The sequence below is a fragment of the Pseudomonas sp. LRF_L74 genome, from assembly GCF_965644255.1.
Lineage (GTDB): Bacteria > Pseudomonadota > Gammaproteobacteria > Pseudomonadales > Pseudomonadaceae > Aquipseudomonas.
In genome coordinates, this window is record NZ_CBFFRH010000008.1 from 55,398 (window position 1) to 112,207 (window position 56,810).

50 protein-coding genes, 3 tRNA genes, 1 pseudogene and 1 riboswitch (1 of these 55 only partly in view) are annotated in these 56,810 nt (G+C 61.7%); of the genes and pseudogenes, 37 read left to right on the plus strand and 17 right to left on the minus strand.

Annotated features, from left to right (window positions below; genetic code table 11):
* The first annotated feature begins 102 nt into the window (after positions 1-102).
* Together hupB and ACSZPK_RS20030 are read left to right on the plus strand one after the other, a co-directional pair.
* Entirely contained in the window at positions 103-375 is a 273-nt protein-coding gene (hupB, locus tag ACSZPK_RS20025) for a nucleoid-associated protein HU-beta (RefSeq protein ID WP_003087931.1), read from the plus strand.
* Between the two features lie 171 nt (positions 376-546).
* A complete protein-coding gene (locus ACSZPK_RS20030) occupies positions 547-2,421 on the plus strand; it encodes a SurA N-terminal domain-containing protein (protein ID WP_437883291.1) in 1,875 nt (624 codons plus the stop codon).
* A gap of 51 nt (positions 2,422-2,472) precedes the next feature.
* Here ACSZPK_RS20030 and folD read toward each other — a convergent pair whose 3' ends face one another.
* Entirely contained in the window at positions 2,473-3,327 is an 855-nt protein-coding gene (gene folD / locus ACSZPK_RS20035) for a bifunctional methylenetetrahydrofolate dehydrogenase/methenyltetrahydrofolate cyclohydrolase FolD (protein ID WP_437883451.1), read from the minus strand.
* 263 nt (positions 3,328-3,590) lie between these two features.
* On the opposite strand from folD, the gene ACSZPK_RS20040 reads away from it, so the two are divergent.
* The 16 genes and pseudogenes from ACSZPK_RS20040 to ACSZPK_RS20115 form a co-directional block, all read left to right on the plus strand.
* Positions 3,591-3,667 (plus strand) — tRNA-Arg (locus ACSZPK_RS20040).
* A gap of 31 nt (positions 3,668-3,698) precedes the next feature.
* A tRNA-His gene (locus tag ACSZPK_RS20045) sits at positions 3,699-3,774 on the plus strand.
* Positions 3,775-3,831: 57 nt separating this feature from the next.
* Positions 3,832-3,916: transfer RNA gene (locus tag ACSZPK_RS20050), tRNA-Leu, on the plus strand.
* Between the two features lie 775 nt (positions 3,917-4,691).
* Entirely contained in the window at positions 4,692-5,390 is a 699-nt protein-coding gene (locus tag ACSZPK_RS20055; RefSeq protein ID WP_437883292.1) for a GntR family transcriptional regulator, read from the plus strand.
* Positions 5,387-6,244, plus strand: a complete 858-nt coding sequence (locus ACSZPK_RS20060; protein WP_437883293.1) for an ABC transporter permease — start codon at positions 5,387-5,389, stop codon at positions 6,242-6,244. Before ACSZPK_RS20055 ends, ACSZPK_RS20060 begins: the two co-directional genes overlap by 4 nt.
* Complete coding sequence (locus ACSZPK_RS20065) at positions 6,241-7,044, plus strand: ABC transporter permease (RefSeq protein WP_437883294.1); 804 nt, start codon at positions 6,241-6,243, stop codon at positions 7,042-7,044. The genes ACSZPK_RS20060 and ACSZPK_RS20065 overlap by 4 nt, the downstream gene beginning before the upstream one ends.
* Positions 7,045-7,106: 62 nt before the next feature.
* Positions 7,107-8,117 (plus strand): ABC transporter substrate-binding protein, encoded by a 1,011-nt coding sequence (locus tag ACSZPK_RS20070; RefSeq protein ID WP_437883295.1) that lies wholly within the window; start codon positions 7,107-7,109, stop codon positions 8,115-8,117.
* Between the two features lie 134 nt (positions 8,118-8,251).
* A complete protein-coding gene (locus tag ACSZPK_RS20075) occupies positions 8,252-9,286 on the plus strand; it encodes an ABC transporter ATP-binding protein (RefSeq protein WP_437883452.1) in 1,035 nt (344 codons plus the stop codon).
* A gap of 21 nt (positions 9,287-9,307) precedes the next feature.
* A complete protein-coding gene (locus tag ACSZPK_RS20080; protein ID WP_437883296.1) occupies positions 9,308-10,003 on the plus strand; it encodes an RraA family protein in 696 nt (231 codons plus the stop codon).
* The gene (locus ACSZPK_RS20085; RefSeq protein WP_437883297.1) at positions 9,996-10,715 is read left to right on the plus strand and encodes an HpcH/HpaI aldolase family protein; all 720 of its coding nucleotides are present in this window, start codon (positions 9,996-9,998) and stop codon (positions 10,713-10,715) included. The genes ACSZPK_RS20080 and ACSZPK_RS20085 overlap by 8 nt, the downstream gene beginning before the upstream one ends.
* Before the next feature lie 39 nt (positions 10,716-10,754).
* Positions 10,755-12,359 carry a 5-guanidino-2-oxopentanoate decarboxylase gene (locus ACSZPK_RS20090; RefSeq protein ID WP_437883453.1) on the plus strand — a complete coding sequence of 535 codons (1,605 nt, stop codon included), beginning with the start codon at positions 10,755-10,757 and terminating at the stop codon, positions 12,357-12,359.
* Entirely contained in the window at positions 12,356-13,525 is a 1,170-nt protein-coding gene (locus ACSZPK_RS20095; protein WP_437883298.1) for a serine hydrolase domain-containing protein, read from the plus strand. Before ACSZPK_RS20090 ends, ACSZPK_RS20095 begins: the two co-directional genes overlap by 4 nt.
* Positions 13,519-14,967, plus strand: coding sequence for an aldehyde dehydrogenase family protein (locus ACSZPK_RS20100; RefSeq protein ID WP_437883299.1), 1,449 nt, complete (start codon positions 13,519-13,521; stop codon positions 14,965-14,967). The genes ACSZPK_RS20095 and ACSZPK_RS20100 overlap by 7 nt, the downstream gene beginning before the upstream one ends.
* A 147-nt stretch (positions 14,968-15,114) precedes the next feature.
* A complete protein-coding gene (locus ACSZPK_RS20105) occupies positions 15,115-16,353 on the plus strand; it encodes an OprD family porin (protein WP_437883300.1) in 1,239 nt (412 codons plus the stop codon).
* Positions 16,354-16,581: 228 nt separating this feature from the next.
* Positions 16,582-18,072: a helicase HerA-like domain-containing protein gene (locus ACSZPK_RS20110; RefSeq protein WP_437883301.1), complete on the plus strand. Its 1,491-nt coding sequence runs from the start codon at positions 16,582-16,584 to the stop codon at positions 18,070-18,072.
* A 51-nt stretch (positions 18,073-18,123) separates the two neighbouring features.
* A pseudogene (locus tag ACSZPK_RS20115) lies at positions 18,124-18,243 on the plus strand (IS5/IS1182 family transposase); the annotation flags it as partial.
* Here ACSZPK_RS20115 and ACSZPK_RS20120 read toward each other — a convergent pair.
* Positions 18,226-18,867: a TetR/AcrR family transcriptional regulator gene (locus tag ACSZPK_RS20120; protein ID WP_437883302.1), complete on the minus strand. Its 642-nt coding sequence runs from the start codon at positions 18,865-18,867 to the stop codon at positions 18,226-18,228. The pseudogene ACSZPK_RS20115 and the gene ACSZPK_RS20120 overlap by 18 nt on opposite strands.
* Before the next feature lie 111 nt (positions 18,868-18,978).
* Between ACSZPK_RS20120 and ACSZPK_RS20125 the strand changes: the two genes are divergently transcribed.
* The 9 genes from ACSZPK_RS20125 to ACSZPK_RS20165 all read left to right on the plus strand — a co-directional run bounded on the left by ACSZPK_RS20125 (position 18,979) and on the right by ACSZPK_RS20165 (position 30,903).
* A complete protein-coding gene (locus ACSZPK_RS20125) occupies positions 18,979-19,728 on the plus strand; it encodes an SDR family NAD(P)-dependent oxidoreductase (protein WP_437883303.1) in 750 nt (249 codons plus the stop codon).
* Entirely contained in the window at positions 19,721-20,479 is a 759-nt protein-coding gene (locus ACSZPK_RS20130) for an SDR family oxidoreductase (protein ID WP_437883304.1), read from the plus strand. The genes ACSZPK_RS20125 and ACSZPK_RS20130 overlap by 8 nt, the downstream gene beginning before the upstream one ends.
* A gap of 159 nt (positions 20,480-20,638) precedes the next feature.
* A complete protein-coding gene (locus ACSZPK_RS20135) occupies positions 20,639-22,714 on the plus strand; it encodes a hydantoinase/oxoprolinase family protein (RefSeq protein ID WP_437883305.1) in 2,076 nt (691 codons plus the stop codon).
* Positions 22,715-22,755: 41 nt separating this feature from the next.
* Positions 22,756-24,408 (plus strand): hydantoinase B/oxoprolinase family protein, encoded by a 1,653-nt coding sequence (locus ACSZPK_RS20140; protein WP_437883306.1) that lies wholly within the window; start codon positions 22,756-22,758, stop codon positions 24,406-24,408.
* Positions 24,409-24,410: 2 nt separating this feature from the next.
* Positions 24,411-25,613: an aminotransferase class I/II-fold pyridoxal phosphate-dependent enzyme gene (locus tag ACSZPK_RS20145; protein WP_437883307.1), complete on the plus strand. Its 1,203-nt coding sequence runs from the start codon at positions 24,411-24,413 to the stop codon at positions 25,611-25,613.
* A 24-nt stretch (positions 25,614-25,637) separates the two neighbouring features.
* Complete coding sequence (locus ACSZPK_RS20150; protein WP_437883308.1) at positions 25,638-26,450, plus strand: NAD-dependent epimerase/dehydratase family protein; 813 nt, start codon at positions 25,638-25,640, stop codon at positions 26,448-26,450.
* 27 nt (positions 26,451-26,477) lie between these two features.
* Positions 26,478-27,674, plus strand: a complete 1,197-nt coding sequence (locus ACSZPK_RS20155; RefSeq protein ID WP_437883309.1) for an NAD(P)/FAD-dependent oxidoreductase — start codon at positions 26,478-26,480, stop codon at positions 27,672-27,674.
* Positions 27,675-27,701: 27 nt separating this feature from the next.
* Positions 27,702-29,387: a thiamine pyrophosphate-binding protein gene (locus ACSZPK_RS20160; RefSeq protein WP_437883310.1), complete on the plus strand. Its 1,686-nt coding sequence runs from the start codon at positions 27,702-27,704 to the stop codon at positions 29,385-29,387.
* A 64-nt stretch (positions 29,388-29,451) separates the two neighbouring features.
* Positions 29,452-30,903, plus strand: coding sequence for an NAD-dependent succinate-semialdehyde dehydrogenase (locus ACSZPK_RS20165; protein ID WP_437883311.1), 1,452 nt, complete (start codon positions 29,452-29,454; stop codon positions 30,901-30,903).
* A gap of 9 nt (positions 30,904-30,912) precedes the next feature.
* On the opposite strand, the gene ACSZPK_RS20170 is transcribed toward ACSZPK_RS20165, so the two are convergent.
* Positions 30,913-31,638, minus strand: a complete 726-nt coding sequence (locus ACSZPK_RS20170; RefSeq protein WP_437883312.1) for a FadR/GntR family transcriptional regulator — start codon at positions 31,636-31,638, stop codon at positions 30,913-30,915.
* A gap of 441 nt (positions 31,639-32,079) precedes the next feature.
* On the opposite strand from ACSZPK_RS20170, the gene ACSZPK_RS20175 reads away from it, so the two are divergent.
* The 5 genes from ACSZPK_RS20175 (at position 32,080) to ACSZPK_RS20195 (ending at position 37,044) form a co-directional block, all read left to right on the plus strand.
* On the plus strand, positions 32,080-33,228 hold the full coding sequence (locus tag ACSZPK_RS20175; protein WP_437883313.1) for a branched-chain amino acid ABC transporter substrate-binding protein: 1,149 nt from the start codon (positions 32,080-32,082) through the stop codon (positions 33,226-33,228).
* A gap of 142 nt (positions 33,229-33,370) precedes the next feature.
* Positions 33,371-34,309, plus strand: coding sequence for a branched-chain amino acid ABC transporter permease (locus ACSZPK_RS20180; protein WP_437883314.1), 939 nt, complete (start codon positions 33,371-33,373; stop codon positions 34,307-34,309).
* Between the two features lie 13 nt (positions 34,310-34,322).
* Positions 34,323-35,555, plus strand: coding sequence for an ABC transporter permease subunit (locus ACSZPK_RS20185; protein ID WP_437883315.1), 1,233 nt, complete (start codon positions 34,323-34,325; stop codon positions 35,553-35,555).
* Positions 35,552-36,325 (plus strand): ABC transporter ATP-binding protein, encoded by a 774-nt coding sequence (locus ACSZPK_RS20190; protein WP_437883316.1) that lies wholly within the window; start codon positions 35,552-35,554, stop codon positions 36,323-36,325. The genes ACSZPK_RS20185 and ACSZPK_RS20190 overlap by 4 nt, the downstream gene beginning before the upstream one ends.
* Before the next feature lie 2 nt (positions 36,326-36,327).
* The gene (locus ACSZPK_RS20195; protein WP_437883317.1) at positions 36,328-37,044 is read left to right on the plus strand and encodes an ABC transporter ATP-binding protein; all 717 of its coding nucleotides are present in this window, start codon (positions 36,328-36,330) and stop codon (positions 37,042-37,044) included.
* 285 nt (positions 37,045-37,329) lie between these two features.
* Here ACSZPK_RS20195 and ACSZPK_RS20200 read toward each other — a convergent pair whose 3' ends face one another.
* From ACSZPK_RS20200 to ACSZPK_RS20210, 3 genes are read right to left on the minus strand one after another with little or no spacing between them, the layout of a single operon-like run.
* Positions 37,330-38,772, minus strand: coding sequence for a purine-cytosine permease family protein (locus ACSZPK_RS20200; protein WP_437883318.1), 1,443 nt, complete (start codon positions 38,770-38,772; stop codon positions 37,330-37,332).
* Positions 38,769-38,921 (minus strand): hypothetical protein, encoded by a 153-nt coding sequence (locus tag ACSZPK_RS20205; RefSeq protein ID WP_437883319.1) that lies wholly within the window; start codon positions 38,919-38,921, stop codon positions 38,769-38,771. Before ACSZPK_RS20205 ends, ACSZPK_RS20200 begins: the two co-directional genes overlap by 4 nt.
* Before the next feature lie 60 nt (positions 38,922-38,981).
* Entirely contained in the window at positions 38,982-40,637 is a 1,656-nt protein-coding gene (locus ACSZPK_RS20210; protein ID WP_437883320.1) for an amidohydrolase, read from the minus strand.
* A gap of 239 nt (positions 40,638-40,876) precedes the next feature.
* Between ACSZPK_RS20210 and ACSZPK_RS20215 the strand changes: the two genes are divergently transcribed.
* Positions 40,877-41,830, plus strand: a complete 954-nt coding sequence (locus ACSZPK_RS20215) for a CobW family GTP-binding protein (RefSeq protein WP_437883321.1) — start codon at positions 40,877-40,879, stop codon at positions 41,828-41,830.
* Between the two features lie 194 nt (positions 41,831-42,024).
* Complete coding sequence (locus tag ACSZPK_RS20220) at positions 42,025-43,035, plus strand: Lrp/AsnC family transcriptional regulator (RefSeq protein ID WP_437883322.1); 1,011 nt, start codon at positions 42,025-42,027, stop codon at positions 43,033-43,035.
* A 57-nt stretch (positions 43,036-43,092) separates the two neighbouring features.
* Here the strand turns inward: ACSZPK_RS20220 and ACSZPK_RS20225 are convergent, their stop codons facing one another.
* The 5 genes from ACSZPK_RS20225 to ACSZPK_RS20245 all read right to left on the minus strand — a co-directional run bounded on the left by ACSZPK_RS20225 (position 43,093) and on the right by ACSZPK_RS20245 (position 46,846).
* The gene (locus ACSZPK_RS20225) at positions 43,093-44,529 is read right to left on the minus strand and encodes an aldehyde dehydrogenase family protein (RefSeq protein WP_437883323.1); all 1,437 of its coding nucleotides are present in this window, start codon (positions 44,527-44,529) and stop codon (positions 43,093-43,095) included.
* A 90-nt stretch (positions 44,530-44,619) separates the two neighbouring features.
* On the minus strand, positions 44,620-44,919 hold the full coding sequence (locus ACSZPK_RS20230; RefSeq protein ID WP_437883324.1) for an EthD family reductase: 300 nt from the start codon (positions 44,917-44,919) through the stop codon (positions 44,620-44,622).
* Complete coding sequence (locus tag ACSZPK_RS20235) at positions 44,916-45,446, minus strand: flavin reductase family protein (protein ID WP_437883325.1); 531 nt, start codon at positions 45,444-45,446, stop codon at positions 44,916-44,918. The genes ACSZPK_RS20230 and ACSZPK_RS20235 overlap by 4 nt, the downstream gene beginning before the upstream one ends.
* Positions 45,443-46,510 carry an LLM class flavin-dependent oxidoreductase gene (locus tag ACSZPK_RS20240; protein WP_437883326.1) on the minus strand — a complete coding sequence of 356 codons (1,068 nt, stop codon included), beginning with the start codon at positions 46,508-46,510 and terminating at the stop codon, positions 45,443-45,445. The genes ACSZPK_RS20235 and ACSZPK_RS20240 overlap by 4 nt, the downstream gene beginning before the upstream one ends.
* Positions 46,511-46,582: 72 nt before the next feature.
* Positions 46,583-46,846 (minus strand): OprD family outer membrane porin, encoded by a 264-nt coding sequence (locus ACSZPK_RS20245; RefSeq protein ID WP_437883454.1) that lies wholly within the window; start codon positions 46,844-46,846, stop codon positions 46,583-46,585.
* A gap of 177 nt (positions 46,847-47,023) precedes the next feature.
* Here ACSZPK_RS20245 and ACSZPK_RS20250 point away from each other — a divergent pair, with 177 nt between their 5' ends.
* Positions 47,024-47,245, plus strand: coding sequence for a VF530 family DNA-binding protein (locus ACSZPK_RS20250; protein ID WP_437883327.1), 222 nt, complete (start codon positions 47,024-47,026; stop codon positions 47,243-47,245).
* A gap of 16 nt (positions 47,246-47,261) precedes the next feature.
* On the opposite strand, the gene uca is transcribed toward ACSZPK_RS20250, so the two are convergent.
* From uca to ACSZPK_RS20280, 6 genes are all read right to left on the minus strand, one after another.
* On the minus strand, positions 47,262-50,822 hold the full coding sequence (gene uca, locus ACSZPK_RS20255; protein ID WP_437883328.1) for an urea carboxylase: 3,561 nt from the start codon (positions 50,820-50,822) through the stop codon (positions 47,262-47,264).
* A gap of 242 nt (positions 50,823-51,064) precedes the next feature.
* Positions 51,065-51,700 (minus strand): urea amidolyase associated protein UAAP2, encoded by a 636-nt coding sequence (locus tag ACSZPK_RS20260; protein ID WP_437883329.1) that lies wholly within the window; start codon positions 51,698-51,700, stop codon positions 51,065-51,067.
* Between the two features lie 132 nt (positions 51,701-51,832).
* Positions 51,833-52,561, minus strand: coding sequence for an urea amidolyase associated protein UAAP1 (locus ACSZPK_RS20265; RefSeq protein ID WP_437883330.1), 729 nt, complete (start codon positions 52,559-52,561; stop codon positions 51,833-51,835).
* The gene (locus ACSZPK_RS20270; RefSeq protein ID WP_437883331.1) at positions 52,558-53,367 is read right to left on the minus strand and encodes an ABC transporter ATP-binding protein; all 810 of its coding nucleotides are present in this window, start codon (positions 53,365-53,367) and stop codon (positions 52,558-52,560) included. The genes ACSZPK_RS20265 and ACSZPK_RS20270 overlap by 4 nt, the downstream gene beginning before the upstream one ends.
* Positions 53,364-54,179, minus strand: a complete 816-nt coding sequence (locus ACSZPK_RS20275; RefSeq protein ID WP_437883332.1) for an ABC transporter permease — start codon at positions 54,177-54,179, stop codon at positions 53,364-53,366. Before ACSZPK_RS20275 ends, ACSZPK_RS20270 begins: the two co-directional genes overlap by 4 nt.
* A gap of 97 nt (positions 54,180-54,276) precedes the next feature.
* A complete protein-coding gene (locus ACSZPK_RS20280; protein WP_437883333.1) occupies positions 54,277-55,344 on the minus strand; it encodes a putative urea ABC transporter substrate-binding protein in 1,068 nt (355 codons plus the stop codon).
* Positions 55,345-55,413: 69 nt separating this feature from the next.
* A riboswitch (guanidine-I (ykkC/yxkD leader) is annotated at positions 55,414-55,524 on the minus strand.
* A 444-nt stretch (positions 55,525-55,968) separates the two neighbouring features.
* Between ACSZPK_RS20280 and ACSZPK_RS20285 the strand changes: the two genes are divergently transcribed.
* Positions 55,969-56,391, plus strand: coding sequence for a hypothetical protein (locus tag ACSZPK_RS20285; protein ID WP_437883334.1), 423 nt, complete (start codon positions 55,969-55,971; stop codon positions 56,389-56,391).
* A gap of 88 nt (positions 56,392-56,479) precedes the next feature.
* Positions 56,480-56,810, plus strand: partial view of a cysteine protease LapG gene (lapG, locus tag ACSZPK_RS20290; protein WP_437883335.1) — the start only. 350 nt of this gene lie beyond the right edge of the window; 331 of the gene's 681 nt are visible here — the first part of the coding sequence; it begins with the start codon at positions 56,480-56,482; its stop codon lies off the right edge, out of view.

Below are 56,810 nucleotides of genomic sequence, written 5' to 3' on the forward strand. Positions count from 1 at the left end.
GATATAAAGCGGCTCCTAATGTGTCGGCAGGTTCTTCTAGCGCCCGCTTTGCTTACACCCAAATTATTAAGAAACAACTCAACAGAAATAAGGGGACTTAGAGTGAACAAGTCGGAACTGATCGATGCCATCGCTGCATCTGCTGATATCCCGAAAGCTGTTGCCGGCCGCGCGCTGGACGCAGTGATTGAGTCTGTCACCGGCGCCCTGAAGGCTGGTGATTCCGTGGTACTGGTTGGCTTCGGCACTTTCGCTGTCAAAGAGCGCGCTGCTCGCACTGGCCGTAACCCGCAGACTGGCAAGCCGATCAAGATCGCTGCTGCCAAGATCCCAGGTTTCAAAGCCGGTAAAGCCCTCAAGGACGCCGTTAACTAAGCGTCTCTCCGGGTTTGCCTTTCCCGGACGGACTCCGTTCTGGAAATGGGGCGACGACTTAGTCGATCCCGTGAGTTACGAGAAGGCGCATCCTAGGATGCGCCTTTCTTTTATCCGAGTTTTACCCACGCTCCATGGCCGGTCAGTCGACACGGTCGTTTCGGGGGATGCATGCTGCAGAACATTAGGGACAATTCACAGGGGTGGATTGCCAAGACGATCATCGGCGTCATTGTCGCGTTGATGGCGCTGACCGGCTTCGACGCGATCGTCAGCTCGACGGGCAACGGTAGAAATGCCGCCGACGTCAACGGTGAGAAAATCACGCTGGATGCGCTGAATCGCGCAGTGGAAATGCAACGTAGTGCCTACATCCAACAATTCGGCAAGGACTTCGATCCTTCCTTGCTGGATGACAAGATGCTGCGCGAGTCGGCGCTTGAGTCGCTGATTGAGCGCGATGTGCTGCTGCAGGGCGCCAAGGGCGTTGGAATGGCGCTTTCCCAGAAGTCTGTTGATCAACTGATCCTGCAGATGCCGCTGTTCCAGGAAAATGGCCAATTCAGCTCGGCCCGCTACGACGCCTTGCTGCGTCAGCAAGGCTATACCCGCATGGACTTCCGCAATCGCTTCGAGCAGGACGTTCTGATCAGTCAGTTGCAGGCTGGAATCATGGGTACCAGCTTCTTGACTAATTCCGAAGTCGACGCATTCATCCGCCTGGAAAAGCAGACTCGCGACTTCGCTGCATTGACCTTGCATGCCGACAGCAAGTCCGTAACGCTCTCGGACGACGATCTGAAGGCCTACTACAACGAACACGCCAGCCAGTTCATGAGTCCCGAGCAGGTCGTTCTGGAATACGTGGAGCTGAAAAAATCTGCGTTCTTCAAGGACAGCGAGGTCACTGATGAGCAGTTGCAAGAGGCTTATCAGAAAGAGATCGCCGGTTTGACCGAGCAGCGCAAGGCCGCTCACATCCTTCTCGAGGTCAACGACAAGATGACCGACGAGCAGGCCAAGGCCAAGCTTGAAGAACTCAGGGCGCGCCTGGAAAAAGGCGAAGATTTCGCCACGCTGGCCAAGGAGTTTTCTCAGGATCCAGGGTCGGCAGCCAATGGCGGTGACCTAGGATTCGCCGGGCAGGGTGTCTACGATCCGGCGTTCGAGAAGTCGCTGTATGCGCTGAGCAAGGGGGAGATTTCCGAGCCGGTGCACAGTGAGTTCGGCTGGCACCTGATCAAACTGCTCGATGTGCAGAAAGCCGACGTGCCCAGCTTCGCGAGCCTGAAGGAAAAGTTGGTCCACGATCTCAAGGCGCCTCTCGTCGAGCAGCGTTTCGTCGAGGCGACCAAGGCGCTCGAGGGGGCGGCTTATGAGGCTTCGGATCTGGCTCAGCCCGCCCAGGAGCAAGGCTTGCAGGTCAAGACGACTCCGGCTTTCGGGCGTGAAGGTGGCAGTGAGGGCGTGGTTGCCAATCGCCAGGTGATCCAGGCTGCATTCAGCGAGGATTTGCTGGAAGGTGGCGCCAACAGCGGTGCCATCGAGCTGGATCCCGACACCGTTGTGGTTGTAAGGGTCAAGGAACATCGCAAGTCCGAGCAGATGCCGCTCGAACAGGTAGCTTCCAATATTCGCGAAACCCTGTCGTTGCAGCGTGCCAATGAGGCCGTCAAGACCAAGGGCGCAGAGCTGCTGGCCAATCTACGTGATGGCAAGCTCGCTGCCGACAAGGCTATCGAAGGGCAGGGCTGGAATGTCACCGAAGCCGCTACGCGGGGTCAGGAAGGGGTCGATCCGCAGGTGCTGCAAGCGCTGTTTCGTATGCCCAAGCCCGAAGACGGTAAGTCGACCTTCGCCGGTGTCAGCCTGAGAAATGGTGATTATGTGTTGCTGCGCCTGAGTGGCGTTGGTCAGCCCGAGGCTGCTATCAGCGATCAGGAGCGCGCCATGTATCGCCGTTCGCTGGCATCGCGCCAGGGACAAGAGGATTTCGCTGCCTATCGTGCAGAGCTGAAGGCCAAGGCTGATATCGAGCGTTACTGATGTTCGTGGTTGAAACCGGGTTACGCCTGAAGGTGTAACCCGGTTTTGCATTCAGGCGTGCAGGTGTTCAGCCGCGTAAAGTGTGTTTTCAAGCAGGCAGGCGCGAGTCATCGGGCCTACACCGCCCGGAACCGGTGTGATCCAACTGGCGCGTTGTGCCGCGACTTCGTATTCCACATCCCCAACCAGCTTGCCGTCTTCCTGGCGGTTGATGCCGACGTCGATGACAATGGCCCCAGGCTTGATCCATTCGCCCTTCACCAGTCCCGGTTTACCGGCGGCGACCACGACCAGATCAGCATTCGCAACGTGCTTGGCCAGATCCTGCGTGAATCTGTGCGTGACGGTTACGGTGCAGCCCGCGAGCAGCAGTTCCAAGGCCATTGGCCTGCCAACGATATTCGATGCACCGACGACCACGGCGTCCAGGCCGTATGTGTTGATCCCAGTGCTTTCCAGAAGCGTCATGATCCCTTTCGGCGTGCACGGGCGTAGCAGGGGGATGCGCTGTGCAAGGCGCCCGACGTTATACGGATGGAAGCCGTCCACGTCTTTGTCGGGGCTGATCCGCTCGAGCAGGAGCGATGCATCCAGATGCACTGGAAGAGGAAGCTGGACCAGGATGCCGTCGATGGCGCTGTCATTGTTCAGGCTATCGATCAGGGCCAGTAGCGCGTCCTGGGAGGTGGTGGCTGGCAGGTCATGGGCCACGGAGACGAAACCGACTTCCTCGCAATCCTTGCGTTTGTGGGAAACATAGACCTGCGAGGCGGGGTCGGTGCCTACGAGAATGACGGCAAGGCCGGGAGCGCGAAGACCTTGCTGGCGCCGTTCCACGACACGTTGGGCTATCTTCTGGCGGAGATTTGCGGCTATGGCTTTGCCGTCGATCAGTTTTGCGGTCATGACGCTGAGGTAACCATCGAGGGAGGTGAAAAGGGCGTGCATTCTCGCACGCTGGGGCAGGGGAACAAAGGCGCAGGTCAGCGAATTTCCTGTAAGCCCTTTATATTTTTGAATTTTTTTGGATTTCCCTGTTGACGGGATACGGACTCGTCTATAACATTCGCCCCGCTTGTCGAGCACAGCCAGTCGCTGGGTAAGATGGTGAATCAAGTCGAATAGATGCGATAAGCCGAAGCTTAGAATCTGCGATTGCAGATGTATAAGCGCCCGTAGCTCAGCTGGATAGAGCATCCGCCTTCTAAGCGGATGGTCGCAGGTTCGAGTCCTGCCGGGCGTGCCATCTGGCATCTTGGCTCAAGCAAAGCAATATGGTGGGCGTAGCTCAGTTGGTAGAGCACAGGATTGTGGCTCCTGGTGTCGAGGGTTCGATCCCCTTCGTCCACCCCATATTCGAGAAAACGCCAGGCTAAAAGCCTGGCGTTTTCGTTTCAGGTTAAAAACCACGCGGACGTGGTGAAATTGGTAGACACACCAGATTTAGGTTCTGGCGCCGCAAGGTGTGAGAGTTCGAGTCTCTCCGTCCGCACCATATAGGCTTTCCAGGGGCTTCCTAATAAGCTCCGGAAAGCGTCTCAAGTGATTGATCGGTAAATTTCTTAAGAAAATCCCGAGCCAGTCACTTTCAGCGAAAACCACCCAAAGCCAGATCAAAATGGTACACGGAGTGGTACACCGAAAACGGGATTCTACGCTTCGTTTTTTCGCTGGAGACGATCAGCGCAGGGGCAGATATAGCCACCAACTCACCTTGAAGGAGTTGGGCATGTCCCTCATCGAGCTGGCGATCAAACGAGCTGCCTCCTCCGAAAAATTATTCCCTCCGCGATGATGATGGGCTTTATCTGTTCGTTTTGGCGAGCGGCAGCAAAGCTTGGCATTTTCTCTATTTCTGAGCAGCTATCCGGCGATGTAGCGCATCACCATCTACGAGATTCAGTAGGCAGGTCGTCGGTCGTATCGAAAAGCGAGGGGCGCTTTCGAGGGGCGAAGCAGCCTGAATCCAGTCATCAAGTCTGGGTTATGCGGCCAATCTTGCGGGATACAGCTTCTGTTGCAGTCCCATTGGGCGTCTTGCAATTCGTGGGCTTCGTAGCCGATCCGCACGGCTCGTTCATGGGCTCCGGAAGAGAATTCAAGTGCTGGAATCGTCGTTCCAACCTCTCGAAAGGTGAGGCCTCCACGAATCCTGAAAGCGACCCCCTTATCTAAAAACGACATTGCTTGGATGCAGGGGTAGAACTCGGCGGTTTTACATGAAATATTAGAAATATATTTTTAGTATTTCAAAGGAGCGACAGCCCCTGATGGACAGCCTGAAAAAAAACCGCAAGAGCGATTCCGCCTACGACGGCCTGCGCTCGGCGATCATCCGCGCGGAGCTCGAACCCGGTTCGCTGATTGAGGAGCGCGAGATGATAGAGCGCCTCGGCATTGGTCGCACGCCGCTGCGCGAGGCCCTGCAGCGCCTGGCCCAGGAAGACCTGGTGCTGGCTGTGCCACAGCGTGGTTACTTCGTTTCGTCCACCTCGGCCAGCGATTTCTTCCAGCTCAACGAGTTCCGCGAGCACTCCGAAGTGCTGGCCTGTCGCAATGCGGCCCTGCGTATCACCGATGCGCAACTGGCCACGCTCAAGGGCATCCTCGACGAAGCCCGCGCCGGCGTGGCTGCCAGGATCATGGAAACCGACTGGCACCTGGGCATCGATGAGCGTGTGCACAAGCTCATCGCCGAGGCCAGCGGTAATCGCTACCTGGTGCAGGCACTGAGCCGCCTGTATGCGCTGTCGGTGCGCAGCCTCTATGTGGCACGGGTGCCGGTGACGCTGATCTACGACGAGCTGGAGAACTTTGACGCCATCTACGCCGCGCTCGCGGCCCATGATCCGGACGCCGCCGAGCAGGCAATCCGCCGCCACCTCGACGTACCGGCTGTGCAGTTGGTGCCCGCCGGCAAGCGCGGCCCATCGTCTTCCGGCAACCCGCAGTCGGCCGACCGCTCATGAATTCGCGTAGCCAACGCCTGGTCACCCTGGCCATGCTCACGCCGTCGCTGGTGATGAGCGTGCTGCTGCTGGCGCTGCCGTTCCTGATCATCGTGGCCTACAGCTTCGCCCCCCGCGATCCCTATGGTGGCGTAGTCAGCGGCTTCAGCCTGGACAGCTACCGCATGCTGTTCCAGCCGATGTACCTGCCGATTTTCTTCAACTCGCTGAAGATCGCCCTGTGTTCCACCCTGGTCTGCCTGCTGGTGGGTTACCCCATCGCCTATTACCTGGCCTTCAAGGCGCCGCGCCATGCGACCTTGCTGTTGGCGTTGCTGCTGATTCCGTTCTGGGTCGATTTCATGATCCGCGTGTCGAGCTGGATGGTGCTGATGGGGCGTAACGGGCTGATCAACGAGACGCTGCAGGCGTTGGGGCTGGTGGACTCGCCGCTGCGCCTGCTGGGTACCTATGGTGCGGTGATGGTGGGCATGCTCTATGCCTTCCTGCCGGCGACGGTGCTGCCGATCTATTCCGCGCTGAGCCCGATCGACCGGCGTCTGATGGAAGCGGCCGCCGACCTTGGCGCGGGACCGGTGGAAACCTTCTGGCGCACCACCTTTCCGTTGTCGCTGCCGGGCGTGATGGCCGCGGTGCTGTTCGTCTTCGTGCCGGCCATGGGGGTGTATGCCATTCCGGTTCTGCTCGGTGGCGGCAAGAGCATCATCATCGGCAACCTGATCGTCCAGTTGTTCCTGGAGTTCCGCAATATTCCCCTGGGCGCGGCGGTATCGGTTGTCCTGCTCGGCTTTTCGTTCGTCATCACGCTCTTGTACATGCGCCTGCTCAACCGTATCGAGGAGGCTCGTTCATGAGTATCCGCCTGACCGATGCTGGCAGCCGACTGGCCGGCCTCTACGTGCCGCTGGTGACGCTGCTCGGCTATGTATTTCTGTTCGCCCCGCTGGTGGTGCTGGTGATCTATTCGTTCAACAGCGGCCGTTCTACCGTGAATTTCGAGGGGTTGTCGCTGGCCTGGTATGCCGAAGCGTTCAACGACCGTGGCCTACGCAACGGACTGGTGGTCAGCGCCATCGTCGCGGTGGCATCGGCACTGCTTAGTGCGGCCATCGGCACCAGCGCCGCCCTGGCGGTGGTGAAGCGCGACTTCCGTGGCAAGAACCTGTTTTCCACGCTGATCATCGCTCCACTGATCCTGCCGGAGATCGTGCTGGCCGTCGGGCTGCTGGTCTCCAGCGTCGCCGCGGGTATCAGCCTGGGGTATCTGACGTTGATCGCCGGGCACCTGTTGATCTCGGTGCCATTCACCTTCTTGATCGTGCGGGCCTCGGCCAGCGCCCTCAACCCTCGGCTGGATGAAGCCGCCGCTGATCTGGGGGCCACCGGTGCGCAGACCTTTCTGCGGGTGACCCTGCCGCTGCTGTTGCCGGCGATCCTCTCGGGGATGCTGCTGTCGGCGGTGGTGTCGTTCGACAACTTCGTCATGTCGACCTTCGTCTCTGGCGTGGGTACCACGCCCTTGCCGTTGCAGATCTACTCGATGCTCAAGTCAGGGCTGACTCCCAAGATAAATGCGCTCGGCACCGTACTGATCGCACTGAATGTCCTGGTCGTGGCTGCCGTGCTACGCCGGTTCATGAAAACCATACGTTGATCTGCCCCCTACTGAGCTACTCACCTGAGGATGTATCGATGTCGCGTCTTACAACAAAATTGATGCTGTCTACTGCCATTCTGGTCGGCAGCGCGCAACTCCAGGCCGCACAGAGCTTGCACATCTACGCCTGGTCCAGCGAGCTGCCGCAGGAGATTCTCGATGACTTCAGCAAGAAGAGCGGAATCGAAGTCAGCCTGGATACCTTCGACAGCAACGAGACGCTGATCGCCAAGCTTTCAGCCGGCGCATCGGGGTACGACCTGATCGAGCCGTCGCAGTACGCGGTGCAGATACTGGTCAACAAGGGGCTGGTCGAGAAGCTGGATCACTCGCTGCTGCCGGGGTTGAGCAACCTGTCCGAGACCTTCCGCAACGTCAGCTACGACGTCGGCAACCAGTACAGTGTCCCGTATGTCTGGGGCACGACCGGCCTGGCCTACAACGACGAGTGTGTGAAGACCCCGATCACCAGTTGGAAGGCCCTGTGGGACCCGGCTTATTCCGGGCGCATCTACATGCTCGACAACATGCTTTCGGCATACATCGCCGCCATGCAGGTGAATGGCTACCGTTCCGGCAGCACCGACAAGGCCGAGGTGGAGAAGGCCACGGCCTCGCTGATCGAGCAGAAGAAGATACTCGGCGGCTACAACAGCACCAACTTCGCCGACCTCGTCGCTTCCGGCGAAGCCTGCGTGGTGCAGGCCTACAACTCCAACATCAGCCAGATCACTGCGCAGAACCCGCATGTCCACTACGTGATTCCCGATGAGGGCGGCTCGATGTGGATCGACAGCCTGGCGATTCCGAAGCGCGCCGCCAATCGCGAGGCCGCCTATGCCTTCATCGACTACCTGTTGCAGCCGGAAGTGGCCGCGAAAGCCGCGACGCTGAGCAAGGCCGCTACCACGGTCGGTGCCGCCAAGGCGCTGTTGCCGCCGGAAGTGGCCGGCAACGTCGCCATCTACCCCGACGAGGAGCGCCTGAAGAAGGCCGACTTCATCCTCGACCTGGGCCAGGCGACCCAGCTCTACCAGGACGGCTGGACCCGCGTGAAGACCGCGCAGTGATCGCCATCCTGTAACGCTCGCTCCGGGGAGCAGGCGCTCCCCCAAACCCCGTAGTACGGAGATAGCCCGTGAGTACTCTCACCCAGGCCCGCCCCCCCTTTGCCGTCGAATTGCATAACGTCTGCAAGACGTTCATGTGCAATGCGCAGGGCGAACCGGAATACGCCGTGAACTCGGTGAACCTGCAGATCCGCGAGGGTGAGTTCTTCACCTTCCTCGGCCCCTCGGGCTGCGGAAAGACCACCACGCTGCGGATGATCGGCGGCTTCGAGTTGCCCAGCAGCGGCACCATCCTGCTCGAAGGCCAGAATGTCTCGAACCTGCCGGCGCATCGCCGCAACATCAACACGGTGTTCCAGAGCTACGCGCTGTTCCCGCATCTCTCGGTGCTGGACAACGTGGCCTTCGGGCTGGCGGTCAAGCGCGTCCCCCACGCCGAGCGCCGCGAGCGTGCGATGAAGGCACTGGAACTGGTGCGCATGGACCATGCTGCCGATCGTCGTCCGTCGGCGCTCTCCGGCGGTCAGCAGCAGCGCATTGCTCTGGCGCGCGCACTGGTCAACGAGCCGGCGGTACTGCTGCTCGACGAACCGTTCGGGGCATTGGACATGAAGCTGCGCCGCGAGATGCAGCTGGAGGTCAAGGAGATGCAGCGGCGCCTGGGCATCACCTTCATCTTCGTCACCCACGACCAGGAAGAAGCGCTGACCATGTCCGACCGGATCGCTGTGATGAGCGGTGGCCATGTGCAACAGGTCGACGACCCGGAAGGCATCTACGAGCGGCCCTGCAATCGATTCACCGCCGGCTTCATCGGCGAGATGAACATGCTGCAGGCGCGGCACGCGGACGGTCGCTTGCATGCCGGCGGCAGCCATATCCCTCATGCCCGCGAAGTCGACGGCAGCCTGCCGCTGACCCTGGCCATGCGCCCGGAGGCCCTGCAACTGGGCGGCTCCACGCAGATCGATCACGTGGTCTTCGACGGCACTCTGGGCGAGGCCATCTACATCGGTTCCGACCGCCGCTACGCCGTGCACTTGCCCAGTGGCGAACACCTGCTGGTGCGGGTGCCCAACCCTGCCAGCGCGCAGCCGCTGCACCTGCGCAGCGGCGACCCGGTACAGGTCAGTTGCCCGCTGGCGGCGCTGCACTTTCTTCAACACTGAAACACCTGAACAGAGATGATCATGTCGATACGTTCCTACCGCATCAACCCGATGCCTGCCCAATTGGACCCGAGCCTGATGGCGCGCTTCGCCCGGGTGGAGGCTGCCACCGTCGGCCATTACCTGCACGACCGCTTCATGCGCAACGACCTGCGCCCGCTGCTGGTCGGACCACGGGTGGCCGGCACCGCCGTGACCGTGTCCATCGCCGGGGCCGACTCCACGTTGCTGTACCACGCCATGGATCAGGTGCGTCCTGGCGATGTGCTGGTGATCGACCGTGGCCAGGACGAGCGGCATGCCGCCTGGGGCGGTTTCATGGCGGCCGTGGCGAAAGTGCGCGGGCTGGCGGCGGTGATCATCGACGGCATGGTCACCGATCCGTCGGCGATCATCGAAGCGGGCGTGCCGACCTGGGCCCGTGGCGTTTCGCCGATCACCACCAAGCTGTTCAACTTCGGTGGCGGTTTCAACATTCCGGTGAGCTGCGGCGGCGTCAGCGTCAGCCCTGGCGATGCGGTACTGGCCGACGACTGCGGGATTCTCGTGGTGCCCGCCGATCAGGTGGCCGGCATCGCCGACGTGGCCCTGGCCGACCAGGCCGACGAAGGCACCTGGGTCAAGCGTATCCAGGCCGGCGAGCGCCTGCAGGACCTGGTGGACATTCAGGCGATGATCGCCGAGCGCAATCGTCTGGACGAGGTGAGCCATGGCTGAGGCACTGCAGAAACTGGCCTTCTGGCTGTCCACTCCGCACCAGGCGATGCTCGAAATCGCCGAGGAGATCGGTTATCGCCACGTGGTGCTGGATATCGAGCATGGCCTGTTCGATCTCGAAGCCCTCGACCGCACCGTGGCCCTGGCGCGCGCCCTTGGTCTGACCGTACATGGCAAGGTGCTCGGCCCGCAGACTATCCCGATCCAGCAGGCACTGGATATCGGCTGCCACAGCGTGATCATCCCGCATATCGGCGAGCTGCAGCACGCCCGCGAAGTGACCCGCGCCGCCAAGTACCCGCCGCTGGGCATCCGCAGCTTCTCCGGCACCCGTCTGGCCGGCTATGGCGGGGCAGGGCAGGCTTACTTCGATGGCGAAAACGACAAGACCCGCTGCTATCCGATGATCGAATCGGCGGCTGCCTTGCAGGATATCGAGGCGATCCTCGCACTGCCGACCGTCGATGGTGTGTTCGTCGGCCCCAGTGACCTGTCGCTGGATCGCGGACGTGGCGCGTATAGCTTCAGCGATGCCGACCGCGCTGACCTGCAGCGCATCGCCAGTGCCTGCGCCAAGGCCGGCAAGCCCTGGATCATGCCGGCCTGGAGCGACGCCGAGCGCGCCTATGCCGCGCAACTGGGCGCCGAACTGCTGATCGTGATCGACGAATACGGCTCCCTGAAATGGGGCCTGAGCGAAGCCGCTCGTTAACTCCACGTCCATTGAAGAGAGCTGCAAATGTCTGACTCCATGTCCTGCGGAAGCAAACTCATGCATCTGCTGCGCGCCTATGACATCGACACGGTGTTCGGGATGCCCGGCGTGCACACCCTGGAGGCCTACCGTGGCATGAATGCTGCCGGCATCCGCCACATCGGCGTGCGTCACGAGCAGGGTGCCGGATTCATGGCCGATGGTTATGCACGGGTGTCCGGCAAGCCTGGCGTCTGCCTGGTGATCAGCGGGCCGGGCGTGACCAATGCTGCCACGCCCATCGGCCAGGCCTACTCGGACAGCGTGCCGGTACTGATGATCACCAGCGTTGGCGCCACCAGCGACGCCGGCATGGGCCGTGGCCGCCTGCACGAGGTTACCGATCAGTCGCGCATCACCGAACCGCTGACGGCCTTCTCGGCGACCGCCAACGATCCTGTCCAGGTACGCGAGTACGTCGCCCGCGCCTTCGCCCTGTTCGAAAGCGAGCGGCCGCGCCCGGTGCACCTGTCGATTCCGCTGGACGTGTTCAAGCAGATCGACGCCGACCCGGTGCAGCGCCGTCGCGTGCGCCAGCGCCTGGCCGCCGACGCGGGGGCGGTGGCCGAGGCCGTGGCTCTGCTCAAGGCCAGCCGCCGCCCGCTGATCATCGCCGGTGGCGGTAGCCTGGGCGCCGCCGACGCTTTGCGTCAGTTGGCAGAAACCCTGGGCGCGGCCGTGGTGCCGACCATCGCCGGCAAGGGCGTGTTGCCCGACAGCCATCCGCGCGTGCTGGAGGCCACCCTCGATCGCGAGGCCACCCAGGCATTGATCGCCGGTGCCGACGTGGTGCTGTGCGTGGGTACCGAGCTGGCCGAGCCGGATCACTGGCTGCAGGGCAACCTGCCCATGGGCGGGCCGATGATCCGCATCGATATCGACCCGCAAACCCTGGTGCGCGACTACGATGCCGCCGTCGCCATCCAGGCCGACGCGGCACTTGCCGTGCAGGCCATCCTCGATGGTCTGCATGGCCAAGGCTACCGGGGCGAGGGCATCGCCGAAGACGAGATCGCCGCTGTGCGCGCCGCCGAGCGGGCTGCCCTGCGGCCTCTCGAACGGCAGCACCTGGAGGTGCTGGCGGCGCTGCGCGAAGCCATGCCCGACGACGGCGTGGTGTTCGCCGACATGACCCAGCTGGCCTATACCGGCTATGCCTTCTACCCCTGCGAACGCCAGCGCCAATGGTTCTTCCCGGCGGGCTACGGCACCCTTGGCTACGCACTGCCGGCGGCCATCGGCGGCAAGATCGCCGCGCCACACCTGCCGGTGATGGTGATGGTCGGGGACGGTGGCTTCCAGTTCACCCTGCAGGAACTGGGCACCGCGGTGGAGAACCGCCTGCCAATGGCGGTGATCCTGTGGAACAACGACAGCCTGGCGCAGATTCGCGATGGCATGATCTCCCGCGACATCCCCACCATCGGCGTCAACCAGCACAACCCGGACTTCCTCGGCATCGCCCGCGCCTACGGCTGCCATACCGCCAGTCCGGACAGCCTCGATGCGTTGATCGCCGCGGTGCGTGCGGCGCACACGGCCGATGGCCCGACCGTGATCGAGGTGCGTGAAAGCGCGGCCTTCCTGAGTGTGCGGCCATGAGCGGGGCCGACGACGTGCGCCTGGATAACTGGCGCACGGTACCCTACAGCCACCATGCCTTCCGCCATGTCGACACGCTGGTGGACTGTGCACGCATGCTTCCCGGCGATGCGCCGCTGGAGCTGCCGCAGGCGTCGCTGGCGCTGGACTTGCAAACCGTGTGCTTCGAGCACCGTGGGCGTGCCTGGAGCGTCGATGAAGCGCTGCGCGAAGGGGACACCGATGGGCTGATCGTGCTGCGTCACGGCCAAGTGCTCGGCAGCTACTTGGGGCATGGCCAGACCGCGGATTGCCGGCACATCGTGTTCTCGGTGAGCAAGTCGATCACCGGCGCCCTGGCCGGTGTGCTGGTGGAGCAAGGCCTGCTCGATCCGCAGCGCCCGGTGTCGGCCTACCTGTCGTTGCCGGCCGGCTCCGCCTATGCCGATTGCACTGTGCGCCATGTCCTGGACATGACCGTGGCGATCCGCTTCGTCGAGGACTATCTCGACCCGCTCGGCGACGTGGCGCGCTACCGCGTGGCCATGGCCTGGAACCCGCTCGGCCTGGTGGACGGCAGCGTCGGCCTGATCGACTTCGTCACCGGCTTGCCGCGTGGCGAGGGCGAGCATGGCCAGCGCTTCCACTATGTCTCGCCCAACAGCGACCTGCTCGGGCGCCTGCTTGAGGTGGCGGGCGGCGCGCCGGTGGCCGAGTTGATCGAGCGCCACCTGTGGCAGCCCATGGGCGCGCAGGACATGGCGCTGATCACCCTCGACCACCAGGGCGCGGCACGTACCGCGGGCGGCATCTGCTGCACCCTGGGGGACATGGCGCGCTTCGGCGAACTGATGCGCAACGAGGGGCGTCACGGCGCGCGGCAGGTGATCCCCGCGCAGTGGGTACGGGACATCCGCAGTGCCGGCGACCCGCAGGCCTGGGCGCATGGCGAGATGACCGACTTGTTCCCCGAGGCGCGTTACCGCAGCCAGTGGTACTCGCCGACGGGGGCGGACGAGGGCGTGTTCTGTGCCATCGGCATCCATGGCCAGTGGATCTGGATCGACCCGGCACGTGGCGTCGTCATCGCCAAGCAGTCGTCCCAGGCGACGCCCGCCGATGACGACCTCGATGCCTTGAACATTGCCCTGTTTCGTACCCTGAGCCGAGAGGTGGAAAAATGCTGAGTAGCAACCTTCTGGACGTCGGCCGGCGGCTGAGCTTCTACATCGACGGTCGCTGGCAGGCAGCGCCGGGACGGCCGCGGCAAACCGTCATCGATCCCTCCACCGAACAGCCATTGGGCGAGGTTGCACTGGGCGATGCGCAGGACGTCGAGCAGGCCGTGCAGGCCGCACGACGCGCATTGCCGGGCTGGGCGGCGAGCAGCCGCGAAGAGCGCCTGGCGTTGCTGCAGCGAATTCTCGCGGTGTACCGGCGCCGTGCCCCCGAACTGGCCGTGGTGCTCAGCCGGGAAATGGGCGCGCCGCTGGGCATGGCCCTGGACAACCAGGTTGCCAGCGGTGCCGCGCACATCGAGGTGATGCTCGATGTACTGGCCGACTATCGCTTCGTCCAGCGTCGCGGTACTACCGAGGTCGTGCGTGAAGCCGTCGGCGTGGTTGGCATGATCACGCCGTGGAACTGGCCGCTCAACCAGATCCTGTGCAAGGTGGTTCCGGCGCTGGCGGCTGGCTGCAGCATGGTGCTCAAACCCAGCGAGGTGGCGCCGTTCAACGCGCTGTTGCTCGCCGAGGTGCTGGACGAGGCGGGCGTGCCCGCAGGTGTCTTCAACCTGCTGAATGGCGACGGGCCGACAGTGGGCGAGGCGCTGGCCAGGCATCCGCACGTCGCGATGATTTCCATCACCGGCTCGACCCGCGCGGGCGTGCTCGTGGCCCAGGCCGCGTCGACGTCGGTCAAGCGCGTGCATCAGGAACTGGGAGGCAAGTCGGCGAACATTCTGGTCGATGGCGTCGATCTGCAGCATGCCGTCGCCCAGGGCGTGCGCGAGTGTTTCGACAACAGCGGCCAATCGTGCAACGCCCCCACGCGCATGCTGGTGCCGCGCCAGCATTTCGAGGCCGCGTTGGCGATCGCCCGCGAAGCGGCTCTGTCGTTGCGCATGGGGCCGGCGGATGCGGAGGGTGTGGATCTGGGGCCGGTGGTCAATCAGGCGCAGTTCACGCGCATCCAGGCACTGATCGAGTCGGCGCTGGAAGAGGGCGTCGAACTGGTCTGCGGCGGAGCGGGGCGGCCTGACGGCCTGTCCGAGGGATATTTCGTGCGCCCGACGGTCTTCGCCTGCCGGCAGGGCAACCCGCGCATCGTGCGCGAGGAAGTATTCGGCCCGGTGCTCACCCTCCAGCCCTACGACGATCTGGACCAGGCCGTCGCCATGGCCAACGACACCCCCTACGGCCTGGCCGCCTATGTGCAATGCCCCGACTCGACGTTGGCCCGGCGATTGGCGGCGCGGCTGCACGCCGGCAACGTCTACCTGAACTACCCGCAATGGGACCCGTACGCGCCTTTCGGCGGCTTTGGCCAGTCCGGCAACGGTCGTGAATACGGGGCATACGGGCTGGACGATTTCACTGAAATCAAGGGGATTGTCGGCGTCACCTGATCCCTTCATTCGATAACACCCAATAACAACAAGAACCCACGACGGTCGTGTACGCGACCGTCACGCCTTCCTCTTGCCTGCTGTTAGCCCGGCCGGGATTCCGGCTGCCAATAAAAAAACCAACCAAGCTATGCACATAGGTAAATCATGGACACTCTGAAGCATTGCAAGCGCGCTGTTCTCGTCGGTCTTCCGCTCCTCAGCAGCCTGGCCCTGGGGAGCCAGGCTGACAGCCAGGGCTTCGTCGAGGACAGCCACCTGGACCTGTTCGCCAGGACCCTGTACTTCAACCGCGACTGGCACAACCACGATGCCAGCAACAGCTACAGCGCCGACTTCGGTCAGGCCATCACCACCCAGTTCCACTCCGGTTTCACCCAGGGCACCGTGGGCCTGGGTATCGATGCGCTGGCCCTCACCGGCATCAAGTTCGACAGCAGTCGCGGACACAACGCCTCGGCGTCCTATCCCAAGGACAGCGACGGGCGTACCGAGGACTCCTTCTCCAAGGGCGGCGCAGCAGTGAAGGTGCGGGTGAGCAACACCGTGATCAAGTACGGCACGCAGTTCCTCAGCCTGCCAGTGCTGGCCACCGACCCCGGCCGGCTATTGCCGGAAACTGCGCGCGGCCTGCTGATTACCAGCAACGAGATCGAGGGCCTGGAGCTGAACGCCGCACACATCACCGCGCTCAGCTCGCAGTTCAAGTCCGGCGAGGACAGCAAGAACCTCAAGCAAGCCGATGCGGTGGGCGGCAGCTACCAGTTCACCGACAACTTCAGTGGCTCGCTGTACTTCTCCGACATCGAGGACAACTTCAAGAAGAAGTACGCCAACCTCAACCTGGTACAGCCCATCGGCGATGACCAGAAGCTGACCTACGACTTCAACATCTACCGCAGCAAGAGCCAGGGCCAGGAACTCAGTGGCTATGTCGACAACACCCTCTGGAGCCTGACGGCGGCCTACGCCGTGGGCGCGCACCAGGTCCTGCTCGGCTACCAGCGCAACAGCGGCGACACCGGCTACGTGTACGGCGCCGATGGCGGCGCGGTCTACGACTTCGGCAACTCGGTGCAGTATTCGGACTTCAACGCCAAGGACGAGACCTCGTGGCAGGTGCGCTACGACCTGGACTTCGCTGGTTACGGCATTCCCGGCCTGACCTTCATGATCCGCTACATCCGTGGTGACGACATCGACAACGGCGTGACCCGCAACGGCAAGGAATGGGAGCGCAACGAATCGCTGCGCTACGTGATCCAGAGCGGCGCGACCAAAGGCCTGGCGTTCCAGGTGCGGCATGCCAAGAACGTATCTTCGGCGCTGGACAGCGACCTCGACGAAACCCGCCTGATCATGGATTACCCGCTGAGTATCTTCTGATCCTGCCAACGCTTTCCTTGGTACTTTTACGACCCCAACCGGGGTCGTTTTTTTATCGATAGACTCAAGTCGGCTATAGGCCAATAGCATCCGTGAAACCCGGAGTGGTCCATGCTCGGGTCAAGCGTCATCCGGAAAGTTGCACATGGCCCGCTGCGCGATGTCGGCGGGAACCGAGCCATGCGATAGACTGGCGGCGGAAAAAACCTGAATACAAGGAGTGGCGAGATGCCCCTATCCAGTTCCTTCGTCCTTGGCGCCGCTCCAGACGGCCAGCCGGTTTCCCAGTCGCTGCGCCTGGCCAACCGCCATGGGCTGATCGCCGGCGCCACCGGGACCGGCAAAACGGTGACCCTGCAGCGCCTCGCCGAACTTTTCAGCGACGCCGGGGTGGCGGTGTTCGCCGCCGACGTCAAGGGCGACCTGTGCGGGCTGGGAGCCGCCGGTGCACCGCAGGGGAAGGTGGCTGAGCGGATCGCCTCGATGCCGTGGCTGGAGCACCGCCCGCAGGCCTATCCGGTCAGCCTGTGGGACGTCGCGGGGCACAGTGGCCACCCATTGCGCACCACCCTCAGTGAGATGGGGCCGTTGCTGCTCGGCAACCTGCTGGAACTGACCGACAGCCAGCAGGCGGCGCTCTACGCGGCCTTCCAGGTGGCCGACCGCGAAGGCCTGCTGCTGCTCGACCTGAAGGACCTGAAGGCGCTGCTCAACCACCTGCGCGAGCATCCGGAACTGCTCGGCGAGAATCGCGCGCTGTTCGCCGGCGCCTCGGCCCAGGCCCTGCTGCGCCGCCTGGCGACCCTCGAACAGCAGGGGGCCGAGGCGCTGTTCGGCGAGCCGGCGCTGCAGTTGGAGGATATTCTGCGCCCGGCCGCCGATGGCCGCGGGCGTATCCACCTGCTCGACGCCAGCCGCCTGGTGCACGAGGCGCCGAAGGTTTACGCGACCTTCCTGCTCTGGCTGCTGGCCGAACTGTTCGAGCAACTGCCGGAGCGCGGCGATGCCGACCAGCCGCTGCTGGCGCTGTTCTTCGACGAGGCGCATCTGCTGTTCAACGGCACTCCGAAGGCGCTGCAGGAACGCCTCGAACAGGTGGTCCGGCTGATCCGCTCGAAGGGCGTCGGCGTGTACTTCGTCACCCAGTCGCCGAGCGACCTGCCGGACGACGTGCTGGCCCAGCTCGGCCTGCGCATCCAGCATGGCCTGCGTGCTTTCACCGCCAAGGAGCAGAAGGCGCTACGCGCGGTGGCCGACGGCTTCCGGCCGAATCCGGCGTTCGACACCCTGGCCGTACTGACCGAACTGGGTATCGGCGAGGCGTTGGTCGGCACGCTGGAGGAAAAGGGCACGCCAGCGATGGTCCAGCGCGTGGCGATCGCTCCGCCGCAGTCGCGGATCGGGCCGCTGAACGACGCCGAGCGCGAGACGCTGGTGCGCCAGTCGCCGTTGCTCGGGCGCTACGACAAGCCGATCGACCGCGAATCGGCCTATGAGGTCCTGCAGGCACGCGCCACGCCCGCCGAACCCGAGGAGCCGGCGAAGAAAACCGGCGACGTGGCCAAGGGCAGCGACCTGGGCGGCATGGCCGGCGAATTACTCGGCAACCTGGCCAGTCAGGCGATGAAGACGGCGGTGCGGCAGATGGCCAACCAGATCGGTCGGCAACTGGTGCGCGGCCTGATGGGCTCGTTGCTGGGGGGCAGCAAGCGACGCTGAGCGCCGGTCGGCGAGCGGAAGGTTTTTCCGCTCGCTGCGTCCAGCTTTCTCCGTGGTTTTGCCTGGTTAGATAAGAGCCGCAGGCTGTGAAAGAACGGTGGGCATGGTCTCGATACCAGCTTGCAGTTCATCCACTTGGCATTCCTGGCATTGCTATTGGAAAGATCGTGAACAGCTTCTAAGCGCCGACTTTAGGCTTGGGCTTTCGTATCTTTTCCCGCTATCTATCATTCCTAGCGCCAGGATAGTCAGATACTTGCATAACCCAGGCCCGCTCTTGTCCGGGCTGTGCCATTGGTGGTGGCCAAACAGCATGCCAATGACGGCATTGGCAACAAGGCCGCTGCGAATGTCGTGAGCATTGCCCTGACTCTTCATTTCGCCGGCAATGATGCTGTCAAGCAGCTTGCTGTAGCTGCTGCGCAGTTGTTCGATCTGCGCGCCTTGCTCAGCGGTCAGGTACACCGCATCGCGGGTGAGCAGTGTCAGTCGATCCCGATCCGAATGGCTGAACGAGACGAAGGTGTCGACGAACCTTCGCAAGCGTTCACTGCCGCTCTTGCAATTCTTTACCTGCTGTTGGGTGTTGAACAACAGGTCCGCCAACGTTGACTCGACCAGTTCGAAGAGCAGGCTCTGCTTGTTCTCTATGTGGTGATAGAGCGATCCCGCATGTAACCCCAGGTGCCCGGCCAGGTCCCTCAAGCCAATGGCGTGATAGCCATGGCTGGCAAACAGTTGGATCGCCGCGTTGATGACGCGATCGCGTGCTTGATGTGCAGGGGCCGCGGGCATGATCGATTCCTGGGATTGAGCCTGTGGGTGTCGAGCGGGGCGCGTAAATTGCGTTTGACCAAATGTAAGACAACAGGCATCTTACGTAAAGGCTAAATCGCGGAGGGGATCATGAAGCAGCAAACGGTGGTAATCGTAGGTGGGGCGTCGGGTCTGGGGCTGGAAACGGCGAAACTCATGATCACGCATGGCGCCGGCAAAATCGGTCTGATCGACCGAAACGAGCAGCTATTGGTGCAGGCGGCAGAGTTGCTTTCGGCGACAGGCTGCGAGGTCGCTACAGCCGTCGGTGATATCTCCCGGCAGCAGAGCGCCCACGCTGCATTCCAGGGCATCGTCGACCAGCTCGGGCGTGTGCATTGCCTGGTCAACAGCGCGGCCATCTACCCGCGAAAGGATATTTTCGACATTACCGATGATGAGTGGGATGTCGAGAATGCGGTGAACATCAAGGGCACCTACCACATGATGGTCGCTGCCGTACGCCACATGCAGGCGTTCGTTGCGGCTCCGGAAGTGACAGGGCGCATCGTCAACGTCACCTCCGTGGATGCCTTCAAGGCACACCCGCAAAATGCCCACTACGCAGCGACCAAGGCCGCAGTGGTGAGCCTGACCAAATCCTTCGCCCATGCCTGCGCCAAGGACCAGATCCTGGTCAACTCGGTGGCGCCAGCGGGCTTCGCCACGGAGCGTGCGCGCCAACTGGGCTTTCTCGGTGAGCTGGCGGCGGCCAACCCGCTCGGACGTGCCGCTGAGCCGGCAGAGATTGCCGAGTGGATCATCATGATGGGCAGCCGCCGCAACACCTACGCCACGGGTGAAAACGTGATCGTCAGTGGGGGATATATCTATGCCTGATGCGCTTTCGTTACCGGCTTCTTATCGGCGTGCGCTGGTCACCGGGGCTACCAGCGGTATTGGCAAGGCTGTCGTGCTCGCGCTGCGCGATGCCGGTCTGCAGGTGATTGCCGTCGGGCGCAGTCGTGACGCGCTGCAGGCGTTGGCGCAGGAGGAGGGGGTCATCACCCTGGAGGCCGACGTGCGCCAGGCCGATGCTTTCGCCGAGGTGCTCAGCCAGTATCCGGTGGATGTGCTGGTCAACAACGCCGGTGTGCTATCGACGCGTGCCAGTTTTCAGGAGATCGATCCGGCGGAAATCGACGCGATGCTCGACATCAACCTCAAGGCGCCCTTGCATCTGGCGCGCCAGGTATTGCCGGGCATGGTCGAGCGCGGTCATGGCCATCTGTTTTTCATCGGTTCCAGCGCGGGGCGCGCGCCTCATCCGGGGGCGGCGGTGTATGGCGCCTCCAAGGCGGGGGTCAGCCTGTTCTGCGATGCCTTGCGCTGCGACCTGCTGGGTTCCGGCGTGCGCGTGACGGAGATTGCGCCAGGGCGGGTGCAGACCCAGCTCTATCGCACGGCGATGGGGATGCAGGCGGCGGGTGCCGAACTGTATGACGGCTATGAGTCGATCATGCCCGAGGACATCGCGCAGTTGCTGCTTGCTGCGTTACGTCTGCCGGAGCAGGTGGATGTATCGCGTCTGGAGGTATTCCCGACGGCCCAGGCGGTCGGCGGTGCGCGGATGGTGAAGACGCGCGGTTGAGGATGAAGGGCCGGCGCCAGAGTGCCGGCTTTCTTGCGTGCGCAAGTGGTCGAGCTATGAGGGATTAGTGCTTGACCACATGTAAGACAACATATAACTTACATTAAATCGACCGAATCAACAGGTCGTGAGAAGTCCAAGCATCGAGGGGATATGAAGATGACTGCTACATCATGCCGGGTCGGCGTGGATATAGGTGGGACCTTTACGGATATCGCGCTGGATGTCGGCGGGGTGCTGCATTCGACCAAGATTCTGACGGACTACGAACTACCCGAGCGCGCGATTCTCACCGGGGTCAAGCACGTCATCGCCGCCGCCGGACTGCAGTTGTCCGATATCGATCAGTTGATCCACGGCACCACCCTCGCGACCAATGCTTTGATCGAGCGCCGTGGTGCGCGTACCGCCTTCGTCACCACCGAAGGCTTCCGTGACACTCTGGAAATGCGCACGGAAAACCGCTTCGAACAGTACGACATCAATATTGCCCTGCCGCCACCGCTGATCGAGCGCGAGCATCGCTACACCTTGCGTGAGCGCCTGGATGTGCACGGCAAGGTGCTGATCGCGCCGCAGCAGGACGAGATTGACGCGTTGGTCGAGCGTATCGCCGCGGGCGATTACCAGAGCGTGGCTATCGGCCTGATTCACAGCTACGTCAATGGCGCTCATGAGCGCCAATTGCGCGATGCGTTGCAGGCGCGCCTGCCGCAAGTGTCCATCTCGATTTCCAGTGAAGTCTCGCCGCAGATGCGCGAGTTCGAACGCTTCAACACGGTGTGCGCCAACGCTTACGTCAAGCCGCTGATCAAGTCCTACCTGGACCGCCTGGTCGTCACCCTGAAGCAGGCTGGTGCGGAGTGTCCGGTGTTCATGATCCATTCTGGCGGCGGCATCATCTCCGTACAAAGCGCCGCCGAGTTCCCGGTGCGCCTGGTCGAGTCCGGGCCGGCTGGCGGCGCGATTTTCGCCGCCGATATCGCGCGCAAATATGAACTGGATTCGGTGGTGTCCTTCGACATGGGCGGCACCACGGCGAAGATCTGCCTGATCGAGAATCAGGTGCCGAAGACCGCCAAGACCTTCGAGGTCGCCCGCACCTATCGCTTCAAGAAGGGCAGCGGCATGCCCATTTCCATTCCGGTGGTGGAGATGGTCGAGATCGGTGCCGGTGGCGGCTCCATCGCCAGCATCGACAGCATGCGTCAGATCCGCGTAGGTCCGCAAAGCGCCGGCTCCGAGCCCGGCCCGGCCTGCTACGACCGTGGCGGCAAACAACCGACCATCACCGACGCCAACCTGTTGCTGGGGCGCCTGGATGCCGACAACTTCGCTGGCGGTGCCATGCGTCTTTCCACCGATAACGCTGCCAGCGCCACGGCTGCGGCGATCGGTCAGACTCTGGGCATGGATGCGCGCACGGCGGCGTTCGGTATCTGCGAAGTGGTGGACGAAAACATGGCCAACGCCGGCCGTGTGCATGCGGTAGAGAGCGGTAAGGATATTGGCGACTACACCATGATCACCTTCGGTGGTGGCGGCCCGCTGCATGCCGCGCGACTGTGCGAAAAGATGGGGGTGTCGCGTTTTCTGGTGCCGGCCGGTGCCGGTGTCGGTTCGGCCATCGGCTTCTTGCGTGCACCATTCGGTTATGAAGCGGTACGCAGTGCCTTCGTGCGTCTTTCCGAATTCGATGCGCCACGGGTCAATGGCCTGATTGAAGAGATGAAAGGCGAAGCGATCGGTTTTCTACGCCAGGGTATGCCCGAGGGGGAGCCGGAGATGGATTGCACCGCGTTCATGCGCTACGTCGGCCAGGGCTGGGAAATCCCGGTGAGCCTGCCGTTCAAGGCGTTCAGCAGTGCCGATACCGCACAGTTCAAAGCGCTGTTCGAAGCGGCCTACACGGTGTTCTTCGGCCGTCCGATCGAAGGGCCGGATATCGAGATCGTCAGTTGGTCGGTCAAGGCCAGTTCGCCGCTGCCGCCAGTGGCTGCGGTGGAGCCGGCCAAGGCGTCCCATCGCGCCAACGAAGTAGCCCGCCGCGAGGTGTTCGACGTCGCTGCCGGTGGTTTCGTCGATACCGGCATCTACCAGCGCGAAGCGCTGCAGGTCGGTGCCCGGGTCGACGGCCCGGCGATCATCGCCGAGCGCGAAACCTCGACCTTCGTGTCGTCCTCGTTCACCGCCACGGTCCAGCCCGACGGCTGCCTACTGGTCGTCCGGCGCTAAGCCGAACTCGTTTGGAAGGTGATAATTCCATGAGCGAAACAATGATCGATATTCAAATGCAGGTGATGTGGAATCGCCTGGTCTCGGTGGTCGAAGAGCAGGCGCTGACCCTGATTCGTACCGCGTTCTCCACCAGTGTGCGCGAAGCCGGCGACCTGTCGGCCGGGGTGTTCGACCGTGCTGGCAACATGCTCGCCCAGGCGGTGACCGGCACGCCCGGTCACGTCAACACCATGGCCGAGGCGGTGGTGCATTTCATCAACGATATCGGCGAAGACAACATCTTCGACGGCGATGTGTACGTGACCAACGACCCGTGGAAGGGCACCGGTCACCTGCACGACATCACCATCGTCTCGCCGTCGTTCTACAAGGGCCGGCTGATCGGCTACTTCGCCAGTACCGCCCACGTGGTCGACATCGGCGGGCGCGGCTTCGGCCCGGATGCCCGTGAGGTTTACGAAGAAGGCCTGTTCATTCCGATCATGAAGCTGTTCGAGCGTGGCAAGGTCAACCGCGACCTGATCAACATCCTGCGCAATAACGTGCGCGAGAACGACCGCGTGGTTGGCGACTTCTATGCCCTGTCGGCCTGTAACGAAACCGGTCACAAACGCCTGCTGGACATGCTCGACGAGTTCAATCTGGTCGACCTCGAGCACATTGGCAGCTTCATTCTCGAACACAGCCGTCGCGCCACCCTGGAGTGCTTCAAATCGTTGCCCCATGGCACCTACAGCAACAGCATGACCCTGGACGGCTACGACGTTCCGGTCACGCTGGCGGTGACGTTGACAGTCGGCCCGGATGGCATCCTGACTGATTTCGTGGGTACTTCAGGGGTGAGCCAGTTCGGCATCAACGTGCCGTTGGGCTATGCCAAGGCCTACGCCTGTTATGGACTCAAGTGCATCGTGGCGCCGGAGATCCCCAACAACTCAGCCTCCCTGGCACCATTCGAGGTGACCGCGCCGGAAGGCTGCATCCTCAATGCCAAGCACCCGGCACCGGTATCGGTACGGCATGTGCTGGGCCACTTCGTTCCCGATCTGGTGCTCGGCGCGTTGCACAAGTGCCTGCCAGGCAAGGTTCCGGCAGAGGGTGCCAGTGCCCTGTGGAACCTGCACCTGAGCGTGCGCCCGCTGGAAAGCAATCCGCAAGGCCGCAACGCCGAAATGCTGATGTTCAACAGCGGCGGCATGGGCGCGCGCTCGACCATGGACGGGCTCAGCGCCACGGCTTTCCCGAGCGGTGTGCACACCATGCCGGTTGAGGCCACCGAACACGCCGGGCCGGTGGTGGTATGGCGCAAGGAGCTGCGTGACGGTTCCGGTGGTGCTGGCCAGTTGCGCGGCGGCCTGGGCCAGGAGATTGAGGTCTCGGCAGCCGAGGGCTACAGCTTCCGCTTCAGCGCCATGTTCGACCGCATTCAGTACCCGGCTCGTGGCCTGGCGGGTGGCCAGGAGGGGGCAGAGGGCTATGTCGGGCTGGACGACGGCACGGTGCTGCGTGGCAAGGGCCTGCAATTCGTTCCGGCCGAACGCCGTCTCGTGCTGCGCCTGCCCGGCGGCGGCGGTTATGGCGATCCGCGCCAGCGGCCGCGTGAGCAGGTCGAGCGCGATGTGCGTTTCGGCTACATCAGCGCCGAACAGGCACTGGACGACTACGGCTTCGAAGCCGGACTGGGGCGCTGACCATGGAATTCCAGAGTGCACGTGTACGCTCGGTGAAGAGTTCGCCGAGCATGACCATTTCAGTCGCGGCCAAGCAAATGCTGGCTGCCGGCGAGCCGGTGATCAACCTGAGCCTGGGTGAGCCGGATTTCAATACGCCAGCGCACGTCATCGAGGCGGCGCACCAGGCGATGCTGGATGGCAACAACCATTACACCGGCCCCAATGGCCTGGAGGTGCTGCGTCAGGCCATCGTCGACAAGTTCCAGCGGGAAAACGGACTGCGCTACGGCCTCGATGAAATCTGTGTGGGCAATGGCGCCAAGCAACTGCTGTTCAATGCCTTCCTGGCCACGCTGGAGCCGAACGACGAAGTCATCACGCCGGCGCCTTACTGGGTGTCGTACACCGACATGGCGATTCTCAACGGCGGTGTACCCAAGGTCATTCCCTGCGGTTCGGAGTACGGTTTCAAGCTCGATGCCGCACGACTGGAGGCGGCGATCACGGCGAAGACCCGCTGGTTGATGCTCAACTCGCCGAACAACCCGTGCGGCGCGATCTACACCCGCGAGGAATTCGCCGCCCTGGGAGCGGTCCTGGAGCGTCATCCGCAGGTGCTGGTGATTTCCGACGAGATCTACGAACACATCCTGCTCACGGACAAGCCCTTCGTCTCGTTCGTCAAGGCGTGCCCGCAGTTGCGTGAGCGCACCCTGCTGATCAACGGCGTGTCCAAGGCCTATGCGATGACCGGGTATCGACTGGGCTACGCCGCCGGGCCGAAGGCGCTAATCGTGGCGATGAACAAGACCCAGTCGCAGACCACCACCTGTCCCTCGACCATCTCGCAGTTGGCTGCCGCAGCGGCCCTGAATGGCACGCAGGATTTCGTACGCGAGGCCAATCGCGAATACCAGGCGCGGGGGGCCCTGGTGGTGAAAGGCCTGTCGGATATCGAAGGCCTGGAGCTGCAAATGCCGGACGGCGCCTTCTATGCCTTTCCCAAATGCGCTGCGTTCATCGGCAAGCGCACACCGGATGGCCAGGTGATCGAGAGCGACACCGATCTCTCGGCCTATCTGCTGCGGGTCGGCAAGGTGGCCACCGTGCCGGGCTCGGCGTTCGGTCTGGAGCCCTACATACGCCTGTCGTTTGCCACCTCGCGCGAGCAACTGGAGCAGGCCATCGTGCAGATGCGCGAAGCCCTGGCGGCGCTGAAATAATTTCACCTATTCGAGATTCTGATCATGAGCAAGCCATTCAAACGACTGCTGATTACCGGCGCCGCCGGTCGCCTGGGACGTGTGTTGCGTGAGCATCTGCGCGACTACGCCGAGGTCCTGCGCCTGACCGATATCGCCGACCTGGGCGAGGCCGCCGCTCACGAAGAGCTGGTGCGCTGCGACTTGGGCAACTTCGCTGACGTGTTGCCCCTGGCCGAGGGCGTGGACGCCATCGTGCATGCCGGTGGCGTGCCGCTGGAGAACACCTTCGCTGCGATCCTCAACGGCAACATCGTCGGCACCTACAACATCTACGAGGCGGCGCGTCAGCACGGCGTCAAGCGGGTGGTGTACACCAGCTCCAACCATGCCATCGGTTTCTATGATCGCACCGAAACCCTCGACGCCAGCGTGCCGCATCGTCCGGACAGCCTCTACGGCCTGAGCAAATGTTTCGCCGAGGACCTCGGCCGCTACTACTGGGACAAGTTCGGTATCGAGTCGGTCAACCTGCGCATCGGCTCTTCCTTCGAAGAACCTTTGGACCGCCGTATGCTCGCCACCTGGCTGTCGTTCGGCGACTTCGCCCAGTTGGTCGAGCGCTCGCTGCTGGCGCCGCGCGTCGCCCACATGATCGTCTACGGCATGTCCAACAACCGCGAGAGCCTGTGGGACAACCGCATGGCCTCGTCCATCGGTTATGTACCCAAGGACAGTGCCGACGATTACCGCGAGAAGGTGCTGGCCGAGCATCCGCCGCTCGATCGCAACGAGCCGGCAGCGCGTTACCACGGCGGCAATTTCGCCGGTGCCGGCCACTTCGAAGATCCGAAATAACACCCACATCAGAAGAGCGCTCATTCCATGGCTTCAACTGCGAAACAACAGAATTACGATGTGGTGATCGTCGGCGGTGCGGTGAACGGCAGTTCCGCCGCCTATTTCCTGGCCACCAATCCGGACTTCAAGGGCTCCGTGCTGGTCATCGAGCGCGACTGGACCTACAACAAGTCGGCCACTGCGCTGTCCAGCAGCTCGATCCGCCAGCAGTTCTCCAATCCGATCAACATCGAGATCTCCAAGTTCGGCGCCGAGTTCGTGCGTAGCTTCCCGGACGTCATGGCAGTCGATGGCGACCGCCCGGACCTGGCCTTCCACGAGAACGGCTACCTGTTCCTTGGCGACGACAAGGGCTTCGAAGTCCTGCGTCGCCTGCACGATACCCAGGTCTCCCATGGCGCCGACGTGCACCTGCTCGACCCCGAACAGCTGGCGCGCCAGTTCCCCTGGGTCAATATCGACTCGCTGGCTGGCGCCAGTTATGGCAAGAGTGGCGAGGGCTGGTTCGACAGCCTCGGCATGCTCCAGGGCTTCCGGCGCAAGGCGCGTTCGCTGGGCATCGAGTACATCGAAAACCAGGTGGTGGGTATCCAGCGCCAGGGCGAGCGGATCACCGGTGTGACCCTGGCGAGTGGCGAAAGCATTGGCTGCGGCACCCTGGTCAACTGTGCCGGAACCCGTGGTACCCAGGTCGCACGTATGGCTGGCCTGGATATTCCGGTGGAGCCGCGTCGCCGTTCGTTGTTCGTCTTCGATTGCCGCACGCCGCTGCAAGGCAACGTGCCGCTGACCATCGACCCGACCGGGGTGTTCTTCCGTCCTGAAGGCCAGTTCTACCTGGGTGGCACCTATCCCAAGCACGACCCGGAAGTGGATTTCGAAGACTTCGACGTGCTGCACGACGAGTTCGACGAAGAGGTCTGGCCGATTCTCGCCGAGCGGGTACCGGCGTTCGAAGGCATCAAGGTGGTCAACTTCTGGGCTGGCCACTACGACTTCTGCGTGCTCGACCACAACGCCATCGTCGGCCCGCACAACGAAGTGAAAAACTTCCTGTTCTGCAACGGTTTCAGCGGCCATGGCCTGCAACAGGCGCCGGCTATCGGCCGTGGTCTGTCGGAGCTGATCACCTACGGCGGCTACCGCAGCCTGGACCTGGGCGCGCTGTCCTACCAGCGGGTCATCGACAACAAGCCGTTCCTGGAAGACTCGGTGATCTGACCGGGATGCCTGAGGGAGAACAACAAGATGAATACTGAAAACAAAGGCCTGCGTAGCGGCGGCCAGCTGTTGGTCGATGCCTTGCGCGTCAATGGCGTGGATCGCGCCTTCTGCGTGCCCGGCGAAAGCTACCTCGATGTGCTCGATGCCCTGCACGATGCCAAGGATGACATCGAGCTAGTGGTCTGCCGCCAAGAGGGCGGCGCCGCCTACATGGCCGAGGCCTATGGCAAGTTGACCGGCAAGCCGGGTATCTGCTTCGTCACCCGTGGTCCGGGTGCGACCAACGCTTCGGTGGGCGTGCACACCGCCTTCCAGGATTCCACGCCGATGATCCTGTTCATCGGTCAGGTCGCCCGCGACCAGATCGAGCGCGAGGCTTTCCAGGAGATCGATTATCGACGCATGTTCGGCCAGATGGCCAAATGGGTGGTGCAGATCGACGACGCCGCGCGGATTCCAGAACTGGTCAGCCAGGCGTTTCACCGCGCCATCAACGGTCGCCCGGGACCGGTGGTGGTGGCCTTGCCGGAAGACATGCTGACCGACCGCTGCGCGGCGGTCGATGCAGGGCCGGCGAAGCTGATCGAGCCGGCTGCGCCTGCCGAGAGTCTGCAGCAGTTGCAGGCGCTGCTGCAGGCGGCGCAAAAGCCGCTGGTGGTGATCGGTGGGGGAGGTTGGAACACCCAGGCGGTCGCCGATGTGCGGCGCTTCATCGAAACCCAGAACCTGCCGGTCGCGGCATCGTTTCGCTGCCAGGACCTGTTCGACAATACGTTGCCGAACTATGCCGGTGACCTCGGTCTGGCCGCAGGCCCGGAGCTGGTCGACTCGGTGAAGAACGCCGATCTGTTGCTGGTGATCGGTGCGCGCCTCGGCGAGATGAGCACCGGTGGCTATGCTCTGGTCGATATCCCCGTGCCCAAGCAGAAACTGGTGCACGTCTATCCGGGCATCGAAGAGCTTGGGCGCGTCTACCAGCCGACCCTGGGGATCAATGCCGGCATCAGGACCGTCACCGCGCAATTGGCTGCGCTGCCCTCGGTCAAGCCACAAGCGTTCTCGGCCTGGGTAGAGAGAATCAACGCCGGCTATCGCGCCAACTTCGAGTGCCCTCGCTCTCCCGGCCAGGTGCAGATGAGCGAAGTGATCGCCTGGCTGAACGAGAACCTGCCTGACGACAGCATCCTGGCCTGTGGCGCGGGCAACTACACCGGCTGGGTGCACCGTGGTTACCAGCACCGTACCTTCCGTACCTTGCTGGGGCCCACCAACGGCTCGATGGGCTACGGCGTGCCGGCGGCGGTGGCAGCCAAACTCACCGCACCGCAGCGCACGGTGGTGGCATTCGCAGGCGATGGCTGTTTCATGATGAATGGCCAGGAGCTGGCGACGGCCGCTCACTACGATGCCCGGGTGATCGTGATCGTGATCAACAACGGCATGTACGGCACCATTCGCATGCACCAGGAGCGCCATTACCCGGGGCGGGTTTCCGGCACCGAGTTGCACAATCCAGACTTCGCCGCCTTGGCACGGGCCTACGGCATGCATGGTGAAACCGTCGCCGCGACCGAGCAATTCGTCACGGCCTTCGAGCGCTGCCAGGCGTCGGGTAAACCGGCGCTGATTGAGGTGCAAATCGACCCCGAAGCCCTGACGCCGCGCATGACCCTCAGCCAGATTCGCGAGAAGGCGCTGGCATCGCGTTGATTTTCCGCCGGTGGAAGTCGTTCGGCTTCCGCTTCTTTTTTCCGATTCGAACGAGCCAATCAGCATGAAACTTGCCGATCCTGATCTGCTGCGTGAGCGTTGCTATATCGATGGCGCCTGGCTGGATGCCGATAGTGCGAGAACCGTCGACGTCATCAATCCGGCGACCGGGCAGCGCCTGGGTCACATACCGCGCATGGGTGCCGATGAAGCCCGCCGGGCGATCCTGGCTGCCGAGACGGCTTTGCCTGCCTGGCGAAAACTGACAGCGAAGGAGCGTGCGGCCCGCCTGCAGGCCTGGTTCCGCGAAATCATGCTGCACCAGGACGACTTGGCGCAGATCATGACCGCCGAGCAGGGCAAGCCGCTTGCCGAGTCGCGGGGCGAAATCGCTTTCGCCGCAGCCTATGTCGAGTTCTACGCCGAGGAAGGCAAGCGCATCTATGGCGATGTCATTCCCTCGCCGAATGCCGACCGACGACTGATCGTGACCAAGGAGCCAATCGGGGTTTGCGCGGCGATCACGCCCTGGAACTTCCCGGCAGCGATGATCACCCGCAAGGCCGCTCCAGCCCTGGCGGCTGGCTGTACGCTGGTGCTCAAGCCTGCATCGCAGACGCCTTATAGCGCGCTGGCGCTGTGCGTGCTGGCTGAACGAGCGGGTATTCCGTGCGGGGTACTCAACGTGGTGACCGGCGACTCATCGGCCATCGGTGGCGAGCTGACGTCCAGCCCGATCGTACGCAAGCTGTCCTTCACCGGCTCCACGCCCATCGGCATCCAGTTGCTGCAGCAGTCTGCTGCCACGGTGAAGAAAGTCACCATGGAGCTGGGCGGCAATGCCCCCTTCATTGTCTTCGATGACGCTGACTTGGACGCTGCGGTGGAGGGCGCGCTGATCGCCAAGTTCCGTAACAGCGGACAGACTTGTGTGTGCGCCAATCGCTTCTACATTCAGGCCGGCATCTACGAGCGTTTCATCGAGAAGTTCGCCAAGCGTGTTGCCGGGCTGGTCATCGGCAACGGCGCAGAGTCGGGCACGACCGTAGGACCGCTGATCGATGGCAATGCCGTTGCCGGGGTCGACGCGATGGTGCGTGAGGCGGTCGAGGCCGGCGCTCGCCTGGTGGCCGGCGGTAAGCGTCACCACCTGGGCGAAGCGTTCTACGAGCCGACCTTATTGGCTGATGTCTCCCCCGACATGCGCGTGGCACGCGAGGAAATCTTCGGCCCGGTGGCACCGTTGTTCCGCTTTAGCCATGAAGACGAAGTGATAGCCCTGGCCAATGACACCGAGTTCGGGCTGGCCTGCTACCTGTACGCGCGGGATGTCGGGCGGATCTGGCGGGTTTCGGAGGCGCTCGAGTATGGCATGGTCGGCGTCAATGTTGGCGTGGTAGCCACCGAGGTCGCACCGTTTGGCGGTGTGAAATCGTCGGGGCTGGGCCGGGAAGGCTCGCGTTACGGGATCGAGGATTACCTCGAGAGCAAATACGTCTGCCTTGGATTGAACTGACCGCGGAGATTACTCTCCGCTGTCGACCAGGCGCTGGTAGCGCGAAAGGCTTTCTTCGAGGTGCTTGCGCAATGCCGAGCGCGCGCCACTGACATCGCCCATGGTGATGGCGGAGACGATGGCGCCGTGCTCGCGGCCGATCTTCTTGATATGGGCCTGGCGGTTCTTGCCTGTCGACTGGCCGTGCTTGAGGTTCAGGTCGAAGATGATGTCCGGGCCGAGCGCTTCGAGCAGTTGCGTGAAGTGCGGGTTGTTGGTGGCGCGGGCGATGGCCAGGTGGAACTCGAAGTCCGCCTTGGCTTCTTCTTCCAGGCTGGAGCCGTCCAGTGCGTTGAAACGGTCATAAGCCTCGGTGATCTGGGCCATGCTGGCTGGGCTGCGACGTTCCGCTGCGCGAGCCACCGACTCCGTCTCGATTCCCAGGCGCAGCTCGAGAATCTGTGCGGCGGCCCTGACATCGTCGACCACGGTGCTGAGGGCGAAACCCAGGCGCTTGACGTTCTGCTCGACGACGAACACACCAACGCCTTGGCGGGCGATCAGCCGTCCACCCAGGCGCAGCGAGGCCACGGCTTCGCGAACGACGGGGCGACTGACGCTGAACTCCTTGCACAGTTCCTGCTCCGACGGCAGTTTCTGGCCAGGGCCATAGACGCCTGTATCGATGCGGTTGGACAGTTCCTGGATCACGGTCTCCGCCAGATTGCCCCTGCGCGTACCTAACGACGCATTCATAGACATGTAGCTCCTGAAGCAGATTGCTTATCACGGTGAATGGATAGTAATAGTCGTCAGCTCGGGTAGACATCGCCAGAGCTATTTGAGCTCAACCTGAGAAACCCTCGGCATTCGCTTCGTTTTTGTACCTATATGTTATCAAACATCTGACTTGTGATGGTGCAAGGGGCCGCTTTTCCTGCCGTTCTCTGCTCCATCGCTGTGCAAGCCATTCGCTTTCTGCGGCCCTTATTCTCTTTTTCGATTTTCATCAGTATACAGTTATTGACAGTTGCCTGCTGACTGTTATCTTACAAGTGCTTTCGCCGGTTCGGTCGACAGCGTGCAACGAAGTGGTACCGATGGGCGAGGGGATGCGTCCGTGTAGCAGTACGCACGACCCATTGCTCTAACGCCCTGTGCTCAAACGTTTCGTCTGATGATTACTGGGAGCTGAGAATGAATAAGAACAACTTGAGGGTGAAAGCCCTTGTCGCGGTCATGACCTCGTTGGCGAGTGTCGGCAGTGCCTTTGCAGCCGAGACCCAGGTGGTGAAGATCGGTTTCGCGGGCCCTCTGACTGGTCCGTCCTCACATCAGGGATTGGATGTGGAGCATGGGGTGAGTATCGCGATCGAGGAGGCCAATCAGCAGCAATTGAAGATTGGCGACAAGGTCGCCGAATTCAAGCTCGTCTCGCAAGACGATGTCGCCGACCCGCGCACCGGCACTGCAGTGGCCCAGCGCCTGGTCGATGCCAAGGTGGCTGTGGTCATCGGCCACTACAACTCCGGTACCAGTATTCCGGCATCGAAAATCTACGGCGATGCTGGCATTCCTCAGATTTCGCCATCGGCCACCAACCCGGCCTTGACGCGCCAGGGCATCAAGTCGGTATTCCGGGTGGTCAACGACGATGCGACACTGGGCCGCTACGCAGGCAACTATCTGGTCAACAAGCTCGAAGCCAAGCGCATCGCCATCTTCGACGACCGTACTGCCTACGGCCAGGGCCTGGCCGACGAGGTCGCCAAGGCAGTCAAGGCAGCCGGTGGCGATGTCACGGTGCGCGAGTACACCAACGACAAGTCCACCGACTTCAACGCGATCCTGACCACGGCCAAGGCGCAGAGGGTCGACACCGTGTTCTTCGCCGCCCTGGACTACCAGGCTGCGCCGATGGCCAAGCAAATGAAGAACCTGGGTCTCAAGGCTCGCTTCATGAACATCGGCAACCTGCCCAACGACGACTTCAAGAAAATGGCTGGCAGCGCCGCCGAAGGCGTCTATGCCTGGAACTACGGCACACCCTTGCAGGACATGCCCAAGGGGGCGGCCTTCGAGCAGAAGCTCAAGGACAAGTTCGGCACCGGTGTCGTGCAGTCGTCTCCTGCGGCCTATGACGCGACCTGGGCGGCAATCACCGCGATGGTCAAGGCGCAGTCGGTAGAGCCGGCGGTGTACCTGCCCGTGCTGAAAAGCTCCAGCTACGAAGGTGTGACTGGCACGATCGCCTTCGACGAGTACGGCAACCTCAAGAGCCCGGCGGCGACGATCTTCCAGTTCGTTGATGGTGGCTGGAAAACGCTGTCCGTGGAACGCGACTGAGCATTGCCCGTTACCCAATAAGAACAGGGCCAGCAGCGGCCTCGCGACAACAATAAGAAGCGCACATTTCTGACCTGCCCAATCTGTCGCCGCGCTGCCAGCCGGCGCGGCAGACACTCATGCGGTCTCGAGGATTCAGCACGTGGAAGGCAATTTCGATATCTTGTTGCAGCAGATCCTCAACGGTCTGGTGCTTGGCAGCATCTATGCGCTGGTGGCGCTCGGCTACACCATGGTCTACGGCATCATCGGCCTGATCAACTTCGCCCATGGCGAGGTCGTCATGGTCGGTGCGATGGTCACTGTCTCGGTCCTGACCATGCTGGCGGGCTTCGGCTTCCAGCCAGGCATGCTGACCTTGCTGTTGGCGATCATGGTGGCGGCCATCGTCTGCATGCTGCTGGCCCAGGGGATGGAGAAGTTCGCCTACCGCCCGCTGCGCAAGGCGCCCCGGTTGACCCCGTTGATCCTGGCCATCGGTATTTCGATCTTCCTGCAGAACCTGGCGATCATGATCTGGGGACGTGGCTACAAGACCTTTCCGGAAGTGGTCGAGACCCAGCCGGTCGAGGTGTTCGGCGCCACCATCACCAACGTACAGATGAGCATCATGATCATCTCGGTGGTGATCATGTTCGGCCTGTGGCTGCTGGTCGACAAGACGCGCATGGGCAAGGCGATGCGTGCGACTGCGCAAAATCAGGAAGTCGCCGGCCTGATGGGTATCAACATCAACCGGGTGATCTCCCTGACCTTCCTGATCGGTGCCGCGCTGGGTGCCATCGCGGGCGTCATGCGTGCGGTCAACTACGGCCAGGCGGATGCCTACATGGGGCTGCTGCTCGGGCTCAAGGCGTTCTCGGCGGCTGTGCTCGGCGGCATCGGCAACTTGTTCGGTGCCATGCTCGGCGGCCTGCTGCTGGGGCTGATCGAGTCCTTGGCGGCTGGCTACACCGGCCAGTTGACCGGCGGCTTCCTGGGCGCCAACTACCAGGACATCTTCGCCTTCGCAGTTCTCATCCTGGTGCTGCTGTTCAGGCCTAACGGGTTGATGGGTGAGCGCCAGGCAGACCGGGCGTAGGGAGGGGATGATCATGAAAAAACAGAGCGCACAGTATGTTCTGCTGGCACTGGCTTTCATCGCCCTGCCTTTCATCGTCGACGCCATCCCGGTGCTGGGCCCGACCTGGGTACGCATCCTGGGCTTCGCCATGCTCTATGTGCTGCTGGCGCTTGGGCTGAACATCGTGATCGGCTATGCCGGCCTGCTCGACATGGGCTACATCGGTTTCTACGCGATTGGTGCTTACCTGTACGCGCTACTGGCCTCACCCCACCTGAACATGGCCGGGCTGGTCGACAACGTATTGAACTGGCCGCTGTGGATGATCGTTCCTATCGCTGCAGTCGCCGCGGCCATCTGCGGCGTGCTGATCGGTGCGCCGGTGCTCAAGCTGCGCGGCGACTACCTGGCCATCGTGACCCTGGGCTTCGGCGAGATCATCCGCATCTTCATGAACAACCTCGACCAGCCGCTGAACATCACCAACGGCCCGCAGGGCATCAGCAATATCGCACCGCTGCACATCGACGGTGCTGGCTGGTCATATGCCGCCGGGCAAGCGCCCGAGGCGATCCTGTCGTTGCAGGCCTCTTGGAGCCTGTTCGGACTGAAGGTCACGCCGGTGATCAGCTACTACCTGTTTTTCCTGGCCATCGTGATCTTTGCCATCGTGTTGTCGAAGCGCCTGGAAGTGTCGCGTATTGGGCGGGCCTGGATGGCCATGCGCGAAGACGAGATCGCGGCCGAGGCCATGGGCCTGAACAAGCGCAACCTGAAGCTGCTGGCCTTCGCCATGGGCGCGACCTTCGGCGGTGTTTCGGGTGTACTGTTCTCCAGTTACCAGGGCTTCGTCAGTCCGGAGTCCTTCACCCTGATGGAGTCGATCATGGTCCTGGCCATGGTGGTGCTCGGCGGCATGGGTTCCATTCGCGGCGTGGTGCTCGGCGCGTTGATCCTGTCGATCATGCCGGAGCTGTTCCGCGACCTGGTCAACTGGATTCAGCCCTTTGTCATGGACAACGTGACCTTCGTCAGTCGCGAGGTGCTGCGCAATATTCTCGATGCTTCGACCCTGCGCATGCTGGTGTTCGGCCTGGCGTTGATCCTGGTGATGCGCTATCGACCGGAGGGGCTATGGCCTTCCAGCCGCCGGCGAGCCGAATTGCATGATAACGATCAGGCACCTGTCGACCTGTCCATTAGGGTGGATGAGCCAAACAAGCCTGACTATGAATACCCAGTGAAGTTGGCGGACAAGGTATGAGTGACGTACTCCTGGAGCTGCGCTCCGTCAGCAAGTTCTTCGGTGGCCTGCAGGCCTTGCATGGCATCGACCTGTCGATCAAGCGTGGAGAAATTCGCGGGCTGCTGGGACCTAACGGCGCCGGCAAGACCACCTTGTTCAACGTACTGACCGGCCTGTACCGGGCGGAGCAGGGCAAGGTCGAGTTCAATGGCAAGCCGTTGCTCATCCGCAAGCCGCACAAGGTGGTCGAGGCGGGAATTTCCCGCACCTTCCAGAACATTCGCCTGTTCCACAACATGACCGCCCTGGAAAACGTGATGATCGGCCGGCATGTACGCACCCGCTGCGGCGTATTCGGTGCGATCTTCCGCACGCCGGCCTGCGTCCGCGAGGAGCGGGAAATCCGCGAATCGGCCCGCCACTGGCTGGCCTACGTGGGTATCGCCCACCTGGCCGGAGAACTGGCCAAGAACCTGTCTTACGGTGATCAGCGCCGGCTCGAAATCGCGCGCGCTTTGGCTACCGAGCCCTTGCTGGTGGCGTTGGACGAACCGGCCGCCGGCATGAATGCCTCGGAGACCGAAGGGCTACGCAAGCTGATGTGCAAGATGAAATCCGATGGCAAGACCGTGCTGCTGATCGAGCATGACGTGAAGCTGGTCATGGGCCTGTGCGATCACGTGACGGTATTGGAGTTTGGCAAGAAAATCGCCGATGGCTTGCCGGCCGATGTGCAAAAGGACCCGAAAGTGATCGAGGCCTATCTGGGGGCGGAGGCTGTAGCCTGAGCATGAACAACATACTTGAAGTACGCGATCTGAAAGTTGCCTATGGGGCGATCCAGGCGATCAAGGGCATCGACTTTCACGTGGGGCAGGGTGAAATGGTCGCCCTCATCGGCGCCAACGGCGCCGGCAAGACCACGACCCTGAGGACGCTGGCGGGTCTGCTAAATCCGGCGGCGGGCAGCATTACTTTCGACGGTCAGGCGCATGCGGCGATCAAGGGCCATGACCTGATTCGTGCCGGGCTGGCGTTGGTGCCCGAGGGGCGCGGCATCTTCTCCAAGCTCAGTGTTCACGAGAATCTGGAAATGGGTGCTTTCTCCCGTACCGACGGTAAGCCAGCTATCGCTGCCGACATCGAGCGCATGTTCTCCATCTTCCCGCGCCTCAAGGAGCGCGCCAATCAGTTGGCCGGCACTATGTCCGGGGGCGAGCAGCAGATGCTGGCGATCTCCCGCGCGTTGATGGGCAAGCCCAAGTTGCTGCTGCTCGACGAGCCCTCGATGGGGTTGGCTCCGATCATCGTGCAGAAGATCTTCGAGACCATCGTCGAGGTGGTCAAAGGTGGCGTGACCTTGCTGCTGGTCGAGCAGAATGCCCGGCTCGCGCTGCAGACCTGCCAGCGAGCCTACGTGATCGACAACGGTCGGATTGCGCTCGAAGGGCAGGCCGATGAGTTGCTGCATAACGAGCAGGTGCAGAAGGCCTACCTGGGTGAGTAGATACGCACGTCAGGGCTTGCTGCCATGGCGTGGTTTATTCAGGGGCGTCCCGGATAAATGGACAATGGAAATGCTAGCTGCCACGAACTTCATCAGTGCATGACCATCAAGTACGAGCTGGCTTGTGCCAGCTCTGTCATCGCCTGTATCCGGTGATCGTCAACTTATGTTGATCACTTCATACCGCTCAATCCGTGCCAATTAATAAAGCGGTGGTAGCGCCATTATGTCCAGTTCAAGTAGGCCTCCAAATAATTCGGAGACCTATTGAGATAGGTCTATATATCAAACGGGAGGGGTTATATGTTCTCCAGGGGATGTTGTTTTGCTTTTGGCGTATCCACCTTTACCGGCCGGGATAACTATGATTCTCGACGCCAGGATAAAGACAACACTTGCTGTGAGCGCCGCTAAGACAGAGGCCGGTACCAGCGGGTACGGGAAGTTTGAGGTATAGGTCAGGGGGTTGAGCACATAGATGTAAGTGGCCACGCCGATGATCATCCCAAGCACCGCTGCCGGGTTGACACCTTTCCAGTAGTGGTAGCTCGGCTCTTGATCATCAAAGAGACCGCGGACATTGATAACCCCACGTCGTAGGATGTAGTAGTCAGCGATCAAGATGCCGCATAGCGGAGCAAATCCGACCCCGATCAATCCCAGGAATGTCGAGAAGTTGTTGAAGAATAGATTGGGGATGAACAGACCTATCAAGGCAATCGGGGAAATCACGATCAGCAGCAGGACTTTCCATGAAATTTTCTCGAACGTCTTGTAGTGGCGAAGGCCCAGTGCCGAGCAATATATGCCCGCGACTGCGGTGCCCAGGTTGGCCGCCGTTACGAAGGCGAGGGATATGATTGCATAGGTCGGACCTCCTACGGTGGCGAGCCATTCCGAGGGATCAGAAACCTTGAGGACGAGCACGCCCGCGATGCCGATCAAACTGAGTGCCGCTACCGAGCCGCCGAGCCCGATCATGGCCGGGACGGCAGCCTTCCTGCCGTTCGGCACCATCCTGGACATTGCCCCGATATAGGGCCACCAAGACAGCGATGCGGCGATTCCAAGCTCGAGCCCGGTCACGAAATTCCACACCGGGTCCGCTGAGGCCTGGACAGGTTGCGCGGTTGCCAGATCATCCCATCGTTCATCCACGATGATGTAAAGCATCCACAGGCCGACGAAGACGTGGGCAACCAGGATTTTTGCAACCTTGTCGACGCCTCCAGAGCCTTTTATCAAGAAAAGCATGACTAGAACGCAAGCCAGGAAAGTTGCGCATGGCTCAACTATTTTACTGTGCTCTGGCCCTGTCAGCCCTACGGCCACAAGAAACTGTGCAGCGGACTTTCCAAAGAAGATTAGAAGTAGGCAATTCCACCCTAGAATAGAGAGGAACTGCAATGTGGCCGGGATGATCCAGCCTTTTGAACCAAAGGCTGGTTTGCTGGAGGCAATTGAGTCGACCCCGAAGCGGCAGCAGATAGGAAGAGCTGCCAGTACGGTCAGCAGCATTCCAAACATGCAACCTGCTGTCAGTGAGGCAAGTCCTTGGCGGAAGTTCAGGTAGTAGCCGACGTACTCGCCAATGATGTAGCACCACGTCGCAGCGCCCGCCGTTGTGAGGGCGATGAGGAGTTGCCAGCTCCCCCAGACCCGCTCGACAGGTAGAAGCGGCCATGCCGATGTATCGGCAATAGGCTCCAGCTGATCTTGCTTGCTCATAGCCACCCCCAAACGGCAATTGCAACGGGGAATACGACGCCCAGCGCAATAAGCCAGATCCAGGTGTTGCTGTCGAAGTCCGCTCCTTGATTCTGCTCTTGCTCCAATAGGGATATTCTTTTTTCTAACTCAATAGGTAGCGCACGCATAGAGTAACTCCTGCAACCTTTCTTGTGAGTCCAGGCTTGGGGCCGGATAATTAGCAGTTATCAGGTAAAGTCAAGGACGGTGCGTCCTTGAGCAAGAACGTATTCAACTTTTATTGTTCTTAGATCATCTACGGGTATATCGAAGGGATTATGGTCAAGTGCGATTATGTCAGCGAACTTGCCTGGGGTGATGCTGCCGCGTATATCGTCTTCACCCATTGTTGCCGCCGCATCCAGCGTATGCATGCGCAACGCTTGCTCCAGTGACACGGCTTGTTCTGGATCTATGTAGTTTCCGGAATAGGCTTGGCGCTTTACGCAACACCAGATACTGAAAAACGGGTTGGTGGCCTCGCGCTCGGAACCGATCCAGACATCCGAACTGCCGGATAGCCGCCAACCTTGAGCGAGAAGATCCTTGAACGGAAAGCGGCCAATACGACCGGTGTCGCCCAGATAATCAGGGAAGTATTCGCCGAAGGTATAGATGAAGACGGGTTGAGGCACCGGAATGATGCCCGCAGAGGCCCAAGCCTCCATCGTCTTCTGGCGGGGCATGAAGTTGCCCGCGTGTTCGATGCGCATGCGGGTACGGCCGCTGCTGGCGCCGCCCATTGATTGCACCAATTCGCAAAGCCATTCCTGGGCTCGATCGCCGTTCGCATGTACTGCAAGCTGAAGACCTGCTTTCTGCGACTGTTCGTAGGCCCGGCGGAAAAAGTATTTAGGAAAGGCGATCTCACCGCACTGGCCGTTCAAGCCAAGATAGGGGCAACTTACCGCAGCGCTCTTGGCTGAAAATCCGCCATCGGAGAACAGCTTGATACCTTGCATGCGGATCATGTTTTCAGAGGCGCTGAGCTGGAATTTGCTTTGCCAATTGCACGCTTCATCCAACTCCATCGTACCTGGAGCCCAGATATAGATACGCATGGATACGGGCAGCGAACCTTCGCAGGCCATTTCATCCATGCACTGGATACCCTCGACTGTCTCGGAGATCTCGCCGATGGTGGTAACGCCAAAGCGCGTGAAGTATTCGAAAAGTCCTTCCTTTAACGCGCTTTTCAGGGTGGACCGATCACAGCCTGGAAACGGGAGGAGGGTGTCCATCTCCTTTACGATGCCCGTGGGGTCGCCATTTTCGTCCCGCTCCACGATAGGCAGGCCCGTGACGCTGAATGCTGGCGGTACATAGCTCCGGTTGATGCCAGACACTTCCAATGCCTTGCTGTTCAGCACGGTAATATGCCCACCAGCACGCACTGCAATAGGCGAGTCTTTGCTTACGGCATCAAGCTCGGCTTTGCTCGGCAGCCTGCCTTCCTTGAGCTTGCGGTCGAAGAACAGGTTGCCCTGGCCGACAACCCATTCACCGGGAGCTCTTTCATCCCGTGCCTTGGCCAGTAGATTGCATACGTCTTCGATCGACGAACACTCCGGTGCCCGGCAGTCGATCGTGTTGAAGGTCGTACGGCACACCACCTCTGCGTGAGCGTGGACATCTACGAATCCCGGCATCAAGGTCCGATTGCCCAGGTCTGTGACAACAGTGGATTCTTTGCGGTAATGCTCGACTTCATGACGGCGGATCAGTCTGACGATCCGATCGCCTCGTACTATGACGCCTTCTGCATGCGGGTCCGCATCCGGGCTCATCGCAATAACCTTTCCGCCAAGAATAATCCGTTCGGAAGGGGTCTCTCTTTCGATCATCGTAGCTTCTCCAGCGCGGAGGACTTGGGAAGTGGAGCGCGTTGCAACGGCGCTTCAGTGTGGTTCGTGGCAGTCACGTAAAAATTATTTTTTCTTCCTAAGAATTCCGCTTTTGTTTTTTTTATTGTTCGAATGCTACATAATCAGCAAATAAATTCGATGTCAACGTCTTTTTACATGTCGAAAAGGTGCTCGTCCATGCGGCGACGTAGTCGAGGCTTGCCTAAGGAGTCATTGCAGTGAAAATTCCCGTCACCGTCTTGACCGGGTATCTCGGTGCAGGCAAAACAACCCTGCTCAGGAGGATGCTGGCCAACCCTGGAGAGCAGAAGTTTGCGGTTATAGTCAACGAATTTGCCGAGCTTGGTATCGATTCGGAGCTGATCGAGAGCCGTGACGAAGAGGTGATTCAACTCAGCAACGGCTGCCTTTGCTGCTCGGTACGGGGTGATCTCTTGTCCAGTCTCGAAGCGTTGGTCGCCAAGGGAGGCTTCGATGCGTTGATCATCGAGACCACTGGCCTGGCCAATCCCGCCCCGATTGCCCAGACCTTCATGCTCGATGACGACCTCAACGATCGCCTAGTGCTCGATGCGGTCGTTTGTGTCGTCGACGGGCCGCACATTGGTGGCTATTGGAAGCGGCACCCCGAGATCGTTCAGCAGCTTGCGTTTGCCGATGTCGTGCTGCTCAACAAATGCGAGCAATTGACAGCGGATCGAACTGACGACATCGAGCGGCTCCTGCGCAAGCTCAGCCCTCTGTCCAGGCTGTTCCGAACCAGTCGTTGTGAAATGGACGTCGCCGCTCTGACAGGACGCCGGGCCTATAGCCTTGCCGAGTTCGAGCTTGGCGCACCTGGCGCTTTCGTTCCTGCTTTTCTGCATCGACACGATGAAGAGGTCAGCAGCATTTCCTTAACAACGGATAAGGAAGTGGTGCCGGACCGCTTCATGGCTTTCATACAAACGCTGCAGCTTCAGTATGGTGAGGACTTGCTGCGTTACAAGGGCGTTTTGGCGATGACCAACGAGCCCCGCAGGTTCGTATTCCAAGGCGTACAGGCCATGGCGGATGGCGACGTCCAGCGTTACTGGCGCGAGGACGAACCTCGCTCAAGCAAGCTCGTGTTCATTGGCCGCAACCTGGACGCTCGAGCACTACGGGCCTCGTTCGAGGCTTGTTTGCAGTAGTTGCGGCCAGACCATTCCCCAAGGGTCGGTACTTGTGCAGATGGCCTTATGCCTTGCGACGACGCTTATCGTCAGGATTGGCTGGTCATGATTCAGCGTTCGGCGAGGAGCTTCGGCAGAGGGCGAATCTTGAAGCTTGCCCATGCAGTGGGTGAGTGGATAATAGGTCGATCTGCCCTCTACATTCATCTGACATGAATAACACCAACTTAAAAGAAGTGTTCCCCGTCACCAGGCTACAGCCCCGTGGGCATGGCCCTCTTTCCGAGCAGGTACTGTCTTCTACGGACCGGAAAATAATCGCTCATCTTCAAGAGGATGGTCGTCGCCCCTTTGTCGCTATTGCGCGAGAGCTGGATATTTCGGAACGTACTGTGCGCAACCGCGTGCATCAGTTGCTTGAGCAAAATGTCATCCAGATTGTCGCGCTGACCGATCCGGCTTCTCTGGGATTCAATGCCGGCGCATTAGCGGGGATCGTCCTGGATCTGACCCGTCCGATTGCCCAGGTTTGCGAGGCGCTGATAGGCATTGCCGATGTCGACTACGTCGTAACAACGACAGGCAGATTTTCGCTTATCGTGGAGATCATCTGCACTGACATGGCGCGGATGCAGCATGTGCTCGATAGGGAAATTGCGGCGCTGCCGGGTGTCAAGGGCATCGAGGTTTTCCCGTACTACAGCGTTTATTACCAGCAAGCCCAGTTCTTTGGTGGCGCGCCTGCCGCGCAGCCTTCGGGAGTGCTGAGCAAGGAAATGGACGAGGTGGACAGGAAGATCGTACGAGAACTCAGCTTTGATGGTCGGGCGCCATTGAAGAACATTGCCGTGGCGCTGGGGATTTCAGAGTCGCAGGTCAGGGGACGCCTCAACACGTTGGTCGAGACTGGCTTGTTAAATATCATGGCCATCACCAGCCCAATGAATCTGGAAGATCGAGCAATAGCCTGGGTGGCTATAACCGTCCGGGCGGGTGTTCGAGTCAAAGACGTGGCTGAGCAACTGCGTAGCATCGAGAAGGTGTCTTACATCACGATCTGCGCCGGACGCTTCGATTTATTCGTGGAAGTAGTGTGCGCCTCCAGGTCGAACCTGTTTGACCTGATAGATGACAAATTGCGCATGGTCGATGGCATCGAGCGCATCGAAAGCTTTCCCTATATCGATCTCCTGTACAAGAGGCTTGGCCCCGGTCGTTTATGAAAAGCCGACCTTGCGGTCGGCATAATGACGATAGGGCTGCATCCTCTGCAGCTTGGATCAGTTCTGGCTCGTCCAGACGGTCTTGGTTTGCAGAAACTTGTCGATGCCTTCGGCACCGTTATCGCGTCCGTACCCCGATTGCTTGTAACCCCCCCAAGGCGCCGCGCCGTCGAAGTTGCCGTAGGTATTAATCCAGACGGTTCCTGCCTGGAGCGCCGCTGCGACCTTATGCGCCTTGGCGACATCACGAGTCCAGACGCCGGCGGATAGGCCAAACCCGGTGTTGTTGGCGCGGGTCGTGAGCTCGTCGATCGTATCGAAGGTCTGGACTACCAGCACCGGGCCAAATATTTCATCGGACACGATTTCTTGGTTGTCCTTGGCATTCAGCAGAATGGTCGGCTCCAGGAAATGGCCGTCGGACAGGGCACCGCCCACTTTCTTGCCGCCGGCGACGCATTCAACGCCCTGCGCCTTGGCGCGCTCTACGAAACCGCTAACCCGGGCGAACTGATCGGCAGAGATCAGGGGGCCGAGGAATGTGTCTGGCGCCAGGCCATGGCCAACCTTCAGCTTCGCGGTTTCAGCCACTATGGTTTCCAGTACACGCGCATAAACCTTGCGTTCCACCATCAAGCGCGAGCCGGCGGCGCAAACCTGCCCGGAGTAGAAGAAAATGGCTGTAGCGGCGGCAGCGGCAGCCTTGTCCACGTCTGCGTCAGCAAAGATTACGTTGGGGTTTTTGCCTCCCAGTTCCATGGACACGTGCTTGAGATCGCTGGCCGCGGTCCTGACGATATGCTTGCCTACTGCTTCGGAGCCCGTGAAGGCAATTTTGGCTACGCCCGGATGCTCGACCAGGGCCTGGCCCGCGACCTTGCCGAAACCTGGAAGCACGTTCAGTACGCCCGCTGGCAGACCCGCCTCGATTGCAAGCCTCGCCAGATAGAGGGCGGAAAGTGGAGTCTGCTCCGCCGGCTTGAGTACCACGGTGCATCCTGCGGCAAGTGCCGGTGCAAGCTTGAAGCACGCCTGGCAGAGAGGGAAGTTCCACGGGACGATGGCCGCGACCACACCCAGCGGTTCTCGACGGGTATAGACATGCATGTCAGGTACGCTGACCGGTACTGTCTGGCCATGAAGTTTTGTCGGCCAGCCAGCGTTGTATCGAAGGGCTGCAATCGCCAGTTCAAGATCCACCGCGCGAATTTGCGCAGCAGGTTTACCGCTATCCAGGCTTTCGATCTGAGCCAGATCGTCCGCGTGCTTTTCTATGAGGTTGGCGAGGCGATGGATAATGGCTTCGCGTTCGTTGGGAAGCATTTTGGCCCATGGCCCGACAAGTGCGCGATTGGAAGAGGCGACGGCAGCCTCGACATCGGCTATGCCGGCCTCTGAGACGTTCGCGATGAGTTGGCTGGTTGCAGGGTCGTAGGTTTGAAAAACCTTACCCTCACAGGCGTCGACGAACTGATTGTCGATCATCAGTTTCATGGGCTGCTGCAAAAAGGTCTGAACGCTAGCGTTTAGATGCTTCAGAGGGTCCAGTGGTAGGTTCATAGCAAGGCCTCACTTTGTTTTTTCTTAGAAGCTTTCGAATTCGCAGGTGTAGATGCTGCAACCGCCAGTGGCGAATGTGGCTACGTCCTCAACCGCTGCCACGCCCTCGGCAGATGCCATCGACTGGTCCAGGGCTGCTTGGTTCGCATACTTGAGGAGCGCAATGGCATGCCATTGCCGAGCATCCGTACTGGGGCTGATGCTGGCTTCGAAGCCGACCAGATTCGGCATTTTCTTGACGAGAGGAACGTGCACGTCCCTGTAGTGGCGTTCGAACTCGACGGGGTTTTCCGGCGCGCCGTATACAACCACTACGGTCTTCATGGCTGGGCCTCCGCCTGTGGCACGGAGAACATCTTGCGCCGGTGATAGAGAAGTGGCGTCTGTTGATTATCATGGGCGATATGACGGACGTTGCCGGTCACGATAAGGTGATCACCGCCGGGGAGTATGTCTTCCACTTCGCAGGCCAGGGCGCAGGCGGCCCCGGCAAGAGTAGGCAGCCCCAGGTCGCCTTTGCTCCATGCGATCCCGCCGAACTTGTCTTCAGCTTTTCCAGCAAAAAGCATGGCCAACGGCTCCTGCTCCCTGCCCAGCACGTGAATCAGGAACGGTTTCCCTTTTTTCAGGAACTCCAGCGTCTTCGATTTGCGATCGAAACAGGCGAGCATCATGGGCGGCGAGGCAGACAGCGACGATACAGCCGAAAGCGTTGCGCCCAGCGGACGACCATCGTCGTCCCAGGTGGTGATTACCGTCACGGTGGCTGGGTAATCCGCCATGGCTTCCTTGAATACCTGCAGATCAATTTCGCGGGCAGTGGCCGGCGTCTTCACCTGAGACTGGCTCATTGGCCACCTCCATTGATTGCCGGCATGACCTCGCGACCGATGAGCGTGATCGAGCGCATGATGTCTTCATGTGGGATGCCGTCGATGCGCAGCAGGATTTCGTCGATGCCCATCTTCTGAAGCTGGCGGATACGCTTGATGAAGTCATCGGGGTCGCCAACCATCACGGACGGTGTTTCCGAGATCAGGAAGTCCATGTCGCCTTCGTGCTCAAGCAAGCGCAACATGCGGCCATCCAAGTACTCATAAGAGCCTTTTTTGCCCAGTGGCGCGTAGAGGTCGATGATGAACTTGAAGTAGCTGGTGGTAACGTCACGGGCGATATCCACAGCGCGAGCGCGGGTGGTGTCGCAGAACGCTGTCGCAACGTACAGGCCGGCCTGTTCGGTGCGACGAGGAACACTGCTCTTCTTGGTCGCCAGGCCTGCGCGGTACGCATCGATGCACTCTTGCAGGTAGTCGAAACCGAAATAGTTTTCGAAGCTGAGCACGCCAATACCCCGCTCGCCTGCGTTGCCATGTGTCTGGACGCTGGAGGCCGAGACATAGATCGGCGGATGAGGGGTCTGCAGTGGACGCGGAACCACGGTACGAGGCGGAATATTCCAGATTGGGCCCTCATGCTGCAGCGTCTCGTCGGCGAACGCTTTGATGAGAACCTCCATGCCATCTTCCCACTGTGCTCGAGTGGTACTCGGATCAACGCCAAATGCTTCGAGAGTGACGAGGTTGTTCGAGCGCGCGGTAGCGATTTCAGCACGGCCGTTGGACACGATATCCAATGTAGACGTGCGCTCGGCCACCAGGATCGGGTGGTTCCACTGAAGCATCACCGCGCACATCGTGCGCAGCTTGATGTCCTTGGTTTGTGCCGCAATCGCTGCGTAAAGCACTTCCGGAGCGGAGACCGTGAATTTCGGTGGGTTGAAGTGCTGCTCCGATGTGCCCCACGCGTAGAAGCCCAGCTTATCTGCCAGGCAGGCCTCGGCGATCATTTCCTGGTAGCGCTGAGCGACGCTCACGCCTTGTATGGTTTCGCCTTCTTGCAACAGGCTGATCTTCATTTTTCGCCTCCAACTGGGCTATTGTTTTTCCGTTTTCAGCAGATTATCTCCTATCAATAGACGTTTTCAAGATTAATTGGCCGTATTTTTTCTGTCTTTCGCTTTCGTAGGGATATGTGCCGTACACAGGGATGCCAGCGCACCGGCAGGCTCGCCTTGAGTGGGGGCATGGTTGGTTTTGGCCAAGGCAGTCACATAGCCTGACTGCGCTTTGCATATGACCCCTTGTGCCCATTCTTCACGCTTGGACTGGAGGGCCTGCGAGTGGCGGGAATCGCGACTGAAATCGACATTGCGGGTGACGCTGGCGTCGTCGATGAACTCGGCGGGAGGCAGCCAGCAGCATCACCGGAGCGAGGCGCTTGGCGTGCATGGCGATACCTATGCTTATTGCTTTGTTATGGGGCTTGCGAGCGTGGGCCCGCGACAGGTATTCGTTTTTCCGAAAGCGGCTTTAAGGTTTGGCGCACCGCGGGATAACATCGCGCACCATTTTCCCTGTGCAGGCTGCCCGTGACCGATACCGCCAAGAACCCACTGCATGGCATCACCCTGGAGAAGCTGCTCACCGAACTGGTCGAGCGCTACGGTTGGGATGGCCTGGCCAAGCGTATCGACATTCGCTGCTTCAAGAGTGACCCGAGCATCAAGTCCAGCCTCACCTTCTTGCGCAAGACGCCCTGGGCGCGGGAGAGGGTCGAGGCGCTGTACGTCAGCTTGCGAAAGCAGGGCTGAACTGACGCGGGTCGCTTCACGCCTCCTCGATGACCACCACCCGCTGGCCGGCGCGGACCGGCGAGCCCGGTTGCACGCGCACGTCACGAACGATGCCGGCTATCGGTGCGGTCAACGGGATTTCCATCTTCATCGATTCAAGAATCACCAGCACATCGCCAGCCGCGACCGTGGCGCCTTCTTCGACCTGAACCTGCCAGAGGTTACCGGCGATATGGCTGTCGACGCTGTGCTGGCCCGCCTTCAACGGTGCGTCCTCGGTCACTTCGACGGCACCTTCGTCGCTCTCGAAATGGCCCTGGCCTGAGTCGATCCAGCGCTGGCGTTCGGCGGCGAAGGCGCTGCGTTGTCGATGACGAAAAGCGCCGATGCCATCGGCTTCGTCAGCGAGAAACTGCTGGTAGTCGGCCAGGGCCAGATGGCTGTCTTCGATACGCAGTTCGAAGCGGCCGAGAGGGAAGTCGCGACGGATGCGCAGCAGCTCGTCCGCGCTGACCGGGTAGAAGCGAATCTGATCGAAAAAGCGCAGCAACCAGGGCTTGCCATTGAACGCCGCCACTTCGCGGTAGCGATTCCACATTTGCAGGGTGCGGCCGACGAACTGGTAACCGCCGGGGCCTTCCATGCCGTACACGCACAGGTAGGCACCGCCGATGCCTACCGAGTTCTCGGCGGTCCAGGTGCGCGCCGGGTTGTACTTGGTGGTGACCAGGCGGTGGCGAGGGTCGAGCGGCGTGGCTACCGGGGCGCCGAGGTAGACATCACCCAGGCCCATCACCAGGTAGCTGGCGTCGAACACCGTGCGATACACCTCGTCGAGATTCGGCAGGTCGTTGATCCGGCGAATGAACTCCAGGTTGCTCGGGCACCAGGGCGCGTCCTTGCGCACCGTGGTCATGTACTTGTCGATGGCCAACTGGCAGGCCGGATCATCCCAGGACAGCGGTAGATGGACGATGCGCGACGGCACCTTGAGGTCCTGCGCCATGCACACGGCGTCCCATTCTCCTGCGACGATATCGAGCAGGGTTTGCAGCGGCAGGGTTTCCGGCTGGTAGTGGACCTGCAGCGAGCGGATGCCTGGCGTGAGATCGATCACGCCATCCAGTTGCTTGGCTTCCAGGGCCTGCATCAGTGCGTGGCCACGGAAACGCAGCACCAGGTCCAGTTCCGGCTGGCCGATTTCCAGGAGCAGGTGGGTGTCGCCGGAGAGGCGGGCGACCAGGCGTTTGTCGTCCTGGCCGATATCCAGCACGACGGGATTCTGCAGGATCGTCGCCTGGCCGCTGCCGCGAACGGTTTCGCGTGCGGCCTCGAGGCTGACGGCGAGGAAGCGCACCTTGTCGCCGGCCTTGAGCTGACCCAACTGCCACAGGTCGGCTTCGATGATGGTCACCGGGCAGACGAAGCCGCCTAGGCTCGGGCCGTCCGGACCGAGGATCACCGGCATGTCGCCGGTGAAGTCCACCGCGCCGATGGCGTAGGGGTTGTCGTGGATATTGGAGGGATGCAGGCCAGCCTCGCCGCCGCTCTCGCGCACCCACTCCGGTTTCGGCCCGATCAGGCGCACGCCGGTGCGGCTGGAGTTGAAGTGCACTTCCCAATCGGTGGCGAAGAAGGTGTCGATATAGGCGGGCGTGAAGTATTCCGGTGCGCCGTGAGGGCCGTAGATCACGCGGATTTCGCGCACTGCGGGCAGCGCTGGATACAGCTCGGCGGCCAGTCGGCCACCGGCCTGGCGGTCGGCCAGCGCCGGGATATGCAGTACATCGCCGGCACGCAGGGCACGACCGCCATGGCCACCGAACTGGCCGAGGGTGAAGGTGCTCTTGCTGCCCAGGTAGTCTGGCACCTGGATACCGCCGCGAATGCTCAGGTAGCTGCGCGCGCCACTGCCGGCGATGGTGCCGAGGGCCAGGGTGCTGCCTGATTCGACCAGGAGCGCAGTGTTCATTGGCTGGGCGACGCCATCGACGCTCACTGGAATCTCGGCGCCGGTCACCGCCACCACCGCATCGGTATTGAAGCGCAGTAACGGGCCGCTCATGGTGATTTCCAGGGCCGCTTCGCCTTGCCGATTGCCGAGCAGGCGGTTGCCCAGGCGCAGGGCGAGGCTGTCCATCGGCCCGGAGGGGGGCACGCCGACGGCCCAGTAGCCGAGGCGTCCGGGGAAATCCTGAACGGTGGTCTGGGTGCCGGCACTCAGCACGTCGAAGGTAGTGGCCTGGTAGGTGAGGTTTTCCAGGCAGCGTGTCCAGGGCGAACCGCTGGCGAAGGGCTCGTCTGCGAGAATCTGGCGCAGGTAGTCGCGGTTGCATTCCACGCCGTACAGCACGGAGTCGGCCAGCGCTTTGTCGAGCGCTGCGCGGGCCTGGTCACGGGTCGGCTGCCAGGCGATCAGCTTGGCGATCATCGGATCGAAGTAGGGCGGGATCTCGCAACCGGCCTCGACCCAGGTATCGATGCGCAGTGCCTTGCCATCGGCTGGCGGGAAATCGACGGCGGTCAGCAGGCCGGGGCTGGGCTGGAAATCGCGGCCTGGGTCTTCAGCGTAAAGGCGTGCCTGGATCGCGTGACCGCTGGGTTGTAAGCCGGCGGCCAGTTCGCTGAGCGGCGCCAGATCGCCGGCCGCCAGTTCGATCATCCAGCGCACCAGGTCGACGCCCCATACCTGTTCGGTGACGCCGTGCTCGACTTGCAGGCGGGTGTTCACTTCGAGGAAGTAGAAGCGCTCCGCGATGCTGTCGTAGACGAATTCGACGGTCCCGGCGCTGCGGTAGTCGACCGCCTTGGCCAGTTTGATCGCGGCGGCGCACAGCGCCTCGGCCATGCCCGTTGGCAGGTTAGGCGCCGGGGTTTCTTCCAGTACCTTCTGGTTGCGCCGTTGTACCGAGCAATCGCGTACGCCGAGGGCGATCACGTCACCCTGACCGTCGCCGAACACTTGCACTTCCAGGTGGCGGGCACGCTGGATGTATTTCTCGATGAATACGCCACTGTCGCTGAAATTGTTCTGTCCCAGGCGTTTGACCGCTTCGAAGGCGTCGCCCAGTTCCTCGGCCGAGCGGCACACGCGCATGCCGATGCCGCCACCGCCGGCGGTGCTTTTCAGCATCACCGGGTAGCCGACCTGCTCACCGGCGAGTAGCGCAGCGTCTAGGTTCTCCAGCAGCCCGGTGCCTTCGAGCATCGGCACGCCATGCTGTTTGGCCAGGGCGCGGGCGGTGTGCTTGAGTCCGAATACGCGCAACTGTTCGGGCGTCGGGCCGACGAAGGCGATGCCGGCGGCTTCGCAGGCCTCGGCGAAGGCGGCGTTCTCGGAGAGGAAGCCATAGCCGGGATGGATGGCCTTGGCGCCGCTGCTCTTGGCTGCGGCGAGAATCTTGTCGACCACCAGGTAAGTTTGCGCGGCAGGGCCGTCACCCAGCGAGAAGGCCTCGTCGGCCTGTTGGATGTGCAGGCTGGCGACGTCGGCTTCCGAATAGACGGCGACGCCTTTTACGTCGAGCTGGCGCAAGGTGCGCAGAATGCGGCAAGCGATGGCGCCACGGTTGGCGATCAGCAGTTTTTCAAACATTCGAGGTGCCCTCGAAGGAGGTGGGTCGTCCCACCGGTATTCGGTCTGCGCCACGGTCGTCCGTGGTTGGAATCCTGTGCGATTGCGTCGAGTGGATTGAGCGAAGCGATACCCACCAAGGTGCCTCGACAAGGGCGATGGGTATCGTAGGCGTAACCCATCCTACGGCCTGTTTTTTTGCTCCAGGCATTGCCCCGAACGGCTCTGGCAGAGCAGCAGCAACCAGCGGCGCAGGCGTTGGCTCAGTCCCATACCAGCACCTCCGCCGGCGTCGGATTCCAGCCGTTGCAGGGGTTGTTCAACTGTGGGCAGTTGGAGATCAGCACGATCACGTCGGTCTCGGCGCGCAGTTCGACGTACTTTCCCGGCGCGGAGATGCCATCCTCGAAGGTCAGGCCACCTTCGGGCGTAACGGGTACGTTCATGAAGAAGTTGATGTTGGCGCCGATGTCGCGCTTCTCCAGGCGGCCGTCGTGCAGGCTGGCCCGCAGGAAGTTGTCGCGGCAGCTGTGCATGTAGCGCGTGCTCAGGGCGTAGCGCACGGTGTTGCTTTCCTGGGCGCAGGCGCCGCCGAGGGTGTCGTGGCGGCCGCAAGTGTCGGCGACGATGGTCAGCAGCGGTTTGCCGAGGTTGGAGTAGAGCACCGTGCCTGTAGTGAGGTAGACGTTGTTCTGCTTGCGCAGGGTGCGTTGCGGATCGAAACGCTCACGTGGATTGGCCGCGGCGAAGAACAGGGTATCGATCGCCTGGTTGCCTTCCAGGTCGTGCAGGCGCAGGGTCTGGCCGGCCTTGACCTCGAACAGGTAGGGCTCGCCGGCTGCAATGGTGTGGCGGAAGCTGGCGGAAGCGGCGTGCTCGTCGCTGGCAGTAAGGCTCATCGTAATGTCCTCGGTATCGTTTACTGGGCTCCCGCTTTCGCGGGAGTGACGAGGTAAATGTCGTCCCCGCGCAGGCGTGGGGTTGGTAGTTGTGCAGGTCACTGCGTCATCCCCGCGCAGGCGGGGACCCAATCAGATGTACTGGCGTTCGGTGTTGTGGAAGGCGCGACCGTTCTCCGGGCGCGAGGTGCGGCAGAGCACGCTGATGCCGTCACTCTCGACCTTGCTCCAGGCGAGGTGCACCGACTTGGGCGCGTACTGCGGGTTGGGGTCCATCGGGTGCTGCAGGGCGGTGAGCACCACCAGGGTGTCCATCGGCGCATACAGCTCGATGTAGTCACCGGCCTTGCTGTTGCCGGGTTGGAAACCGAAGGTGCCATCAGCGTCGACATCCACGCGGCTGAACAGGTTGAGGTTCATCAGCAGGTCCTGCAGGTTCAGGTTCCACTTGCCCATTTCCACCAGCAGGTTGTCCGTGCCGTTGCGGAAGAAGCCGTTGCGCAGTTCCTGATAGCGACCCTGGCCGTATTTCTCGGCGACCTCCTCGGCATTCAGTACGCCGCCGAAGCTGTCGTGCCAGCCGCAGGTGTCGGCGGTGATGGCGGCGAGCACCTTGCCCATGTCCGAGTACAGGCAGTGGCCGGCGGTGAGCTTGGCGGTGTGCTGGCCCTTGAGGGTGTCCGGCAGGTTGAGGCGCTCGCTTTTCTCGGTGGCGTTGAACAGCAGCAGGCTGACGTTGGCGCTGCCTTCGAGGTCGGTGATGCGCAGCAACTGGCCACGCTTGAGGACGAAGGAGGTGTGGCCGCCGCCGGGGACGGTTTCCTCGTAAAGGGTTGGGCGCAGGGCGAGAGAGGCAGTCATGCTCGGACTCCTTGTTGGGCAGTGTGCAGGCTGTCGGCAACGTGGGCCGGCAGAGCTTCGAGCGCGGCGCGGGCGGCACGGCGATCTTCGTTGAGGGGGATGTCGTAGGTAATGCGCGCGCCGTAGGCGTTTGGTGCGTGCGGGTCGATACGGGGCTTGTCGAACACCATCAGGCGGGTGCCGAGGCTGAAGCCCTCGCTGAGGTCGTGGGTGACCATGAACACGGTCAGTCCGGTCTCGCGCCACAGTTCCAGCAACAGCGCGTGCATGTCCTTGCGGATGCCGGGATCGAGTGCGCCGAAGGGTTCGTCGAGCAGCAGCACACGCGGTTTCATGATCAGCGCCTGGGCGATGGCCAGGCGCTGCTGCATGCCACCGGAGAGCTGGCTGGCGTATTTGGCCAGGGCGTGGCCGAGGCCGACTTTCTGCAACAGTTCGGCGGCCTGCTCGCGGGCGGCGCGCTTGGCGCTGCCGAACAGTCGGCCGAGCAGGGCGGAGCGAGGCAGTTCCAGGCCGATGGCAACGTTGTCCAGCACGCTCAGGTGCGGGAACACCGAGTAACGCTGGAACACCACGCCGCGACTGGCGTCCGGCTCGCCGGCCAGCGGTTTGCCGTCCAGCAGGATCTGACCTTTGCTGGGGCGCTCCTGGCCGAGCAGCAGGCGCAGGAAGGTCGACTTGCCACAACCGGAGGCGCCGACCAGGGTGCAGAACTCGCCCTCGGCAATGGACAGGTTCAGGCGTTCGAGAACGGTCTGCTCGCCGTATGCCTGCCAGACGTTCCTGACTTCGATGAACGGCTTCATGCCTTCGCCCCCTCATACCAGGGGAAGCACAGCCGGGTGAGCTGGCGCAGTCCCAGGTCCATCAGCCAGGCGAGAAGGGTGATCCACACCACGTAGGGCAGGATCACGTCCATCGCCATGTAGCGCCGCACGAGAAAGATGCGGTAACCCAGGCCATCGGTGCTGGCGATGGCCTCGGCGGCGATCAGGAACAGCCAGGCCGAGCCCAGCACCAGGCGCAGGGCGATCAGCAGACGCGGCAACAACTGCGGCAGTACCACGCGCAGGATCAGCGTCCAGGTGCTGGCGCCCAGGGTCTGGGCCTTGATCAGCAGTTCCTGGGGAATCTCACGCGCACGCTGCTCCAGATCACGCGCCAGGATCGGCGTGATGCCGATCACGATCAGCATCACCTTCGACAACTCGCCCAGGCCGAAGACGATGAACAGGATCGGCAATATCGCCAGCGGCGGCACCATCGACAGCACCGTGAGCAAGGGCGACAACGGTGCCCGTAGCAGTGGCAGGATGCCGGCCGCGATGCCCAGGCATAGGCCCGCGGCCGCCGCGATGCCGATGCCCATGCCGAGGCGGCTCAGGCTCGATGCGGTGTCCTGCCAGAACGGATAGCCGCCACTGCGCTTGTCCTCGGTGAAGGCCAGGCGCTGCACCGCATCGACCATCTGCGCCGCACTGGGCAGCAGCTTGTCATTGGGGTTTTCCGCCAGGCGTGTCGCCGAACCGGTGAAGTAGGCGAACAGCACCAGGGCGAAGGGCAGCAGGACGAGCAGGAGTCGTCCGGCACGGTCCGGGTGTCGGTTGATCAGGCGCATGGGCAATTCTCGTCAGTGCGTAGGGTGGATGGCGCTACCACCACAGCGGATTCACGGTGGATGAAAAGAGCGTCATCCACCCTACGATGCCAGGGCTTCAGAGCTTGCCGTCGGCCGCCATCTGCATGTAGCTCGGGTCGAAGCGCAACTTGAGGTTGCCTTCATCGCCCGTGGTCACGCCGTTGGCGAAGCTCATGCCCACTGCGTCGGCGGCCTGCGCACCTTCGCCAAGCAGGCCGTGCTCGAAGGAGAACGCCGCCACTTTGCTCATGGTTTCCGGCAGCTTGGCGCTGGTGGCGAAGGCTACGGCCTCACGGGCGGAATAGAACATGCGGGTCGCGGCGAGCTGGGCTTCATAGCCGGCCAGGTCGGTGCCGGAAGCTTTGGCCATGTGCTCGCGGGCGGCTTTGCCGGCCGGGGTCTGCGCGCTCATGGTGGCCATGATTTCGTACCACGCGCCGGTCAACGCCTTGCCCAGTTCGGGGTTGTCCTTGAGGGTGTCGCTGTTAACCACCATCAGGTCGATGATCTCACCCGGAATCTGGCTGGAATCGAATACCTTGGTGACCTTGGGCGTGGCTTCGATCTCGGCCAGCAGCGGGTTCCAGGTGGCCACGGCGTTGACGTCGGCGGTGGCGAAGGCGGCGACCATATCGGCGTCGGAGGTGTTGACCACCTTCAGGTCCTTCTCACTGAGGCCCACGCTTTCCAAGCCGCGGGCGAGCAGGTAGTGGGAAACCGACAGCTCCACCAGATTGACGTCCATGCCCTTGAGATCGCCCAGGGTCTTGCCTTCACCCTTGAGCACGATGCCGTCGTTGCCGTTGGAGAAGTCGCCGACGATCAGTGCCGTGCTGTCCACGCCGCCAGCGGCGGGAATGGTCAGGGCGTCCATGTTGGTCATGCTGCAACCGTCGAACTGGCCGGCGGTGTACTGGTTGATCGACTCGACGTAGTCGTTGAGCTGGGTGACCTTGATCTCGATACCGTACTTCTTCGCCCATTTGTCGACGATGCCTTCGGCGGCGCCGTATTCCCAGGGCATCCAGCCGGCATAGATGGTCCAGCAGACGTCGAAGTGGTCTTTCTTCTCGGCGTGGGCGGGAAGGGCGAGAACGGCGGCGAGACCCGCGGTGATCAGCGAGGAGAGCAGGGCTTTGCGCATGGAAGAACCTCCAGGTCGGGGAATACGGGCAGGAGCATCGCGGCACTGCCTGAATCATCAGGTGGCGCGTTCTCCCGGGCTTTTGTCCCGCCGTGTAACCCCGATCGAGGTCGCCAACTCTCGGACCAGTCACTCGTGCTCTCATGAGAGCGACAAGCCGGAACCCTAGTCAGCCATTGCAAATTGTCGTGCCGCGGCCCTTGCGGGGCTGCTTCTGCATGTGGGGTACAAAGCGAACATCGTGCCAGCTAGGGCTGCCCCCGTCGTTCAGACTGTGTGAAAACTACTGCGCTCGGCCATGCGGCGTTAAAAAACGGCTCAACATGCTCATTTACAGCTCGTAAACTGCGCTTTTTCGCCGTTTTGCGGGGGCGCCTAGCCCTTGCCTGACCTTCTCTCGCTACGCTTTCACACGGTCTGAGTTGGCGGGGGTCATGGCAGAATGCTCGGGCTCGGCGGCCCATTTATGGTGCGCGCGGCATATTTTGGTGCGCCGTTGCAGGGGCTCGTGAAATGCGCCGATACAACTGACGATGAGCGGTCGAGCACTTCGCTCAGGGCCGTCTGTCCTAGTTAGGCAGTTGCACAGGCATCCGCCTGCGCCGCGGTCGAAGGAGGCCGCCCATGACAACCCGATCCGTGCTGTTCGCGTTACTGGCCCTTACCTTGGGAGGCTGTGCGACCTACGACGACAATCCCTATGCCTATGACCGTTATTACCAGGCTCCGGTGACCACTGGCGTTTACGTGGAGCGTTACGACACCTACCCGGCGCCGCGCTACTACTACGGGCAGCCCCGCTACTACAGCCAGCCCCGCTATTACGCGCCACCGCCCCCTCCGCCGCCACGTAACTACTATCCGGGACCGCGTGATGATCGTCGCCGTTTCGATGGCTTCCGGCCGCCGATGCCGCCGCCCCCGCCCGGTGCGGGTTTCCGGCGTCCGCCGCCGCCCCCACGGCCGGACTTCGACAGGCCCGGCAGGCCAGGTGATCATGACCGGCGCCCGCCAAGCCCTTCCAATGGCTGGCGCCTGCCACGCTGATCGTGCCCCGGGGTCGTGCTGACTCCGGGATTGCCTTTTCCCGCTATGCTCCGCACCATGCCTCTCCTTCATCGGTGCGGAGCCGGCCTTGGCCAACCCGTTACAATCCACTGCCTGCAGAATCCTGGCTGCTTTCGCGCTGTCGGGATGCCTGCTGGTGGCCGGATTGCTGCAAGCCGATTGGGATTTCACCCGTATCGCCGCCAATGCGCAGAAGCTCTACGGCCCACTGGGCGAGGGCCGGGGGCGAATCAACGACTGGCAGCGGATGCTCACGGAGCAGAAGGACAGGGCGCAAGCCGAGCAGCTGCAGGCCGTGAACCGTTTCTTCAACCTGCGGGTGCGTTTTCGCGATGACCTGCAGGTCTGGCGAGTCCAGGATTACTGGGCGACACCGGTCGAGGCGTTGATCAAGGGCG

Coding starts and splice junctions, on each gene's coding strand:
- ACSZPK_RS20030 (WP_437883291.1), top strand. CDS start 547: ATGCTGCAGAACATTAGGGACAATTCACAGGGGTGGATTGCCAAGACG.
- folD (WP_437883451.1), bottom strand. CDS start 3,327: ATGACCGCAAAACTGATCGACGGCAAAGCCATAGCCGCAAATCTCCGC.
- ACSZPK_RS20055 (WP_437883292.1), top strand. CDS start 4,692: ATGGACAGCCTGAAAAAAAACCGCAAGAGCGATTCCGCCTACGACGGC.
- ACSZPK_RS20060 (WP_437883293.1), top strand. CDS start 5,387: ATGAATTCGCGTAGCCAACGCCTGGTCACCCTGGCCATGCTCACGCCG.
- ACSZPK_RS20065 (WP_437883294.1), top strand. CDS start 6,241: ATGAGTATCCGCCTGACCGATGCTGGCAGCCGACTGGCCGGCCTCTAC.
- ACSZPK_RS20070 (WP_437883295.1), top strand. CDS start 7,107: ATGCTGTCTACTGCCATTCTGGTCGGCAGCGCGCAACTCCAGGCCGCA.
- ACSZPK_RS20075 (WP_437883452.1), top strand. CDS start 8,252: ATGTGCAATGCGCAGGGCGAACCGGAATACGCCGTGAACTCGGTGAAC.
- ACSZPK_RS20080 (WP_437883296.1), top strand. CDS start 9,308: ATGTCGATACGTTCCTACCGCATCAACCCGATGCCTGCCCAATTGGAC.
- ACSZPK_RS20085 (WP_437883297.1), top strand. CDS start 9,996: ATGGCTGAGGCACTGCAGAAACTGGCCTTCTGGCTGTCCACTCCGCAC.
- ACSZPK_RS20090 (WP_437883453.1), top strand. CDS start 10,755: ATGTCCTGCGGAAGCAAACTCATGCATCTGCTGCGCGCCTATGACATC.
- ACSZPK_RS20095 (WP_437883298.1), top strand. CDS start 12,356: ATGAGCGGGGCCGACGACGTGCGCCTGGATAACTGGCGCACGGTACCC.
- ACSZPK_RS20100 (WP_437883299.1), top strand. CDS start 13,519: ATGCTGAGTAGCAACCTTCTGGACGTCGGCCGGCGGCTGAGCTTCTAC.
- ACSZPK_RS20105 (WP_437883300.1), top strand. CDS start 15,115: ATGGACACTCTGAAGCATTGCAAGCGCGCTGTTCTCGTCGGTCTTCCG.
- ACSZPK_RS20110 (WP_437883301.1), top strand. CDS start 16,582: ATGCCCCTATCCAGTTCCTTCGTCCTTGGCGCCGCTCCAGACGGCCAG.
- ACSZPK_RS20120 (WP_437883302.1), bottom strand. CDS start 18,867: ATGCCCGCGGCCCCTGCACATCAAGCACGCGATCGCGTCATCAACGCG.
- ACSZPK_RS20125 (WP_437883303.1), top strand. CDS start 18,979: ATGAAGCAGCAAACGGTGGTAATCGTAGGTGGGGCGTCGGGTCTGGGG.
- ACSZPK_RS20130 (WP_437883304.1), top strand. CDS start 19,721: ATGCCTGATGCGCTTTCGTTACCGGCTTCTTATCGGCGTGCGCTGGTC.
- ACSZPK_RS20135 (WP_437883305.1), top strand. CDS start 20,639: ATGACTGCTACATCATGCCGGGTCGGCGTGGATATAGGTGGGACCTTT.
- ACSZPK_RS20140 (WP_437883306.1), top strand. CDS start 22,756: ATGATCGATATTCAAATGCAGGTGATGTGGAATCGCCTGGTCTCGGTG.
- ACSZPK_RS20145 (WP_437883307.1), top strand. CDS start 24,411: ATGGAATTCCAGAGTGCACGTGTACGCTCGGTGAAGAGTTCGCCGAGC.
- ACSZPK_RS20150 (WP_437883308.1), top strand. CDS start 25,638: ATGAGCAAGCCATTCAAACGACTGCTGATTACCGGCGCCGCCGGTCGC.
- ACSZPK_RS20155 (WP_437883309.1), top strand. CDS start 26,478: ATGGCTTCAACTGCGAAACAACAGAATTACGATGTGGTGATCGTCGGC.
- ACSZPK_RS20160 (WP_437883310.1), top strand. CDS start 27,702: ATGAATACTGAAAACAAAGGCCTGCGTAGCGGCGGCCAGCTGTTGGTC.
- ACSZPK_RS20165 (WP_437883311.1), top strand. CDS start 29,452: ATGAAACTTGCCGATCCTGATCTGCTGCGTGAGCGTTGCTATATCGAT.
- ACSZPK_RS20170 (WP_437883312.1), bottom strand. CDS start 31,638: ATGAATGCGTCGTTAGGTACGCGCAGGGGCAATCTGGCGGAGACCGTG.
- ACSZPK_RS20175 (WP_437883313.1), top strand. CDS start 32,080: ATGAATAAGAACAACTTGAGGGTGAAAGCCCTTGTCGCGGTCATGACC.
- ACSZPK_RS20185 (WP_437883315.1), top strand. CDS start 34,323: ATGAAAAAACAGAGCGCACAGTATGTTCTGCTGGCACTGGCTTTCATC.
- ACSZPK_RS20190 (WP_437883316.1), top strand. CDS start 35,552: ATGAGTGACGTACTCCTGGAGCTGCGCTCCGTCAGCAAGTTCTTCGGT.
- ACSZPK_RS20195 (WP_437883317.1), top strand. CDS start 36,328: ATGAACAACATACTTGAAGTACGCGATCTGAAAGTTGCCTATGGGGCG.
- ACSZPK_RS20200 (WP_437883318.1), bottom strand. CDS start 38,772: ATGAGCAAGCAAGATCAGCTGGAGCCTATTGCCGATACATCGGCATGG.
- ACSZPK_RS20205 (WP_437883319.1), bottom strand. CDS start 38,921: ATGCGTGCGCTACCTATTGAGTTAGAAAAAAGAATATCCCTATTGGAG.
- ACSZPK_RS20210 (WP_437883320.1), bottom strand. CDS start 40,637: ATGATCGAAAGAGAGACCCCTTCCGAACGGATTATTCTTGGCGGAAAG.
- ACSZPK_RS20220 (WP_437883322.1), top strand. CDS start 42,025: ATGAATAACACCAACTTAAAAGAAGTGTTCCCCGTCACCAGGCTACAG.
- ACSZPK_RS20225 (WP_437883323.1), bottom strand. CDS start 44,529: ATGAAACTGATGATCGACAATCAGTTCGTCGACGCCTGTGAGGGTAAG.
- ACSZPK_RS20230 (WP_437883324.1), bottom strand. CDS start 44,919: ATGAAGACCGTAGTGGTTGTATACGGCGCGCCGGAAAACCCCGTCGAG.
- ACSZPK_RS20235 (WP_437883325.1), bottom strand. CDS start 45,446: ATGAGCCAGTCTCAGGTGAAGACGCCGGCCACTGCCCGCGAAATTGAT.
- ACSZPK_RS20240 (WP_437883326.1), bottom strand. CDS start 46,510: ATGAAGATCAGCCTGTTGCAAGAAGGCGAAACCATACAAGGCGTGAGC.
- uca (WP_437883328.1), bottom strand. CDS start 50,822: ATGTTTGAAAAACTGCTGATCGCCAACCGTGGCGCCATCGCTTGCCGC.
- ACSZPK_RS20260 (WP_437883329.1), bottom strand. CDS start 51,700: ATGAGCCTTACTGCCAGCGACGAGCACGCCGCTTCCGCCAGCTTCCGC.
- ACSZPK_RS20265 (WP_437883330.1), bottom strand. CDS start 52,561: ATGACTGCCTCTCTCGCCCTGCGCCCAACCCTTTACGAGGAAACCGTC.
- ACSZPK_RS20270 (WP_437883331.1), bottom strand. CDS start 53,367: ATGAAGCCGTTCATCGAAGTCAGGAACGTCTGGCAGGCATACGGCGAG.
- ACSZPK_RS20275 (WP_437883332.1), bottom strand. CDS start 54,179: ATGCGCCTGATCAACCGACACCCGGACCGTGCCGGACGACTCCTGCTC.
- ACSZPK_RS20280 (WP_437883333.1), bottom strand. CDS start 55,344: ATGCGCAAAGCCCTGCTCTCCTCGCTGATCACCGCGGGTCTCGCCGCC.
- ACSZPK_RS20285 (WP_437883334.1), top strand. CDS start 55,969: ATGACAACCCGATCCGTGCTGTTCGCGTTACTGGCCCTTACCTTGGGA.